At 61.4% G+C, this 57671-nt stretch carries 44 protein-coding genes and 2 pseudogenes (1 of these 46 running past the window's edge); 13 read left to right on the plus strand and 33 right to left on the minus strand.

The window, feature by feature from the left end; genetic code table 11:
• The first annotated feature begins 316 nt into the window (after window positions 1-316).
• Window positions 317-1546 (plus strand): annotated as a pseudogene (locus tag GL286_RS15860) (integrase core domain-containing protein).
• A gap of 65 nt (window positions 1547-1611) precedes the next feature.
• On the opposite strand, the pseudogene GL286_RS15865 reads toward GL286_RS15860, so the two are convergent.
• The 9 genes and pseudogenes from GL286_RS15865 to GL286_RS15905 form a co-directional block, all read right to left on the minus strand.
• A pseudogene (locus GL286_RS15865) lies at window positions 1612-2117 on the minus strand (transposase); the annotation flags it as partial.
• 95 nt (window positions 2118-2212) lie between these two features.
• Window positions 2213-2926 (minus strand): FkbM family methyltransferase, encoded by a 714-nt coding sequence (locus GL286_RS15870; RefSeq protein WP_155096560.1) that lies wholly within the window; start codon window positions 2924-2926, stop codon window positions 2213-2215.
• Between the two features lie 7 nt (window positions 2927-2933).
• Window positions 2934-4925: a putative bifunctional diguanylate cyclase/phosphodiesterase gene (locus GL286_RS15875; RefSeq protein ID WP_155096561.1), complete on the minus strand. Its 1992-nt coding sequence runs from the start codon at window positions 4923-4925 to the stop codon at window positions 2934-2936.
• A gap of 9 nt (window positions 4926-4934) precedes the next feature.
• A complete protein-coding gene (locus GL286_RS15880) occupies window positions 4935-5441 on the minus strand; it encodes a putative pterin-binding protein (RefSeq protein WP_155096562.1) in 507 nt (168 codons plus the stop codon).
• 224 nt (window positions 5442-5665) lie between these two features.
• Window positions 5666-7024: a calcium-binding protein gene (locus GL286_RS15885; protein ID WP_155096563.1), complete on the minus strand. Its 1359-nt coding sequence runs from the start codon at window positions 7022-7024 to the stop codon at window positions 5666-5668.
• Window positions 7025-7084: 60 nt separating this feature from the next.
• Window positions 7085-8323: an EAL domain-containing protein gene (locus GL286_RS15890; RefSeq protein ID WP_155096564.1), complete on the minus strand. Its 1239-nt coding sequence runs from the start codon at window positions 8321-8323 to the stop codon at window positions 7085-7087.
• 117 nt (window positions 8324-8440) lie between these two features.
• Window positions 8441-9769, minus strand: a complete 1329-nt coding sequence (locus tag GL286_RS15895) for a diguanylate cyclase domain-containing protein (RefSeq protein WP_155096565.1) — start codon at window positions 9767-9769, stop codon at window positions 8441-8443.
• The gene (locus GL286_RS15900) at window positions 9766-10635 is read right to left on the minus strand and encodes a CheR family methyltransferase (RefSeq protein WP_155096566.1); all 870 of its coding nucleotides are present in this window, start codon (window positions 10633-10635) and stop codon (window positions 9766-9768) included. Before GL286_RS15900 ends, GL286_RS15895 begins: the two co-directional genes overlap by 4 nt.
• Complete coding sequence (locus GL286_RS15905; RefSeq protein WP_155096567.1) at window positions 10625-13639, minus strand: response regulator; 3015 nt, start codon at window positions 13637-13639, stop codon at window positions 10625-10627. The genes GL286_RS15900 and GL286_RS15905 overlap by 11 nt, the downstream gene beginning before the upstream one ends.
• A gap of 399 nt (window positions 13640-14038) precedes the next feature.
• Between GL286_RS15905 and GL286_RS15910 the strand changes: the two genes are divergently transcribed.
• The 5 genes from GL286_RS15910 to GL286_RS15930 are packed head-to-tail and all read left to right on the plus strand — an operon-like array spanning window position 14039 to window position 21795.
• A complete protein-coding gene (locus GL286_RS15910; protein ID WP_155096568.1) occupies window positions 14039-14758 on the plus strand; it encodes a hypothetical protein in 720 nt (239 codons plus the stop codon).
• Entirely contained in the window at window positions 14755-17088 is a 2334-nt protein-coding gene (gene bcsA / locus GL286_RS15915) for a UDP-forming cellulose synthase catalytic subunit (RefSeq protein WP_155096569.1), read from the plus strand. Before GL286_RS15910 ends, bcsA begins: the two co-directional genes overlap by 4 nt.
• The gene (locus tag GL286_RS15920) at window positions 17085-19316 is read left to right on the plus strand and encodes a cellulose biosynthesis cyclic di-GMP-binding regulatory protein BcsB (protein WP_155096570.1); all 2232 of its coding nucleotides are present in this window, start codon (window positions 17085-17087) and stop codon (window positions 19314-19316) included. The genes bcsA and GL286_RS15920 overlap by 4 nt, the downstream gene beginning before the upstream one ends.
• Window positions 19316-20404 carry a family 8 glycosyl hydrolase gene (locus GL286_RS15925; RefSeq protein WP_246184987.1) on the plus strand — a complete coding sequence of 363 codons (1089 nt, stop codon included), beginning with the start codon at window positions 19316-19318 and terminating at the stop codon, window positions 20402-20404. The genes GL286_RS15920 and GL286_RS15925 overlap by 1 nt, the downstream gene beginning before the upstream one ends.
• Window positions 20401-21795 (plus strand): hypothetical protein, encoded by a 1395-nt coding sequence (locus GL286_RS15930; protein ID WP_155096571.1) that lies wholly within the window; start codon window positions 20401-20403, stop codon window positions 21793-21795. Before GL286_RS15925 ends, GL286_RS15930 begins: the two co-directional genes overlap by 4 nt.
• 46 nt (window positions 21796-21841) lie before the next feature.
• On the opposite strand, the gene GL286_RS15935 is transcribed toward GL286_RS15930, so the two are convergent.
• Window positions 21842-23119 carry a solute carrier family 23 protein gene (locus tag GL286_RS15935; protein ID WP_155096572.1) on the minus strand — a complete coding sequence of 426 codons (1278 nt, stop codon included), beginning with the start codon at window positions 23117-23119 and terminating at the stop codon, window positions 21842-21844.
• Between the two features lie 204 nt (window positions 23120-23323).
• Here GL286_RS15935 and GL286_RS15940 point away from each other — a divergent pair, with 204 nt between their 5' ends.
• On the plus strand, window positions 23324-23743 hold the full coding sequence (locus GL286_RS15940; RefSeq protein ID WP_155096573.1) for a hypothetical protein: 420 nt from the start codon (window positions 23324-23326) through the stop codon (window positions 23741-23743).
• Here GL286_RS15940 and GL286_RS15945 read toward each other — a convergent pair.
• Together GL286_RS15945 and GL286_RS15950 are read right to left on the minus strand one after the other, a co-directional pair.
• Window positions 23740-24876, minus strand: coding sequence for a dihydrolipoamide acetyltransferase family protein (locus GL286_RS15945; RefSeq protein ID WP_155096574.1), 1137 nt, complete (start codon window positions 24874-24876; stop codon window positions 23740-23742). The two genes, GL286_RS15940 and GL286_RS15945, sit on opposite strands and share 4 nt — an antisense overlap.
• 1 nt (window position 24877) lies before the next feature.
• A complete protein-coding gene (locus GL286_RS15950) occupies window positions 24878-26950 on the minus strand; it encodes an alpha-ketoacid dehydrogenase subunit alpha/beta (RefSeq protein ID WP_155096575.1) in 2073 nt (690 codons plus the stop codon).
• Window positions 26951-27074: 124 nt separating this feature from the next.
• On the opposite strand from GL286_RS15950, the gene GL286_RS15955 reads away from it, so the two are divergent.
• Window positions 27075-27536 (plus strand): Lrp/AsnC family transcriptional regulator, encoded by a 462-nt coding sequence (locus GL286_RS15955; protein ID WP_155096576.1) that lies wholly within the window; start codon window positions 27075-27077, stop codon window positions 27534-27536.
• A gap of 39 nt (window positions 27537-27575) precedes the next feature.
• Here the strand turns inward: GL286_RS15955 and GL286_RS15960 are convergent, their stop codons facing one another.
• The 4 genes from GL286_RS15960 to GL286_RS15975 all read right to left on the minus strand — a co-directional run bounded on the left by GL286_RS15960 (window position 27576) and on the right by GL286_RS15975 (window position 33959).
• The gene (locus GL286_RS15960; RefSeq protein ID WP_155096577.1) at window positions 27576-28964 is read right to left on the minus strand and encodes an efflux transporter outer membrane subunit; all 1389 of its coding nucleotides are present in this window, start codon (window positions 28962-28964) and stop codon (window positions 27576-27578) included.
• 74 nt (window positions 28965-29038) lie between these two features.
• On the minus strand, window positions 29039-32158 hold the full coding sequence (locus GL286_RS15965; RefSeq protein WP_155096578.1) for an efflux RND transporter permease subunit: 3120 nt from the start codon (window positions 32156-32158) through the stop codon (window positions 29039-29041).
• Window positions 32159-32164: 6 nt separating this feature from the next.
• Window positions 32165-33337, minus strand: coding sequence for an efflux RND transporter periplasmic adaptor subunit (locus tag GL286_RS15970; RefSeq protein ID WP_170295239.1), 1173 nt, complete (start codon window positions 33335-33337; stop codon window positions 32165-32167).
• A gap of 49 nt (window positions 33338-33386) precedes the next feature.
• Complete coding sequence (locus tag GL286_RS15975) at window positions 33387-33959, minus strand: TetR/AcrR family transcriptional regulator (protein WP_155096579.1); 573 nt, start codon at window positions 33957-33959, stop codon at window positions 33387-33389.
• A gap of 134 nt (window positions 33960-34093) precedes the next feature.
• Here GL286_RS15975 and GL286_RS15980 point away from each other — a divergent pair, with 134 nt between their 5' ends.
• On the plus strand, window positions 34094-34555 hold the full coding sequence (locus tag GL286_RS15980) for a MarR family winged helix-turn-helix transcriptional regulator (RefSeq protein WP_155096580.1): 462 nt from the start codon (window positions 34094-34096) through the stop codon (window positions 34553-34555).
• Window positions 34552-35673: an FUSC family protein gene (locus tag GL286_RS15985; protein ID WP_155096581.1), complete on the plus strand. Its 1122-nt coding sequence runs from the start codon at window positions 34552-34554 to the stop codon at window positions 35671-35673. Before GL286_RS15980 ends, GL286_RS15985 begins: the two co-directional genes overlap by 4 nt.
• On the opposite strand, the gene GL286_RS15990 is transcribed toward GL286_RS15985, so the two are convergent.
• From GL286_RS15990 to GL286_RS16050, 13 genes are all read right to left on the minus strand, one after another.
• On the minus strand, window positions 35670-36941 hold the full coding sequence (locus GL286_RS15990; RefSeq protein ID WP_155096582.1) for an amidohydrolase family protein: 1272 nt from the start codon (window positions 36939-36941) through the stop codon (window positions 35670-35672). The genes GL286_RS15985 and GL286_RS15990 overlap by 4 nt on opposite strands.
• 10 nt (window positions 36942-36951) lie before the next feature.
• Complete coding sequence (locus tag GL286_RS15995) at window positions 36952-37899, minus strand: ABC transporter permease (protein ID WP_155096583.1); 948 nt, start codon at window positions 37897-37899, stop codon at window positions 36952-36954.
• Window positions 37896-38945 (minus strand): ABC transporter permease, encoded by a 1050-nt coding sequence (locus GL286_RS16000; RefSeq protein WP_155096584.1) that lies wholly within the window; start codon window positions 38943-38945, stop codon window positions 37896-37898. The genes GL286_RS15995 and GL286_RS16000 overlap by 4 nt, the downstream gene beginning before the upstream one ends.
• Window positions 38935-40470, minus strand: coding sequence for an ABC transporter ATP-binding protein (locus GL286_RS16005; RefSeq protein ID WP_155096585.1), 1536 nt, complete (start codon window positions 40468-40470; stop codon window positions 38935-38937). The genes GL286_RS16000 and GL286_RS16005 overlap by 11 nt, the downstream gene beginning before the upstream one ends.
• A 7-nt stretch (window positions 40471-40477) precedes the next feature.
• A complete protein-coding gene (locus GL286_RS16010) occupies window positions 40478-41491 on the minus strand; it encodes a BMP family protein (RefSeq protein ID WP_155096586.1) in 1014 nt (337 codons plus the stop codon).
• Between the two features lie 136 nt (window positions 41492-41627).
• Window positions 41628-42296, minus strand: a complete 669-nt coding sequence (locus GL286_RS16015) for an RraA family protein (protein ID WP_155096587.1) — start codon at window positions 42294-42296, stop codon at window positions 41628-41630.
• On the minus strand, window positions 42293-43084 hold the full coding sequence (locus tag GL286_RS16020) for an HpcH/HpaI aldolase family protein (protein ID WP_155096588.1): 792 nt from the start codon (window positions 43082-43084) through the stop codon (window positions 42293-42295). Before GL286_RS16020 ends, GL286_RS16015 begins: the two co-directional genes overlap by 4 nt.
• The gene (locus GL286_RS16025; RefSeq protein ID WP_155096589.1) at window positions 43081-43911 is read right to left on the minus strand and encodes a carbon-nitrogen hydrolase family protein; all 831 of its coding nucleotides are present in this window, start codon (window positions 43909-43911) and stop codon (window positions 43081-43083) included. Before GL286_RS16025 ends, GL286_RS16020 begins: the two co-directional genes overlap by 4 nt.
• A 55-nt stretch (window positions 43912-43966) precedes the next feature.
• The gene (locus GL286_RS16030; protein WP_155096590.1) at window positions 43967-44962 is read right to left on the minus strand and encodes a DctP family TRAP transporter solute-binding subunit; all 996 of its coding nucleotides are present in this window, start codon (window positions 44960-44962) and stop codon (window positions 43967-43969) included.
• A gap of 70 nt (window positions 44963-45032) precedes the next feature.
• A complete protein-coding gene (locus GL286_RS16035) occupies window positions 45033-46313 on the minus strand; it encodes a TRAP transporter large permease subunit (RefSeq protein ID WP_155096591.1) in 1281 nt (426 codons plus the stop codon).
• Window positions 46310-46864: a TRAP transporter small permease gene (locus GL286_RS16040; RefSeq protein ID WP_155096592.1), complete on the minus strand. Its 555-nt coding sequence runs from the start codon at window positions 46862-46864 to the stop codon at window positions 46310-46312. Before GL286_RS16040 ends, GL286_RS16035 begins: the two co-directional genes overlap by 4 nt.
• 187 nt (window positions 46865-47051) lie before the next feature.
• A complete protein-coding gene (locus GL286_RS16045) occupies window positions 47052-47750 on the minus strand; it encodes a FadR/GntR family transcriptional regulator (RefSeq protein WP_155096593.1) in 699 nt (232 codons plus the stop codon).
• Window positions 47751-47843: 93 nt separating this feature from the next.
• Window positions 47844-49031 carry a replication initiation protein gene (locus GL286_RS16050; RefSeq protein ID WP_155096594.1) on the minus strand — a complete coding sequence of 396 codons (1188 nt, stop codon included), beginning with the start codon at window positions 49029-49031 and terminating at the stop codon, window positions 47844-47846.
• Between the two features lie 530 nt (window positions 49032-49561).
• On the opposite strand from GL286_RS16050, the gene GL286_RS16055 reads away from it, so the two are divergent.
• The 3 genes from GL286_RS16055 to aspT all read left to right on the plus strand — a co-directional run bounded on the left by GL286_RS16055 (window position 49562) and on the right by aspT (window position 54528).
• On the plus strand, window positions 49562-50971 hold the full coding sequence (locus GL286_RS16055) for an AAA family ATPase (protein WP_155096595.1): 1410 nt from the start codon (window positions 49562-49564) through the stop codon (window positions 50969-50971).
• Window positions 50964-52070, plus strand: coding sequence for a ParB/RepB/Spo0J family partition protein (locus GL286_RS16060; protein WP_155096596.1), 1107 nt, complete (start codon window positions 50964-50966; stop codon window positions 52068-52070). The genes GL286_RS16055 and GL286_RS16060 overlap by 8 nt, the downstream gene beginning before the upstream one ends.
• Window positions 52071-52842: 772 nt before the next feature.
• On the plus strand, window positions 52843-54528 hold the full coding sequence (gene aspT, locus GL286_RS16065; RefSeq protein WP_155096597.1) for an aspartate-alanine antiporter: 1686 nt from the start codon (window positions 52843-52845) through the stop codon (window positions 54526-54528).
• Between the two features lie 26 nt (window positions 54529-54554).
• On the opposite strand, the gene GL286_RS16070 is transcribed toward aspT, so the two are convergent.
• The 4 genes from GL286_RS16070 to GL286_RS16085 all read right to left on the minus strand — a co-directional run.
• Entirely contained in the window at window positions 54555-54800 is a 246-nt protein-coding gene (locus tag GL286_RS16070) for a hypothetical protein (protein ID WP_155096598.1), read from the minus strand.
• A gap of 110 nt (window positions 54801-54910) precedes the next feature.
• Window positions 54911-56047: a helix-turn-helix transcriptional regulator gene (locus GL286_RS16075; RefSeq protein WP_155096599.1), complete on the minus strand. Its 1137-nt coding sequence runs from the start codon at window positions 56045-56047 to the stop codon at window positions 54911-54913.
• 177 nt (window positions 56048-56224) lie between these two features.
• Window positions 56225-57661: an AtzE family amidohydrolase gene (locus GL286_RS16080; protein WP_211596386.1), complete on the minus strand. Its 1437-nt coding sequence runs from the start codon at window positions 57659-57661 to the stop codon at window positions 56225-56227.
• Window positions 57662-57665: 4 nt separating this feature from the next.
• Window positions 57666-57671 carry the 3' end of a DUF4089 domain-containing protein gene (locus GL286_RS16085; RefSeq protein ID WP_211596388.1) on the minus strand. It continues 195 nt past the right edge of the window, so the window shows 6 of its 201 coding nt (coding positions 196-201); its start codon lies off the right edge, out of view; the stop codon is at window positions 57666-57668.

The raw sequence follows: 57671 nt of genomic DNA on the forward strand, positions 1-57671 counted from the left end.
ACGACAGCTTCCGCTTTAAGGCCAGCTCAGCTGCATTGGCGACGAAAAAGAAGGAGACCACACACACATTGACCAAAGCATGACCCGAATTCCATAGTCAGCGATGGCTCACTTCTCGGTGAAAATCAACAGCCTTGCGACGCTTCTCGATTTCGGCGGCGGTGTCCACGTAGAATATGTCGCGGTGATCTTCGCTCAACTCGTCATGCAAGCTCTAGGTGCATGGCCGAGCAGATTTCGTTGCTTGATCTCAGATGTGGTCGCACGAATTCGGACCGGGGGCTAAGCTTTCGCGCCTGAGGAAGAATGACCCGAAATGCCAAAACGCAGACGCTATTCTGCAGAGTTCAGGGCGAAGGTGGCTCTTGAGGCCATCCGCGGGGAACTGACGACGGCCGGGTTGGCCAAGAAGTTGAACGGCGAACGCCACCGGTTCGGGAGAGCCGTTCAACGATATCCATCCGACGATGATCCGCGGCTGGAAACGCACCGCGATCGAGAACATGGCGGCGGCCTTCGGCGGCGCTTCATCCGCCGGGCCGCAGATCTCTGCGGGTGAGGTCGAGAAGCTGCATGCCAGGACCGGCCGGTTGGTCATCGAGCGGAATGCTTCGCAGCGCTTACGCGGCCCCACCGGGACCACGGTCGCTGCTTCGATGTCGGCAGCCTCCGGTCTCATGCGCGGCACTGGAGGCAAAAAGCGGTGAAGCAGGATCATCAGGGTCTCGGCGTCCGGCGGCAATGCCGCCTGTTGTCGCTGGCGCCTCCGGCCTTTACTATCGGCCGCGCGGAGAAAGCGCCGGGAACCCGGGCTTCATGGCAATCATCGACCGGCAATTCCTCGAGACGCCTAGGGTCATGGCTCGCGGCAAATGGCCCGGCACATGCCGCGCGAGGGCCATCGATGCGGGCGGCATCGCGTCCGGCGGCTGATGAAGCTGATGCGTGTTCGTCGGGAAAACAGTCCCCCGGACTGTTTTCTGAACCTCCTCACTGCCGATCTATCAGGAGCCGAAGACCGGCAAGAAGCATCCGGAGCACAAGGTTTATCCCTATCTGCTCAGGGACCTGGCCATCACCCGACCCGACCAGATCTGGTGTACCGATATCAGCGTCCGGCATCTCTCTCGGACGGATCGCGTTCGATGCCTCACTCCCCGTGCGCCGGGGTTTTCCCTATCTGGTCGCCGTCGGAGCCCTGAAGGAAGCGTTGGCCCGATACGGCACGCCCGGGATCTTCAACAGCGACCGGGGTTCGCAATTCACCGGGGCCGGGTTCACCGAAGTGCTGCTGGACGCCAAGGTGCAGATCTCCATGGACGGTCGTGGGCGCTGGATCGACAACCGGATGATCGAACGGCTGTGGCGATCGCTCAAATACGAATGGGTCTACCTGAACGCCTTCGAGGCCGGCTCGGAGGCCCGCAAGGGGATCGGTGCCCGGATCAGCGATTACAACGGAAAACGCCCGCACTCATCACACGGGTTGCTGACCCCGGCCGAGGCCTATGATACCTCCGACCAGAACCTGAAAGCCGCCGCCTGACATGAACCCCATGCTGAAGCTGAGCCGAGCGGCAAACCGGTCCAAATTCCCGGACCACCTCTGGCCGTGCAGCGCCGGATGGGCAGGACTTCACTCCAGAGCGCCACGAGGGCGGCTTCCAGGCCGGGCGCACCGTCGACGATCACGAATTCGGGCCGCGCCATCAGTTAGGTGACGAACTGGCTCTAGGCTGCGGTGCTTTCTCCGCCCATGTTCTTGATCGAAATCAGCGCCGCCTGCCTGTCACGACGGACGCCGACCGTGGCCAGAACCGAGATATTGGTGGCCTTCTTGTCCAGCCGGGTTTTGATGTCGGTGCCGTCAAGAATGAGCCGGTCAGCTGCCGATCCCGGTGGTCGTGACAATAACCCTTGGTCCGGTTTTCGCCGCGACCATAGCGGAGCCGACCGAAAAAATCGGTCAACTCCTCTTCGAACATGGCCTCGATGGTGGCTCGGACATTCACTCGCAGGCGTAACTCGATCGGATGATAATCCGTCGTCTCAAGCAGTAGCGAAGGCGAAAAGTTGTTCGTATTATACGTCCTGCATGATCTCCTTGCCGGTTGCAGCCGCCGGTAGGGTGGGTGTTGGTTCACCCGGAGATTACGCCGCCAGACAATTTCCACCAGTTCCGAGACACGACCCGGCGTACCCCTCAACGACGCTAAAGCTGATCCTCGCTGTACACCCGCGGGATCCCATCGTCGCGCGTAAACAATACGCAAGGCCCCGACGAGTTCCTCGGATCATAGGCAAAGCCGCGTTCGCTCATCGCATCGAAAATATCGCGCACCCCGGCCAAGCCGTAGAGATGGTCGTGCAGCTCAAGGAAAACGCGATCCACCCCGTTCAGCTTGGCATGCCCGAGCAGATGACGCTCGCCACCCTCGATATCCATTACCAGGACGTTGATCGCGTGCTCGTCAATGAAGCTGTCGATATTTTGCGAAGTGATCGAGATCCTGTCCTCGTACGGCCCCTGGCTTTCGATCATTGATGACATCCAGAAGTCGCTGCGGATGTAGAATTGATAGCTTTCTCGGGTTCCGGCAGTCAGAAGTCCATGGCTAAAGGTGGCATTCCTGACATCATTTGCGCAGGCGACCCGCTTTGCGAGTTCAATCGTATGAGGATTGGCGTCGAAGGACCAAATCGTGACGTCCGGGGTCAGCGCCATGATCGTCGTAATCACCCCGATGCCGGAACCCAACTCCAATACGCGATCACCGGACCGCAATAGACGACGAACCTGACGCGCTTCCTTGGCCTCGTAACTTCCGGACTTCAAAGCCTGCCAGATGACCGGCGACACATCGTTCTGGGTGATCGGAACGCGAATGCCGTGTAGCCTCAGGTTGGTGTCGAGTACTGCGTTCATGGGATCCTCAGGAATTTGCCCAGTTCTTTAATGTGCTGGCGTCGGGAGCCAGTTCGGCATCCGACCAATGCAAAAAATCCAGCTTCGATGCCTGCACCGGACGCGCGAATAGGAAGCCTTGACTGACCTGACAGCCGATCCGGCGGATACACTCGTGCTGCGCGTCGGTCTCGATCCCTTCGATGATCACCGTCTTGCCAAGATGATTGCCGACATCGATAACGAGCCGGACCAATGCCTCGGCCTCGGGGTTCAGCGCAATGTCGCGGACGAAAGACTTGTCGAGCTTGATCGTATCGAAGGGAATGTCGCGCAAGATAGCGAGCGACGAATAGCCCGTGCCAAAATCGTCCATCGCGATTGTCACGCCCAAAGCACGCAGATCGTTCAGTATCTTGAACACCCGTTTGCGATCATTAAGCAGAACCGTCTCGGTCATCTCGAGTTCGAGACGTTCGGGAGCAAGGCCAGTATCCTTGAGAATACCCATGACAATTTCAACGATGTTGGGCGCCTGCAACTGGATCGGCGACAGATTAACCGCAATCTTCAGGGGCTGCTTCCACTTCGCGGCCTCGGTACACGCCGTCAGCAGAATCTTGCGACCGAGTTCAACAATCAGCCCGATTTCTTCCGCGATAGGGATGAAGACACCGGGCGGAATCTGTCCGCGTGTCGGATGGTTCCAACGTACCAAGGCTTCGAGACCGCGCAGATTAAGCGTCACAACCTCGACTTGAGCCTGATAATAAAGCTCGAATTCGTCACGCTCCAACGCGAGATGCAGATCATTTTCAAGCGCTTTACGATCGTCGAACTCGGCCTGCATGTAGTCTTCGAACAGACAGATCCGTTCCTGAGCCGATGCCTTGGCACGATAAAGCCCGATATCGGCGCGCTTGAAGAGCATTTGCGCATCGGCACATTTCGGCTGTTCCGCATGAGCAATGCCGACCGAGCAGCCGATCTGGACCTCGCGATTGGAAAGCCGGTAAGGTGCTGCAATCTGGGCCGTAAGCTCGCGCGCGAAATCCTGGCTCTCGGATGGCGATTTTCCAAGCAGCAGGCAAGCGAATTCATCGCCGCCGAGACGGCAGAACATATGCGCCTCGGACCCGAATTTGAGCATACGCGCGCTGGCCTGATCCAGCAGCATGTCGCCCAGATCATGCCCCATCGTGTCGTTGATGTTCTTGAAATCATCCAGATCCAGCAACAGAAGGCAGACAGATGTTCCGACCTCCTGCGAGGCTTTCAACGAGGTCTCGAGTTCATTCCAGAACAGGATCCGGTTCGGCAGTTTCGTCAGTGAATCGTGATGCGCGACATATTCGAGACGACGGTTCTTATCCCGCAACTCCTTGCCAGCCACGCTGAGACTGTTGTTCAGCGTTTCGGCTTCCTTCTGCGCCTGCATGAGCAGCCGGTTTTGCCGGAAGAGCAAAAAGATCAGTACGACCCAGCAAAGAATGAGGAACGCCACCACAATACTGTAGATCCGGTGAAGCTGCTCCAAGGCTTGCAGGTTCTCTTCGATATCGGCCCAGCTTTGCTGCACGCTTTGCGACGAAATCGTCGTCAGCGGACCGTTGAGATCCCCCATCCGCTGCAGAATCGCGCGAACATGCGCGGCGTCCATCGTCGCAAGATTTTTATCGAGTTCCCCGATCACGGCAAGCAGTTCGGTGATGGCCGCCTTCCGGCTGGGAGATTCCTCGATGAATGTTTTCAGCGTCCCTTCCTTGAAGGACGTCAGGCGACTGATAATAATATCAAGACGCAGGCGGACGTTCTCGTACGTCTCGTCATCCATGGGATGTTCGCTCAGCGCAAGCCGGGCTTCCAGACGCATGAATTCCGAAACCGACTGGCTGATCGCCCAAGTGTCATTGTGATGCGCGACATGCCGCAACACCTTTTGCCGTTGCGAAACAGTCGTCGACATATAGGCGGTTGCTGCAATGAAAAGGCAGATCAGAACGCCCAGAATACGGGTCAATTGCGGAACCTACTTGATGATCAGCCGTGATACCTGCCACGCCGAGCGCGCATAGTAGGTCTGGGTTTGCAGCGTCGCAGAGCTGTCATAGGGATAGACAACAAAGATCGGGCCCTTGTCGCGGATCTCCATATTCGCACCGTTCATCTTCATCGCAAGGATGACGCCGGTATCCTGGGTATCGGACATCGGGATTTCGGTCTCGTAATCGTTCAGCGCGATGGCGTCGATGATCGTGCCCTTTGCGCCGACCAGATCAAGGACCGCCTTGAAGGGCACGCCTTCGAAGGTCGTTTTTTCATCGTACCACGGCGTGCTGGTCGTGATCGCGACCATTCCGATTTTTTCCAGCATCTCGCGGTCGAACTTGGCGGTATCGCCATCATTCGTGTTCGAAATGCTCCCCGAGATGGTCAAGATGACCTCACCGGTAGGGGCAGGAAGTGTTCCGGCAAAACTCATGCCTGCAACACACATTCCGACAAGGAGTGCAGCGAGGGAGCGTAGCGTCTTCATCGTGGCCATCTGAACCTGAGTTTGCGCGAAAATGCGTCCAAAGTTGCGTCATTTCATATGACACTCGCCTCGATTGAGTCTACGAGGTTTTTGCTCGATATGATTGCAGATTTTTAACGCCAGCAACGGTGTGCGCTTTTTAGGGCACATCGACCGCCAATGCCGCCACTTTCAAAGGCAGGATAACCCGCTTCCGGTGGCTCTGTCGATCACGGGCGACAGCGTCAAAAAATAAAATCATCCGCCGAAAGATCAATCGACTTTCCGATCTGGATCGAGAAATCAGCGACTCCGTCCCCGTTCGTATCACCGTAGACGAGGGTTGCGGACCCGGTGCGGACCCAGCGCAACTCACCAGCCTCTCCGCTAAACCCATCAGTCCCGATATAGGTGAACTGTTGATCGCCCACTGCGCGGACATCAGCATCGATCGCCGCAAGATGGATGCGATCATTCTGCGTCGAGCTGAAATCCACGATGTAATCACGTCCGCCATCCGCGTTGGTCGAATCGGCCGTCGAGTAGAAGACGAAGACATCCGCCCCTGCCCCACCGGTCATCCTGTCCGAACCCAGCCCGCCGATCAGCGTATCATTACCCGCTCCACCATCAAGGCGGTCATTTCCGGCCCCGCCGTCCAGACGGTCGTTTTCAGTCTCGCCGAACAGCACATCATTTCCAGCAGCACCAAGCAGCGTATCTGCGCCTGTACCGCCGCTGATCCAATCGTTGCCCGTCCCGCCGTTCATGACGTCATTGCCTGCTTCGCCATAAAGCGTGTCGTTGCCGTCGCCGCCGTCCAACCTGTCGTTTCCGATGCCGGCATAAAGCACATCATTGCCCACCCCGCCGAACAGACTGTCATTCCCGTCTTCGCCATACAGCGTGTCGTGACCCGCCTCGCCATAGGCACGGTCATTGCCGACACCGCTATACAGCGCGTCGTTGCCTGCCCCTCCGGCCAGAAAATCATCACCCGCACCGCCGTAAAGCTGGTCGTTGCCCAAATCGCCGCGCAATGTGTCATTGCCAAGATCGCCGTAAAGGCTGTCATAGCCGTCACCACCGAACAAACGGTCATTGCCGCTTTCACCCAGCAGAATGTCGGCACCTGCGCCTCCGACAAGCAGATCACTGCCTAGGCCGCCAAAGATCTTGTCATTGCCTCCGTAGCCATAGATCGTGTCATGGCCGTAATAACCGGCCAGCGTCTCGGTAAAGTTCGTGCCGTGGATCGTATCGTTCCCGACCAGCAGCGCACGGGAAAACGCCGCATTATTGTAAGACCTGAACGCATTGGCGAGATCGAGTGCCGACACCTGCAAGCCGACAACATCGAATGAAACAGCGCCGGCGGTAACAATCCGCATCGACGTGATCGTGCCTGTCTTCAAAGCAGCAAGACCCGAGCCGCCATAGCTCAGGTTCGTGCCGTAAATCTGCACATAATTCGCGGCATTGTCGTATAGCCTGAGCGAGGTCGAAGATTGAGTAACCCTGCCATAGTCAAGAATCGACCTCCAGGCGATTTGGGTCATGTCCAACGGACGACCGAAACTCGGTTTGAAGGTGACTTTGGCCATTCGGGGATTAAGACTCGCACGCTGAAGTTGCGCGCAAAATGGACGTATCGCGCTAGCCGTTCAAGTGCGCAGTCCGCCAAATTTTGCCGATCCAGCCGCATCGTGTTGCACCAGCCAAGCCATCGCATCGTCAATCGGCATCGGGGCGGCATAAAAGAACCCCTGAGCATAATCGCAATCCAGCGCGCGAAGCAGATCAAGCTGCGATCCGGTTTCGACCCCTTCCGCAATAATTTCAAGGCCAAGCCCCTTGCCCATGCGGATTGCATTGCTGATCGCGGCCTGTCCTGCTTCGGAGGTTGGCAGGTCCGCCAAGAAGGATCGGTCCAGCTTGAGCCGGTCAAAGCTGAACTGTTTGAGCGTTGCAATATTGCTATATCCAGATCCGAAATCGTCCATCGCGATCTTGATCCCAAGGTCATGCAAAGCCGCCATACCGGCGCAAACGACCTCTTCGTTTTCCAGAGCCATGCTTTCGGTAATCTCGAGCTCAAGAAGCTCGGGCGGCAAATCATGCTCCTTCAAGGTCCGCCCGACATGATCGACCAGTTCCGGATCATAGAATTGCGCTGGCGAGACATTCACGGCAACCGCAAGCTGCCCCCGGTTCTGGTGCGATGCGATATCCTCGACGGCCTTCGAGATGACCCAGCGACCGATTTCCAGAATAAGGTCGGTTTCCTCGGCTACAGGGATAAAGCAATCTGGGGCAACATCACCAAGAACCGGATGCTGCCAGCGCGCCAGAGCCTCGAACCCGATGATGTGTTCGTCTGACAGGCGGATCTGCGGCTGATAATGCAAATCCAGCAGCCCGTTCTGGGTCGCGATTCCCAGATCCCGCTTCATTCGTGACCGTGCGCCAGTTCCACGCCCGACACCTGCGCCCGCATGGTCGCCGGTCACGGAACAAAGGACCGCCAGCACCTTGCCATCTTCGGCCCGAACAGGAGAGCAAGCCACGTCGTAGGCTCGCTCGGGTTTGCCCAGATGCCACTGCATAATGAAGTTTTGCCCGTCATGGATTGCCTCCAGATCCGGTTCGATCTGGCCGCGCGCGGAAGGTGCCAGGTCGGAAAGACGCGCTCCAAACAGGCGGGGATGCAATTCGCCCAGTAGCTCCGAAAAAGCCGGATTGTAGACCAGAACGCGGTCTAGTCCCCATAGGATGCAAGCGGGTTTCGGCAGGCTCGCCATCGTTTGCACGGCGACCCGCATCCCATCGCCCCATTCCCCCACCGGACCCAATCCGATATCGTCCCAACCCTGAATGCCGGGCACGGCAAGGTTGCGAAACATCTCCTCCCCACTGAACTCATCCAAGCTTGGCGCCCTTTCGATTTCTTCACCGCAACTAAGCTGCAAATCATTGTTATATTATTTATAGATAAGCGCTGAGACATTTCAGCGCAGCGCTCAGGTCGGGACCCGTTTTCGGGCAGCTTTTGTTTCGTAAAGCAAGGAATCCGCCCTCTCGAGCAGGACCTGCTGGTTCCAGTCCGCGGCACTGGCCATCGAAATTCCGATGCTGATACCGACGGTCGCCCGAAGGTCGTTCTTGCCGATGTCGATCGGCCCAGCCACCGTCTCGGCCAGTCGCCGGGCCATTTGCTGGGCGATGCTGGGGTTTTCGCAAAGCATGAGCACCGCGAATTCGTCGCCCGCCCAACGCGCCACGATGTCTTCATCACGCACACAATTGCTGAGCCGGACCGCGATCTCTTTCAGCACGACATCGCCCGCCGCGTGACCATGCAGGTCATTGACCTGCTTGAACCGGTCGAGATCGCCGAACAGCAGCGCCAGATCGGTGTTTCGGTCACGCGCGCCATGCAACAGCGCCTGCAAGCGCTTATTGAATCCCGCACGGTTCAAAAGACCGGTCAGAGGATCGGTCTCTGCCCGTCCGATCAGGGCAAGTTGACGGGCATAGGCGTCCGATGCGTCATGGAAAACGATGACGCCGCCAAAAGCTTTGCCTGCCGTATCACGCACCATCGAGGCCGAGCGCGTCACCGCAAACCTCCCGCCGGAACGGGTCCTCAGCATGGCTTGCGAAGCGGCATCGGACGCTTTCGAAGGCTCGTCGAACAAGGCGTCATTCAGCGGGGTGCCACCGGCCGTGACCAGAGGGAACACCTCGTCGAGCACCTTTCCAATGGCTTCGGCCACATCCCAGCCCGTCATGCGTTGGGCCGAAGGGTTCATCCACGCGACCCGCCCCGCATTATCCGTTGCGATCACGCCATCCGCGACGGAATCGAAGGTCGCTTGCAGAATCTGGCGTTGGCGATGCACCTCTGTCAGGGCCGAGACCAGACGCTGCTTGTGCTGATAAAGCTCAAGGAAGATCGCTACTTTGGACAGAAGGATACGTTCGTTGATCGGCTTCCCGACATAGTCGATCGCACCCGACATATAGCCCTTGAGCTGGCTGAATTCGTCCGTATTCGAGGCAGTCAGGAACACGATAGGCGTTTCCGCCGAGACGGGATTGTCGCGCAGGAAAGTCGCCACCTCGAAACCGTCCATGTCGGGCATCTGGACGTCAAGCAGGATCAGCGCGAATTGATGATCCAGCGCCAGCGACAATGCCTCATTACCGGAATCGACGGCCATGATCTCGGCGTCTATCCCGCGCAGAAGTTTGCGCATGGCGATCAGATTGGCATGAATATCGTCCACGATCAGGATTTTGGGACGCGCGATCTGTTCCGCCAATTCGCTGCCAAAACTCGTGATCATGTACTTCCGCTCCTGTCGCGATGCGCAATGCCTGCATCATAAAGACCCCCGATCTGTGCGCGGGCCTTCGTGACAGGCCGGTAAACCAGATTGCATCCTTGCTCGCGAACAAAGGTCGCCCCGGTGCCAACGGGTTTTTCGCGACTGCCAAGGCAAAGATACCCGCCCCGGATCAGGGAGTCCGAGAACAGGCCCAAGGCTCGGTTCTGCAAGGCGCGGTCGAAATAGATCAGCACATTGCGACAAAAGATCAGATTTGCTTCGCAGAACACGCCATCGGTCGCCAGATTATGTTCGATGAAGGTGATGTTGCTGATCATCGCAGGATCAATCCGCGCGGTGTCGCCCGATTTCGAAAAATACGAGGTCAGGTTCTGCGCACCTCCGCTTTGCCGATACCGCTTTTCGGCATCCTCGACCTGATCCGCCGGTACATGTCCCCTGGCAGCCATGCGCAACATTTCGCCCGAAATGTCGCTGGCAAAGATGCGGCTTCGGGCATACAGGCCCGCCTCGTGCAGCAGGATCGCCAGCGAGTAGACCTCTTGACCGCTGGAGCAACCTGCGTGCCAGATCGTCAGCGTCGAAAAACTCGTGAGCATCGGAAAGACGTAGCGCTTGACCTCTGCGAAGGTTTCGGGCTCGCGGAACAGATCGGTCACCGGAACGGTGATCTGGTCGACGACAAAGCGGATCCGGTCGGGATGGCGCAATGTCCATTCCGTCAGATCGGGAATGCTGTCCAGTTGCAGCTTCGCGCACAGATTATGCAGCCTGTTGGCCAAGGCACCATGCCTATAGCCGCGAAAATCATAGCCGTGCCGCTCGAATACGGCGTCGGCGAAGGCCGAGACCTCAGCGTCCATTGCCAACCTGCTCGCTGATCATCGCAAGCAGGCGAGGCACATCGACGGGTTTGGTCAGATAGTCGCTTGCTCCGGCGGCGATGCATTTGTCACGGTCTTCCTTCATGGCTTTGGCAGTCAGCGCAATGATCGGCAGCGTTGCCCAAGGGCCGTCACGCTTGCGGATTTCGGCCATAGCCTCGTACCCGTCCATATTCGGCATCATCATATCCATCAGGACAATCTGGACGTCCGGATTCGCGTCAAGCTCGGCCAGTGCCTTAATACCGTCCTGAGCCAGAAGCACCTCTATACCCTTGGCGCGCAAGACCTTTGCCAACGCATAGATATTGCGCATGTCATCATCGACCAGCAGCAATTTCAGCGCCATGGTTTCCGGCGCCGGCTTTGGCGCAACCACTACGGACCGTTGCGGTTCTTGCAGGAACTGCTCGACCTCCTCTAGCAGCCGTTTATGTGAATGTTCGCCTTTCAGGATGATACTGTCGGTATGCTCGCGCAGGCGCAGTACTTCTTCGGGCAGCAAATCACGGGCGGAATAGATCACGACCGGAAGATTCTTGCCGTTCCGTGACAGCAAGTCCAACATCTCGAAACCCGACACATCCGGCAGGCCGATATCAAGGATAAGGCAATCGAATTCGTGACGTTCGGTCAGATCCAGCGCGATTTCCCCGGTCATGGCCGAAGTCACGTCGATCCCGGCGCGCGACAATAGCTGCGAGATGGCCATCTGCGTGCCGGCGTCATCCTCGATCACCAGAACGGCATGAGCCTTGTCCGGCTTGATCCGGATCGGGTCGCGTAGCACCTGCCGACCGGCGTCGGCCCGCGCCAGCATAGGCATGACGGGTTCTTCGGTTTTCGCATGCCCCGATGATGTCAGAGGCACCATGCCAGACCCCATGGGAATGATCAGCCGGAAGCTTGCCCCCTGCCCCTCGACGCTTTCGACCGTCAACTCGCCATCCAGCAGCGTCGCGAGTTGGCTCGAAATCGCAAGCCCCAACCCTGTGCCGCCATATTGCCGCCGCGTACTGGCGTCGACCTGCTCGAACGGCAGGAAAATCGTATCCAGCTTGTCGGCAGGAATACCGATACCGGTATCGGTCACGACCACAGACAGCGCATCAAGTTCGGCAAGCCCCGAGATCGCCACCCGAACCGAACCGCGCGGCGTGAATTTTAGTGCATTGCCGATCAGGTTGATCGCAATCTGCTCGAGTTTACCGATGTCGGTGAAGATCGTTGCAGGCATCGAGGCATCGCGCTGCAACTCGAAGCGCACATCTTTCTGTTCTGCAACGGGTCGGAAAGTCCGTTCGAGCATCTGGCAGAAGGTCGACAGGGACATGACCTCGCGGTTCGTATCCAGCTTGCCCGCCTCGATCTTGGACAGATCAAGGATGTCATTGATCAGGCGCAACAGGCTGACGCCACTGGCGTGGATTACAGTCGCGGCCTCGACTTGCTCGGCGTCCAGATTACCCTCGGCGTTCTCGGCCATGTCCTGCGCAAGGATCAGCATACTGTTCAACGGCGTGCGCAATTCATGCGACATATTCGCAAGGAAACGGGACTTATATTGGTTCGTCCGTTCCAACTCATCGTTGGTGGCTTGCAGCTCGTCCTGCTGGGCGCGCAGTTCTTCTTCGGCGGCCTGCAATTCCTGCGTCTGGCTTTGGCTTTGCTCCAGCAGTTCGCGCGTGCGCAAGATGCGACGCAGGTTCTCGAGCGGCAGCGCCACGACCGAGGGCGCTTCGTCGACAATGCGGTGACGGATGATGTCGAATGCCTCGAAGGTCGCGAATTCCAGAACCCCGATCAGGCGGTCCTGCACGATCACAGGTACCAGCAACACCAGTTCGGGCTTTGCTTCGTCCGTGCCGGAAACGACCTTGAGATAGCTATCGGGAACCGAGGAAACAAAGAGGGTTTTGCGCTCTAGCCCGCATTGGCCGACCAGCCCCTCGCCCAATGCAAAGCCGGTGGGAACATTTTCATGCGCGCTATAACCATAGCTGGCAAAAAGTTTCAGCCTTTCGCTGCGCTCGTCGAAGGCAAAGAAAACGCCAACGCTGGCCCCAAGTTGCGGCGCAAGCGTTTGCAGAGCCGCATCAGCAAAATCCTTCAGGGTCTTTTGCTTTTGCACGTTCAGCGAAAGCTCGGTCAGCGATTTCTTAACCTGAAGATCCTCATCCCTTGCCACCGCGATATTCCGGAAAATCAGCAAGGCGCGGCTCATCGCGCCGATCTCGTCACGCCGGTGCTGGAACGGAACCTTGACCGAACGGTCGTCATTGGCAAGGCGCTCCATCGTATTGGCCAACCGTCCCAGAGGCACACCCATCCGGTAGAACAGTATCACGTAAGCAAGGATTGCAGCCGAGATCACCACAATCGCCGCAAGCGCTGTCGCCCAACGCAGCCATTCGAGTGCGCCATCGCGCTGACCGCGCGCGTCGGTCAGAAGCCGCAGGATCAGCCCCTCCAATCGCGCGAATGCCTCGGTTGGCCATAAATCGGGACGCTCGGATTCATTGGTCGCAAGATAGCTTGTCAACGCCGCCGCCCGCTCATCCCCGGTCGCATTCTCTTGAAACTGCGCCAGCAATGGGCGGGCCTTGAGATTCAGCCACGATGTGCTGGCAACCTGAATGGCAATGGCATCCGACAAGGCCTGTGGGTCAAGAACCGGTAGCCGCAACAGCGTTTCGAGCGCGGTAACGGTCTCGCGGTTCTCGGATTCGAAATGCGCGCGCGAGGCTTCCGTCCCCAAAGCCAGACTTTCGGCCAATGACAATTCTCGTGCCAGCATCGCGCGTTCGACCGCTTCGATCGCCGTAAGGCCTGCCGTCAGGTCGCGGACGCGGTTCTGGGCGTCAGACAACCGCTGCATCCCGACATAGCCCAGCGAACTGACCGTGGCGACCACCAGCAAAAAGCTGAGCATGACAAGCCCAAGCTGCAAACCAAGCGAGAAGTTGACCGAGCGGGTATTCACATAAATCTCCGAAGCAAATGCTTGGGCAAGGCAGGCGGCCTCAATCAGGCCGTGTCACGCCTTGGCGTATAACGACCTTAAGCATAGTGAAACAACATTCACGCACGGTCTGCAAAAGGCCAATGATACTGACCCGAAGTCATGCGGCTTGGATGCAACCCCTGCCGAATTCCGAACGTCGCGACCTGAACGATCCTCGAACCGGAAAATGACAGTCGCCTAGCGGTTGCAACCAATATTAATTCATCCGACAATCGCTGCGCGAGGGCATCACCTTTGCCACAATTCTTGTGCGTTTTGCAGGAAACGGATGTGACGCATTTTCAACTCGGCTAGGTTCGCGCTTAAGTATTAGTAGGGGTAAATATGACCGCAGGACGAGATCGCAGGCAGCACGTGATGCCAAGCGCCGGACGCGCACTTGCGATTGCACGACGCATTGGTTCCACCATCACGTTCGGTATTGTTGTTGCAGCACTTTCCGGCTGCGTCATGGATTCGGAAAATCTGGTCCTGACCCAATCGCAACTCGAGGAGCGCACCCCGTTCGTTCCGGTTTCGGTCGGTCAGGCTTGGGTCAATGCACCGGGAATGCGGGGCGTGCTGGAGCGCAACCTGCGAGTCGGAGCCGAACAGAGAATCAGTCTGGTCAACACGACCACTGTTCAGGGCGACAACGTGATGATGCTCAGGACGCGCAATGGCGGCATGAGCAGCTATGGTCGGCTCCGGTTCGAAGACATCGTGTCGAGGTTCGGCGGGCTGCCATATCCGTTCACCAACCTGACCTCGGGCGATCTGCAGGTCGGGGATGACGGCTCGGGTTCGTATTTCTGGGCCTCGCAGACCTTGGGCGGTAGCGTCAGTTGCGTTCTTGGCCTAAGGCGGGTCGATCGAGGAATGCGGCAACTGCCGGGCGATGCAGGGGTGATGGATATCGTCCTGCGCAACTGCGTCAACGGATCAGCACAGGACGCGCTTGAGCCGCTGTTCAGCAACAGCATCGGCGTCGCTCCGATTGCAAGTGGCAGCAATGGCGAAAGCCGGATGCTTTCCCCGCTGGCCGCACCCACTGCCGGACTGGTCGCCATTACTCCTGCGTCGGGACCAAGCCAATGAGAAGTCACAAGTTTTTCAGCTTCATCCTGACGACCTTGTGGATCGTCACCTTGATCCCCGTGATTGTGTTGAGCGCAATTCCGGTTTCAAACGCCGCGCAAGCCATGCTTGGCCTTGCGGCTGTCGCACTTGTGGTCCTGCTCAAACCGTTTTCGTCCAACACGATCGCACGGACCGCGCTGGTCGCCGTCTCCAGCATCGTGGTTCTGCGCTACTGGTTCTGGCGCGTCACCGCGACCCTGCCCGAACCGGGACTGAACGCCTCGTTCATCTTCGCGATCCTGCTTTTGCTGGTCGAAACCTATTCGATCCTCGTCTTCTTCCTTGGCGGCTTCATCACTGCCGACCCCTTGGACCGAGGACTTCCTCCCAAGGTCGAACTCGAGGACTTACCCACCGTCGACATCCTTGTTCCGTCCTATAACGAACCGATCGAGATGCTCAGCATCACGCTGTCGGCGGCCAAGAACATGGTCTATCCGGCTTCACGGCGGCGGGTGGTGCTGTGCGATGACGGCGGCACCGACCAACGCTGCAATTCTCCGGACCCCGAGCTTGCCGCCCGCGCCCGCGCCCGCCGCGCCGAGTTGCAGGCGCTTTGCGCCGAGCTGGGTATCATCTATTCGACCCGCGCCCGCAACGAACACGCCAAGGCCGGAAACATGAGCGCGGCACTTGAGCGGCTCGACGGTGATCTGGTGGTCGTATTCGACGCCGACCATGTGCCGTCCCGCGATTTTCTGGCCCGCACCGTCGGCTATTTCGCGCAAGACCCAAAGCTGTTTCTGGTCCAGACCCCGCACCACTTCATCAATCCCGATCCGATCCAGCGCAACCTTGGCCTGAAGTCTCCGCCCGAAAACGAAATGTTCTACGGCATGATCCACCGAGGTCTGGATCGCTGGGGCGGCGCGTTCTTCTGCGGCTCGGCTGCGGTCCTGCGGCGCAAGGCGCTGGACAGCGTCGGCGGCTTTGCCGGCGAGACCATTACCGAGGATGCGGAAACGGCGCTTGAAATCCATGCCCGCGGCTGGCGCAGTCTGTATCTGGACCGCGCGATGATCGCGGGGCTGCAACCGGAGACCTTCGTTTCCTTTATCCAGCAGCGTGGCCGCTGGGCCTCGGGCATGGTCCAGATGTTGATGCTGAAAAACCCGCTGTTCCGCCCCGGCCTCAAGCCGCTGCAGCGGCTGTGCTACATCAACTCGATGTCGTTCTGGTTTTTCCCGCTGGTCCGGCTGGTCTATATCCTTGCGCCCCTGACCTATCTGTTCTTTGGTGTCGAGATCGTCGTGACCACCTTCCAAGAGGCAATGGCCTATGTGCTTAGCTACATGGCCGTGGTCCTGCTGGTTCAGAACGCGATATTTGCCCGCTACCGATGGCCGTTGATCTCGGAAATCTACGAGGTCGCCCAGGCCCCTTATCTGGCCAGTTCGATCTTCCGCACCATTTTCCGGCCACGCGGCGCCAAATTCAACGTGACAGCCAAGGACGAAACACTCGCCGAGGATTACACCTCTCCGATTTTCGGCCCGCTGCTTGGGCTGTTCGGACTGACCGTGGCCGGAGTGGTCGCGTTGCTTGCGCGTTGGATCGCCTTCCCCGGTGACCGCAGCGTGTTGTCGGTCGTCGGCGTCTGGGCGGTCATCAACCTGCTTCTCGTCTCTCTGTCGCTTCGCTCGGTATCGGAGAAACAACAGCGCCGGGCCTCGCCACGCGTCACCATCAACGCGCCTGCCGTCGCCTCTTGGGCGGGTTCCGGCTCGGTGCCCCTGAAAGCGACGATCATCGACGTCTCGACCAGCGGGGCCCAGATCCGCGTCGATCAGGCGAACCGCGCCGAAAGCACCCGTCCGATCCGTCAGGGCGACGAGATCAGCTTCCGCCCGCTTTTCTCGGATGCGCCCCATCTTGAGCAGGACGTCCATGCCACCGTGCTGAGCGTTCTGAACTCGGCCAAGCAGGGCACGACATTCGGCGTGCGCTTTATTGCTGACCAGCCGCTACGCGTGCGCGAAACCGTCGCCCAGATGATCTTCGGCAGCAGCGAGGTCTGGCGCATGCAGCGCGAGGCGACACGCGGTCGCAAGGGCCTGATTGCCGGTCTGTTCTATATCATCTGGCTTATGATTACCTCGATCCCGAAAACCTTCCGCGATTTCATGCGCGAACCGGCGCGGCGGCGGCGGAATGCGCTGGTCTCGACCCAAAGCGAGAAGCCCGCGCATCTCATGGCCTTCGGCACGGATTTCGACACCGCCGAGCACCGCGCGCAGGCCATGCCTGCGCCGATCGAAAACTTCGCGCAACTGGAAGTCCAACGATGATCTCTCGCCGCAATCAGCTTGGGCTTGGCGGAATCGCGCTGGGGCTTGGCCTTCTGGCCAGCACGGCACTGTCGCAAGAGGCACCCGTCATCCAGATCCTGCCGCCCGAAACCACCCAGCCCGAAGCCGCGCCCGAACCGGAACCCGTATTGGGTACGACAATCGATGCCGCTCCGGCGGTTCGGGACAGTTCGGAAAATGCCGCTCCGGCGGTGGCGAAAACCCGGATGCTTGCCCTGCGCCCGCTGACCAAGCTGCCCGAGACCGTCCGGATGGGCGCCAGCCTGCCCGCGTCGGGCGTCCTGCGCATGACCGGCGAAGTCGCCAATATCGACCTTGGCCTGCAACTTCCGCAGGACATCGCAGTGCCGACCGAACTGGTGCTCGCGACCCGCTCTGCCATCAACGTCCTGCCCGACACCGCTGTTCTGCAAGTGTCGGTGAATGGCGGCAATCCGGTCGATCTTGAGCTGGACCATTTCGACGGGTTCGGAATGCTGCGCTTTGCGACACCGGACCTTGTGCCCGGCGCGAACCGGATCTCGCTATCGCTGCGCCAGCCACACCGGATCTTCTGCGGCCCCGAAGCCAGTTTCGGCGTCTGGACCGAATTCGACCTCGCCCAAAGCGGTGTCCAGATCCCGACGACGGCCCTGATCCCCAATGCCGAGAATTTCTCGCTGGCGGTCGGAAACCAGATCAGCACGGGGCGCCCTTTGCGCATCCTGACCGATACCAATACCGATATCGAAGTGCTGCGCCGGGTCACCGACTCTCTTGGGGCCGCGATGGGCGGACAAGGCCAGATCAATATCCAGTCCTTCTATTCGGTCGCGCCCAAGCAAAGCGCAGCCGTGGCGCTGATTGCCTCGGATCGCAGCCAGATCAGCTATCGTCAGGACGCCAGCGGTGCGATCACGATGCAGATCGAATACGCCAATGGCGAGGCTCCGGATCTGACCAACGCGATGCCTTCGGTCACATTGCCAGCGGCACTGCCACCGCTTCTACAACCAGGTGAAAGCCACAGTCTGGCCGATCTGGGCGTCGGAGATATCATCGGCAACACGCGCTATTATCGCAACGACGTCCAGTTCCGCCTGCCGAACGACTGGTTGCTGCTTGCCAACCAGAAAGCGCGGCTGGATCTGCAATACGGCTTCGCAGACGACCTACCCAAGGGCGCAACGCTGCTGGTCAAGGTCAACGACCAGACCATCCGCCTGCTGCCGCTGGACCGCGACGGCGGCAAGATCCTTGAACCGCTGGCCGTCAATTTCGGGGCAAGACTGCTGCATCCGGGTTCGAACACGCTGAGCTTCGAAATGATGGTGCCGGGTAATCCCGCCGACACTGCCTGCGTGCCCCATCCCACCGATATGCTGGTCGTCACCAAAGAGACCACGCTTGAGGTGCCGCGTTCTCCGGCGATGCAGCTTCGCGGTATCTCGACGCCGCTGTCGAACCTGACTTCGGGCGGCATCAATGTCAGTCCCGACGCGATCGAGCATCGCAAGCTGGAAATCGGAGCCGCGCAATTTGCGGCAAGCCTGCTGCCTAGTGAAAACCAGGACGCGGGGGTGACGCTGACCTTGGTCGATTTTGCCAGCGTTCCGAAATCCTCGGCCCATCTGCCGACGCGGGCACTTCAGGACGCGCTTTTGCCGCGCGCGGTCAGTGCAGGCACCTCGACCGCACCGCAGGCACCAAGTTATCGGCTGAGCACCACCACGGACGCTCCGGCCACAAGCGCCGAACCGCCAACGGACCAGTCGATCTCGGGCTGGTTCCTGCATCAGCGGGAAAAGCTGGAACGGGCGGCTTTCCTGAACTCACGCGACAGCTTCGCCGATTGGCTGGCCGGACGTCATGGCGATGCGGTCCTGATGCCGATTGACCCGACACAGCCCAATGCGCTTTGGCTCATTCTGGGCCCCGAGGCGCAGCTTGACGGCATCAACCGCGCGCTGACCGATCTGCGCGCGACCCGCTTTGGCGAGGGCGGCGCTGCGCTCTTGTCGAATGACGGGACATGGCAGATCTGGTCCTCGGTGCAATTGCCAAAGGTGGACGATCTGGTCACACCGCTCAACATGTTGCCAGTCCTTGGCAACTATGCCTCTTGGTCGCCGTTCCTGTTCACGGTTGTTCTGCTGACGCTGGGATTGATCTCGATCGTTCCGGCGCTGCTGATTGTCATTCTGTTCCGAAAACGGAGACTGCGCTGATGCTTCGCCGAGATTTCCTGTCATTCATGGCCGCATCCGTCGCTTTATCCGCCACACCCCTACAGGCTCGGGCGCAGACCACACCCGACCTGTTCCTGCCGGAGCATCCCTTGCAGCAATCGTGGCAACTGTGGAAAAAACTGTGCCTGTCGGCTGACGGTCGGGTCATCGACGGATTCCAGAACTCGGCCAGCCATTCCGAGGGGCAAGGATACGGCCTGACGCTGGCCGCGATCTTTGACGACCGTGCCGCCATCGACCTGATCATCGGTTGGAGCGACAACAATCTGGCCGTCCGTGACGATGCGCTGATGGCGTGGCGCTGGCAGCCGGATTCCGATCCCCCGATTCAGGACCGCAACAATGCCACCGATGGCGACCTGTTCTACGCATGGGGACTTGCCATGGCCGGCGCACGTCAGGAACGACCCGACCTGACCGATCGCGCGCGCCAGATCTGCAACGATATCGTGCGCCTTTGCTCGGTCCCCCATCCCGATGGCAGCGGCAAGATCATGATGTTGCCCGCCGCAATGGGCTTCCGCACTGCCGAGCAACTGGTCATAAACCCGTCCTATTACATGCCGCTTGCCATGCGCGAGTTGGCCCGGATGACCGGCGTCGCCCAGTTGGACAGCATGGCCGATACGGGGGTCGAGCTGATCAACGGTCTCGCAAAGGACGGGCTGGTTCCGGACTGGATCGCGCTAACCGCAAAGGGCGTCGAAGCGCCGCCAGCAAATTTTTCACAGAACTCGGGCTATGAAGCGATACGTGTTCCGCTGATTGCCATGTGGTCGGGTGACGGTCGCTCGCCCGCCGTCGCAAATTTCGCTCTGGCGACACTCGACTCGGCCAAGACGGACAGTACGCCGGTCGTGTTTGACCCCAGAACACGCGAGGTTCGTGATCGCAGTAGCCATGCAGGCTATGCTGCCGTTGCTGCCCTTTGCGCTTGCGCCGCATCGAAAGGCGTCGGCTCGGCCATGCCGCGCTTTACGACCGAACAGCCATATTATCCCGCGACGTTGCATATGATGGCACTCGTCGCCCAAGCCACCCAGTTTCCGAAATGCGTGCCGATATGATCAGATCCGCCTTTCTTGCCGCCGCGATCCTTGCCGCGCTTCCTGCCTATGCTCAGGAAAGTCCGCCGCCGGACGAGCTTCTGGCCCTGAACATCTATGTCCAAGGCGGCGACACCGCCGCTGTCGAAGCCGAGCTGCGTCGCTTGCGGCTGAAATACCCGCAATGGACGCCGCCCGCCGATCTCAGCCGCCTGTCCAGCAGCGCGCCGCGCACCGAAATCGACACGTTCTACAAGCAGATCGCGGCCGGTCAAGTCGATCAGGCGCGCGATACCCTGGCAGCGATGCGCCAGGACTATCCGAACTGGACGCCCCCCGCAGATATGACGACGCAGCTCGAAACGGCTGCCGGTCAACGCGCCCTCGATAGCGCACTGGAAAGCGACAATGTGGATCTTGCGCGCTCGGTCGCGGCGCGAAATCCGGGTCTGTTGCGCTGTGACCGGATCAACAACGCATGGCGGATCGCGGATGGCCAGAAGGCCGCAGGCAACAAGGCCGAGGCTCTGGCAACCTACCGCGCAATCATCGGCGCATGCGTGAATCCCTCGGATCTCGGCTCGACGATTGAAAAGGCCGATCCAGTCAGCAGCGAAGCAGAATTGCGCGCGATGGTGGCGCAAGCAAGCAGCCGCTTTCCGGCCGAAGCCCCACGCTTTGAAGCCCTATTGCAGCGCCTGATGGCCGGACGTGGCGCGGCGAACTCGGTCCGCACTCCGGCACCGGCCACAACCACGCAATCCGCGCGCACCCAACCCGCTGCCCCAGTTGCGCAGGCCGCGCCCGAAGCACCTGTGCAACCGAAAGCCCAGGCCCGTCGGGCCGAAGCGGCCGCAAACGCGCAGCCGCGCACGGCGCCCCGTGCGGGCAGGTCGGAAAGCCCCGCCCAATGTGTGGCCCGCACCGCGAATGCGCGCAACGCCGCTACTGTGCTCGAGCGGGCATGGTGCGTCTATAATCTCGAGCGCACGATGGAAGCGATGGCAGATTTCCGGACCGCCTTGTCCGGCCGCCTGACCGCACAGCAGCAACGCGAGGCGCAATATGGTCTGGCATTGTCCTATCTGAAGGCCGGCATGACCGAGCAGGCATCGCGGATCGCCGCCGTCACCGACTTCACCCGCCAGCAACGCGTCGATATCGAGCGGCAAATTCTGGACCAGCGCGGCGTCAAAGCCTATCGCGAGCGCCGCTTCCGCGATTCGATCCGCTATCTGGACGCGCTTGAGCAGTTGACCGGCAATCTCCGCCGCGATCTGGCGATCCTGCGCGCCTATGCCTATTTGAACGCGAACCAGCGACCCAAGGCCTATGCCGAATTCCGCCGCCTCAACAACGAGCTTTCGACAAACGACACCCGTCGCGGTCTGGCGGCAAGTTCCGCCGAATAGTTGAAGACCTGCCGGGCGGCGACCGCCCGGCAGGCATCCGTCGCCGTCAGGCGCGACGCTTCATGCCAAGAAGTTGGTACAGGACCAGTGCGGCCAGCGTCGACGTCCCGATACCACCCAAGGCAAAACCTCCCAGATTCACGGTAAAGTCGCCCGCGCCGAAGATCAGCGCGACACCCACGGTGAACAGGTTGCGCGGGTCCGAGAAATCAACCTTGTTGTCGACCCAGATCCGCGCCATTGCCGATGCGATCAAACCAAAGACCGACACCGCAAGCCCCGCCAGCACCGGAGCCGGAATGGTTTGCAGGATCGCGCCGAATTTCGGCGACAGGCCCAGCAGAATGGCGATGACAGCCGCCATCGGGAAGATCAGCGTCGAGTAGACCTTGGTCATCGCCATGACGCCGATATTCTCGGCATAGGTGGTGACGCCCGTGCCGCCGCCCGCACCCGCAACCATCGTCGCCAACCCGTCGGCTAGGAAGCCGCGACCGATATAGCGGTCCATGTTCTGGCCGGTGATCGAACCCAATGCTTTGATATGGCCAAGGTTTTCAGCCACCAGAACAATCGCGACCGGAGCGATCAGGCCAACCGCCCCCCATTCGAACTTCGGCGCGGTAAAGTTCGGCACCCCGAACCACGAGGCTGCGGCGACGGCGCTGAAATCAATGCCCTGAACCAGACCTGCACCGTTTCCGAACACCAGAACCAGCGCATAGCCGAACAGCAGCGCGATCAGCACGGCGATGCGGCGCGTGGCCTTCCCGCCATAGACTGAAACGGCTGCCATGCACAGAACCGTCGCAAGCGCGATGCCCAGATGGGAAAAGGTGCCGGCAAGCTGTTTCACCGCGACTGGCGCAAGGTTCAGACCGATGGCCATGCCGATCGCGCCGGTGACGGCGGGCGGCATCAGCTTTTCGACCCAACCCGCGCCGACAGCCATGACCACGACGCCGATCAGCGCATAAAGCGCACCGGCCGCGATGATGCCGCCAAGGGCGACGGCGATATTCGGGTTCGGTCCTCCGCCAGCGAAGCCGGTCGCGGCCATGATCACCGCGATGAACGCGAAGGACGAGCCAAGATAGCTCGGCACGCGGCCGCCGGTCAGGACGAAGAACAGCAGCGTCCCGATGCCCGAAAAGAAGATCGCGACATTGGGATCGAAGCCCATGATCAGGGGTGCCAATATGGTCGAGCCCGACATCGCCAGCAAATGCTGCAGGCTCATCGGCAGGGCTGCGGCTATCGGCAGCCTTTCATCGGGCAAGACAGTGGCGCCAGTGGCTGGGCGCCAATGAGGGAAATAGCTCATCACGTCTCTCGGGTAGATTGATCTGATCTGCTCATGCGCGGATGCAGCGAGGAATGCCAGCGAAAGCGGCATCTCGAGGCGTTGATGCGACCAATTTTCCACAACGTCGCATCGGCAACGACCCGCCGATCAGAAAATCCGATGCAACCGGACGGCCCTTTCGCGGGATATATGATGAGCCCCGCTTGGTGAGGAGACACAACAATGAGGCTGATTTCATCGCTCGCAATCGCCGCAATCGCGACATCGGCATTCGTTGCCACTCCGGCTGCGGCCGATCCCGGTCGAGGGCATCACAAGCACAAATCCGGTCACAAGCAGGATCGGCACGAGCCATACCGCTCATATGGCTATATCGCGGATTGCCCGCCCGGATTGGCCAAGAAGCACCCGCGTTGCGTGCCTCCGGGTCAGGCCCGCAAACATGCCAGCCATTACGGCAATCGCGTCGGGGACGTGCTGCGCGTCGGCGATTACGTCATCATCCGCGATCCGCGCCGCTATGATCTGCAAGACCGGCGCGGATGGGATTACTATCGCGACGACAATCGCATCTACCGCGTCGATTCCGGCACACAAAAGGTTCTGGCGGTGATGAACCTTATTCAGGCCTTCTCGAACTAGAACGACGCTGTCGCGCCCCAGCTTTCCAGAACGGTGACAAAGGCAGTCAGCCATGTGTTGGTCTGATGGCCGTCCAGAACCCGATGATCTATCGTCAACGAAACATAGGCCATGGGCCGGATCTGGATCGTATCCACTCCGCCCACCTCGCGCACCACGACGCGTTTCTCAAGCTTGCCAACGCCCAGAATGGCCGATTGCGGCTGATTGATGATTACCGGCGCGGCCAGTAGCGATCCCGAAACGCCATGGTTTGAAATGGTAAACGTTCCGCCACGCATGTCTTCGACCGACAGCTTTCCCTCGCGCGCACGCTGGGTCAGGTCTTGCAAGGATCTCACCACTCCACGCAAGGACATGTCTTGCACCTTGCGGATGACGGGAACGACCAGCCCCTTGTCACCAAGCGCCGTGCCGATGCCGATATTCACGTCGTGAAAAATCTCGAGCCGGTCGTCATGCCACCGGCTATTGACCTGCGGCACGGTTTGCATGGCCATGGCCGCAGCGATCACCAGATAGGGCGTATAGGACAGCGCCATCCCCTCGGCCGCGAATGCCGCTTTGTGCTGGGCGCGATGCGCCATGATGGCACTGAAATCTGCTTCGAACACCGCTGTCACCTGCGGCGCTTCCGATACCGATTTCAGCATGTTCCGCGCAATCGCAAGCCGCATCTGGTCATGTGGGACGGAATGGCTGGGCATATCGGCCCGCGCGACCTTCGCAGGTTGTCGCGCCCCTTCCGCAACGGCACGGTCCACATCCGCGCGGGTCAACCGCCCGTCGCGCCCCGTCCCTGTGATCCGGGCCGGATCAAGCCCGCTTTCCGCTAATGCCTTGCGCACCGCCGGAGAGTGCCAGTCCGACATGTCCTTTGCCTTTGCGGGGGGCGCGACTTCTCCCACCTCGATCCGGCCCAGAACCATGCCCGGCTTTGCCTGCGCACCTGTCCCGATCATGATCTCGACCAACCGGCCCGAGACCGGAGCCGGGACCTCGACCGCAACCTTGTCGGTCTCGAGCTCGACCAAGGGATCGTTGGCCTCGACGTGATCACCGATGGCGCGAAGCCAGCTTGCCACCACGGCTTCGGTACCCTCTTGTTCAAGCGGAACCAGAACATCGGTCATCTCAGAACCCCATCAGATCGTCTAGTTTTGACCGGATCGCCGCGACCGAGGGCACGGCCCATTCCAGAAGCACCGGATTATGCGGACTGGGAATATCGGGCATCGTCAGCCTCTCGACCGGAGCATCCAGCGCCGTGAAGGCATCCTTGGCGACCATTGCAGCGATCTCGGCCCCGAAACCGGCGGTTTGCAGGTCCTCATGCACGATCAGGCAGCGATGCGTCTTCCGGACCGAGGCCAGAACCGCCTCGCGGTCCCAAGGCGACAGCGTGCGCAGATCAATGACATCGACCGACAGACCAAGCGCGGCTTCGGCGCAGCGATCGACCATCCCGCCCCATGTGACGATGGTGGCGTCCTGCCCTTCGGCAACCAGTCGCGCCTTGCCAAAGGGCAACGCGAAATCGTCTCCGGGCCATGGCCTGCGCGCCCATGAATGGTCCAGCATGGCGCGATGTTCCAGAAAGATCACCGGATCATTGCCGCGTAGCGCGGTCCGCAGCAGTCCCACTGCATCTTCGGCATTCGAAGGAGAGGCCACCATCCATCCGGGGCTATGAAGGAACGCCACTTCATTTGTCTGGCTGTGCCACGGATCGCCACATTTGAAAAAGCCGACCGGCATCCGCACCACCATCGGCGCGGCGAAACGGTTGTTCGTCCGCCACCGCATCGACCCGCAATCGTTCAACTGTTCGGTCGCCGGTTCGGCATATTTCCGGAATTGGATCTCGGGAACCGGCAGCAAGCCGGCCAAAGCCATACCGACAGCGCGACCGATAATTCCTTCTTCGGACAACGAGGTGTCGAAAACCCGCGACGTGCCGAACTTGTCCTGCAATCCCAGCGTGACGGCATGAACCCCGCCTTTCTGCCCGATATCCTCGCCGAATACGACCATGCGCGGGTTCGAGGTCAGTTCTTGCTCCAGCACGCGCCGGATCGCGGTGACCATGTTGATGCGCTGACCCTCGGGGCGGGCGGTATCCACAATCGCCGGAGGCGACCAGTCGGCTCGACCGCCGACCTGCTGCATCTCGCCATCGAAAAAGACATGCTGCATGACCGACGACGGGACAGGCAACGGGCGGGCCTCGGCCGCGATCAGTGCGGCTTCGGCCGTTTCCGAGGCGGTCCGCAATTCAGCCTCCCAATCCTGCGCACTGATCCGCGTCGGAACCAGATAGGATTTCAGCCGCCGCCAAGGATCACGCGCCCATTCAGCATCCACCACCTTGTCGGATTTATAGGTCTGGGTGTCCTGAAAACTATGCCCCTGCAAGCGCGGAACAGTCAGACGCAGCAGGACCGGAGCGCGGTCCTCGCGCACAATCGCCACGGCTTCGGCAATCAACGTGGCGGCTTCGGCGGGATCGGTCCCGTCGCCGGAAAGGATCGTCAGCCCCTGCCAAGAGGCCAGATTTTCAGCGATATTTCCCCCCGGTGTCTGAAAGGTCGAAGGCACCGAGATGCCAAAGCCGTTATCCTCGATATAGAACAACATCGGCAATTTCTGCGTCGTGGCGATGGTCAGCGCCGACCAGAACCCGTTCGATGCGACCGAACCGTCGCCCCCCAGCACAACCGAGATCGACCGCGCGTGATCCTCCGAGCCCAGAACCTTGGCGTGGTATTCCAGCGCCTGCGCCCATCCGGCGGTCGGCGTGTATTGCGCCCCGACCCCGCCGCTCATTGGCAGGGCCGACGCACCGTCGGGGTTGGGGTGATTGAACACGACACCGATATCGCGCCCGCCCGAATACCCCCCCGCCCGACCCATGGCCGAACCCAGCGCGTCATCAGCCCCGATCCCCAGCGCCAGCAATAGCGGGCGCGAGCGATAATAGCCGCAGACTGCATCATGCCGAGCGGTCAGTTGCAAGCCCAGCAACACCTGCGCCATGTCGTGCCCGCGGGCCGAAAACTGATACAGCACCTTCTTTTCGGGCACGAGGCGGGTTTCCTCCATCTCGTCCAGCGCGCGGCTCAGCGCCATGTGGCGCAGGACCATTCTCCAATCCACGGCGATATCCGGTGCATTGCGCAACGTCGAAACAGCGGCTGCTCGGACCATGATCTTTCCTCCCGTTCCCTCGAGAGAAATTTTACGCCGCCGCCGCGAATATTCCTTTCAATCAACTCGACATTAAATGGATTTATGAGACGCTTGCTTCACATTTGCATAATTAGTGAAACAAATGCCCCAACTTGATTCGATAGACCGCAAGATCATCGCCGCCCTGCAACGCGAGGGTGGCCTGTCCAATCAGGAATTGGCGGAAAGGATCGGCTCGTCGGCCGCGTCCTGCTGGCGGCGGGTAAAGGCGCTCGAGGAGGCCGGCATCCTTCGCCCGCCGGTCAGGCTGGTCGATCCGGCGCGTCTGGGTCGCGGGCTGGATGTCTTCTGCGAGATCCGGATGAAGAACCAGAGCCGCGCCATGCGCGCCGCCTTCGAGGCCTTTATCGAGGCGCAGGAAGACGTCGTCGAATGCTACTCGATCAGCGGCGACTGGGATTACATGCTGCATATCGTGGCCGAAGACGTCGCCGATTACGAGCGGGTCCTGATGCACGGCATTCTGGATCATCCGGCGATTGCCAGTTCGTCCTCGATCTTCGTGCTGCGTCGGGTGAAGCACACAACAGCCATTCCGGTCTGAAAGCGCGGCCCCGGACAGTCTGCCCGAGGCCGCAGGTCTTTATCTGGCTTTGGCCAGACCAACACCACCTGCCGAAGCCGCGCTGAGCGCGACAAAGTTCAGCGCCTGTTGACGCACCGCATTGGCCAGATCCTGACGCGCGGACAACAACGTCCGTTCGGCGTCAAGAACAGGGAAGAAACCCGCTTCGCCAAGCTCGTAGGTGGTGCGGGCCAAGCTTACGGATTCGCTGGCATTGGCCACCAGACGGGTCTGGGATGCGACCGAACGACCGTCGCGGTTATAGGCGGCAAGGGCATTCTCGACCTCTTCGACGGCGTTCAGCACCGAGGCCTGCCACGCCAGACGCGCCTGCTCGGCCCGCGCTTGAGCTGCCGACAGGTTCGCACGGTTCGCCCCGCCGGTGAACAGCGGGACCGAGATCTGCGGACCAAATCCCCATGTTTTCAGGCTGCCGCCACCGGACAGATTGGTCGGCGTGACCGAACCCGAAAGCGTCAGCTTGGGATAGAAGGCCGCTTCGGCTTCGCCGACCGCCGCGACCGAGGCCGCGAGGTTGCGCTCGGCGACACCGACATCGGGACGCACGCGGATGACATCGGCCGGAACACCGACGCTGGCGCGGTAGCTGGCGCGCGGCTGGCCGCTGCCCTTGCGCAAGCGCGCGGCCAGATCGCTGCTGCGACCGGCGGTCAGGGTCGCAAGGCGGTTGATCGACTGGTCGTAACCGACCTCCAGTGCGGGCAGCGCCGCCTCTGCCTGAGTGACCAATTGTTCCGCCTGCAAGACCTCGACACGCGACACGCTGCCCAAGAAATCCTGTTCGCGGGTCAGCGCCAGAGTGCGCTTGCGGCTTTCAAGGCTTTGCCGCGTCAGGGACAGCGCGGACTGGTAATAGCGCAGATCGACATAGGCCGAGGCGATGGCGCTGGCGACCGTCAGGCGGGCGACCTCGGCGGACAGATAGGCGGCATCGACCTGCGCCGAAGCACCACGCCGCGCGGCGCGGTTCGCCCCGAAAATGTCGATCAGCCATGACACGCCCAGCGTCGCCGAGGTACTTGCGGAAACAGATGCCGCACTGCTGCCGATCCCGCGATTTCCGGTGCCCTCAAGACTGACCTGCGGCAGGTCGTTCGCACCGATGCCACGGGCATTGGCCTCGGCCTCGCGGATGACCGCGACGGCGCTTTGCACGTCAAGGTTCCGGTCCAGACCCGACTGGACCAGACCGTCCAGCTGGCTGTCGCGGAACGCCGACCACCATGCGTTCGAGCCCGCCCGTCTGGCCGGAGAATCCGACATAAACCGCGTCGGCAGATCGGTTTTCGGGGCGGTATAAGCCGTAGGCGAACAGGCCGACAGCGCAAATGCCGAAGCCAGCCCGCCCAGAAGCAGGCGGCGCGAAACATGGATGTTCTGTGTCATGGCGATCATTCGATGGAAGAAAAAGGGCGCGGGCAGGACCGGAGCGATCCCGCCCGCGCGTCGGCAGGCTGCTTTCAGCTTGCCGAAGTCTGTGCGGCCTTGCGGCCCTTGCTCGTGAACCGGCTGAACAGGTCCAGCACGAACACGAAGAAGACGGGCACAAAGAACACCGCCAGCACCGTTGCCGCGACCATGCCGCCGATCACACCTGTACCGATAGCGTTCTGGCTGGCCGCCGAAGGGCCGGTCGCAATCGCCAACGGAACCACGCCCAGCGTGAACGCCATCGAGGTCATCAGGATCGGACGGAACCGCAGACGCGCCGCCTCGACCGCCGCTTCGATCAGGGTCTTACCCCCTTCCTGAAGTTCCTTGGCGAATTCAACGATCAGGATGGCGTTCTTGGCCGACAAACCGATGATCGCGATCAGACCCACCTTGAAGTAGATGTCGTTGGGCATGTCGCGCAGGATCACGGCCAACACGCAACCCAAGACACCCAAGGGCACCACCAACATCACCGAAAGCGGGATCGACCAGCTTTCATAAAGGCCCGACAGCAACAGGAACACGAACAGCACGCTCATCGCGAACAGCAGCGTCGATTGCGAGCCGGACTGGATTTCCTCCAGCGATTGGCCGGTCCATTCATAGCCGAAACCCTGCGGCAAGGCTTGGGCCAGACGCTCCATCTCGGCCATGGCGGCACCCGAGCTGTAACCCGGCGCAGCCGAGCCCGCGATCCGCACCGACGGATAGCCGTTATAGCCGACCACCTGCGATGCGCCCTGTTCCCAGGTCACGCTGGCAAAGGACGAGAACGGGACCATGCCGCCATTCGAGTTCCGCGCGGTCAGCTTCAGGATATCCTCGGCCTGCATGCGCGAGCCTTCCTCGGCCTGCAGCATGACGCGCTGCATCTTGCCCGCATTCGGGAAGTCGTTGACGTAAGCCGACCCCAGATATTGCGAGATCGTGGCCGAAACATCGGCAAAGCTGACGCCGAACGCATTCGCCTTTTCGCGGTCGATGGTGACAAAGACCTGCGCGGCGGCGGGCAGTCCTTCGACGCGCAGGCCGGTGACGATGCCCCCTTTGTTCGCCTCGCCGATGATCTGCTGGGCGGCGGCCATCAAGGGCTCCTGCCCCTGTCCGGCGCGGTCCTGCAGCCGGAAACTGAACCCGCCCGAGGTGCCGAAGCCCGGAATGGGCGGCGGCGACAGCGCATACATCTGCGCGTCCTTATAGGTGAACATCTCCATATTCGCGGCACCGGCGATCTCTTGCGCGGATTGCGAACGCTCGGACCAGTCCTTGAAGGTGACAAAGATCAGACCCGCATTCGGCCCCTGCCCCGAGAAGCTGAAGCCTCGGATCGAAACGACGTTTTCGACCGCCTCGTTGCGCTTGTACATCGTCGTGGCCTGCGCCAGCACCTCGTCGGTCCGGTTCGAACTGGCCGTCGGAGGCGTCTGGGCATCCGTGATGATAAAGCCCTGATCCTCGTTCGGCAGGAAGCTGGTCGGCAGGCGGGCAAAGCCCAGACCGGTCAGCGCAACCAGAACCAGATAGAACGCCATCATCACCAGCCGCCGCCGCGTGACCAGCGTAACGCTGGCGGCATAGCGGTTGGTCAGGCGGTCGAAGTTGCGGTTGAACCAGCCGAAGAAGCCCTTGCGCTCGTGATGTCCCGAGATCGGTTTCAGGAAGGTCGCGCATAGTGCAGGCGTCAGGGTCAGGGCAAGGAACGCCGAGAACAGGATCGCCACCACCATGGTAAGCGCGAACTGACGGTAGATGATGCCCGACGAGCCGGGGAAGAAGGCCATCGGGATGAACACCGCCGCCAGAACCAGCGTGATGCCGACAATCGCGCCTGAGATCTGGCCCATGGCCTTTTGCGTGGCCTCGCGCGGGGGCAGCCCTTCGGTCGCCATGATCCGCTCGACGTTCTCGATGACCACAATGGCGTCATCGACAAGGATGCCGATGGCCAGAACCATCGCGAACATGGTCAGCACGTTGATCGAGAAGCCCGCGACCAGCATGACCGCAAGCGTCCCCATCAGGGCGATCGGCACGACAATCGTCGGGATCAGCGTGTAGCGGATGTTCTGGAGGAACAGGAACATCACGATAAAGACGAGCACCATCGCCTCGACCAGCGTGTGCAGCACCTTTTCGATGGATGCCTCGACGAAGGGCGTCGTGTCATAGGGGATCGAATAGCTGATGCCCTGCGGGAAGAAGCGCGACAGTTCCTCCATCTTGTGATGGACGGCCTCCGAGGTGTTCAGCGCATTGCCCGCCGATGACAATTGCACGCCGATGGCGGCGGCAGGTTTGCCATTGATGCGCGAGGCAAAGCTGTAGCTTTCCGATCCGATCTCGATCCGCGCCACGTCGCGCAGAAGAACCGCCGAGCCGTCAGGATTGGCACGCAGGACGATCTTGCCGAATTCGTCGGGATCTTCCAATTGGCCTTTCATCAGCACGGTCGCGGTCAGTTGCTGACCCATCGGGTTCGGATCGGCACCTACCTTGCCTGCCGCGACCTGCGCGTTCTGGGCGCGAACGGCAGCGACCACCTCGGCGGTGGACAGGTTCAGGCCGGTCATCTTGTCGGGATCGACCCAGATCCGCAGCGCGCGTTCGGGTGCAAAGACCTGCGCGCGACCGACGCCCTCGATCCGGCGGATCTCTCCGGCGACGTTGCGGTTGATGTAATCGCCAAGGGCGATGTCATCGAACGTGCCGTCCTCCGAGGTCAGCGCGACCATCATCAGGAAGCCCGTTCCAGCCTCTTCGACCAGAACCCCCTGATCCACAACGCTTTGCGGCAACAAGGGTTCGACACGGGCGACGGCGTTCTGCACATCGACCTGAGCGCGGGCAATATCGGTCCCCGGTTCGAATGTCGCGGTGATCGACATCGCGCCCGAGCTGTCCGAGACGGATTCGTAATAAGCCAGCCCCTCGACGCCGTTCAGTTCTTCCTCGATCGGCTGTGCGACCGACTGGTTGATCTCGCCCGGTGACGCGCCGGTATAGGACGTGCCGATGGTGATCTGCGGCCACGCCACCTGCGGATATTGCGCCACGGGCAGCGATGGCAGCGCCAGCAGACCGGCAATCACGATGAAAATCGAGATCACCCAGGCCAAAACTGGTCTGGTGATAAAGAATTGTGCCATGCCTGCTTATCCCTGCTGTTCCGACGCGGCGGGCGTTTCGGCTTCTGCCTTGGCCTTGGTCTCGACGGGTTCGGCGACGACCTTGGCATCGGGGTACAGCTTCTGCGCACCCGCGACGACAACCTGATCGCCCTCGTGCAGGCCATCTTCCACCAGCCAGCGGCTGTCGGTGGTCTGGCCCAGACGGACATTGCGCCGCTCGACCGTGTCAGCGTCCTTCATCACATAGACATAGGCCTGACCGGCCTGATCGCGCTGGACCGCCATTTGCGGAATGGTCAGTGCCTTTTCACGCACGGCCTGCTCGATGCGGGCGCGGACGTAAAGACCGGGCAGCAGATCGCCATCGGGGTTCGGGAATTCGGCCCGCAGCGTTATCTGGCCCGTGGTGCTGTCCACGCTGGCCTCCGAGAACAGCAGCTTGCCGGAATGGGCATAGGCCGTGCCGTCATCGAACATCAGTTGCACGCTGGCCTCGTCCGAGGTTGCCATCATCAACGTTCCCGCGTCCCGAGCACGGCGCAGCGCGAACAGATCCGACGAAGACTGCGTGACGTCAACATAGACCGGATCAAGCTGCTGGATCGTCGCCATGATGTCAGTCTGGCCACTGACCAATGCGCCTTCGGTGACCAGAGCACGGCCAACCACGCCCGAGATCGGGGCGGTCACATCGGTATAGCCAAGGTTCAGCTGGGCTTCCTGTAGCGAAGCGCGGGCAATCGCAACATCGGCTTCGGCCTGCGCCAGAACGGTGGTGGCGTTTTCCAGATCGACGCCAGCCGTCACCTTGCGCTCGCGCAGCGCCCTGGCCCGTTCCATCTGGTCCTGGGCATTCTGGCGCGTCGCCTCGGCACGAGCCAAGGTCGCCTCGGCGCTGGCCGCGCGGACGGCAAAGGTCGCCGGATCGATCTTGTAAAGCACATCGCCTTCCTTGATCAGGCTACCCTGTTCGAAGACGCGGCTGATGACGATGCCGCCGACACGCGGACGCACTTCGGCCGTGCGGGTCGCAGCAACGCGGCCCGGCAATTCGTTCACAACCGGGAGCGGTTCGTGTTTCAGCGTCTGCACGCTGACGATGGCGGGCGGCAATTGTTGGGCGGCGACCGGACCTGCAAGCAAGGCAAAGCCGGCCATCAGGCAGACAAAGCTGCCAGGCATTTTTGCGATAAGCATGTTTCTGACCTTCAGATCAGGAGGGGGGAGGAGGGGAGAGGCGAATTAATCAATCTTGCGGGTTTGGCGCACCTTCATCGCTTTCTGCGATGCCCATAAGCTCATCCAGCAGCTCGTTGCGGGTGGTTTCTTCGAAACGATGCAGATCGTAGAACTCGAGGAAGGCCATGCCGTGCAGGGTCAGAAGGACGCGCAACATCAGATGCGGCTCGGCAGCCTCGGCCCGGATGGTTTCGGCATCGCGCTGCATTTCGCAGCGCATGATGTCGCGGCATTCAGCATTCGCGCCCATCCCGACGCTCAGAAGCAACGCCATGGCGATGTCTTCGTCCGTGGGCGCGGTGCGGAAATTCTCGATCAGGGCTTTCAGACAGGCATTAGGCTGACCCTGATAACGCGCAAGAATGGGTTCGAATTTTTCCCGATGCTGCGTCAGTTGATGTCGGGTGAATGCGGCCAGCAGACCAGCCTTGGTTTCGCAATCATAGACCACGCTGGACTTGCTGACGCCCGCCTCTTTCGCGACGGCGTCGATGCTCAGGCCACCGATTCCATCGCGGCGCGCGACGGATTCGACTGCCCGCATCAGGTCTTCGCGATCGATCGTGCGCTTGCGGCCCATCTGGTCGGTCCCTTTTTCAATACGATCGTTCGTAAATAAATAAAACCGACGCGTCAAGTCGCCGCAGCCAGCCTTACGCCGCATCAAATATAATTTGAATTGCAAATCAAACTATATTCGGCTAGAAAGCCCGCATGTCCCAGATCCCGACCTCTCCCCGCAGCCGTTTCGGCATCCGCTTTTCATTGCTCGCACGCCGCTGGCGACGCAGCATCGACGCCCGCCTGGCGGCGGCGGGGCTGACGGATGCCAGTTGGGTGCCGCTGATCCACCTACAGGAAACCGGAGGCGGGATCTCGCAAAAGGAACTGGCAGCGCTGGTCGGGGTCGATGGTTCAAGCCTGGTCCGCGTGCTGGACTTCCTGTGTCGAGAGGGACTGGTCGAACGTCGCCATGACGAACATGACGGACGCGCCAGACTGATCCATCTGACCGAACTCGGCACCCAACGCGTCGCCCAGATCCGCGAGCAGCTTGTCGCGGCGGAACAGGAACTTCTGCTCGACATCAGCGATCAGGAACTTGCCAACATCCTGACCAGCTTCGAGAAGATCGAGCGACGGCTGCTCGCCCCGACACCCGAGGCCGACGCATGACGACGCCCGACACCATCGCGGCGACCGGCCGGATCAGCACCGCGCGGCAATTACTGCATCGCCAGCATATCCGCGACAGCGTGACGCTTGCCCGTCAACCCTCGTTGCGCAACGCAGCGCTGGCCGGAGTGCAAGCCGCCCTGACCTTGGCCATCGCCTTGCCGTTGATCGAAATATCGCCTTGGCCCCAGATGATCGGCTATGGTTCTCTTGGCGCACTGGTCGCCCTGTTCGGCCGGTTCGCACCCTCGGGGCAGCGCAGCCGGATCGTCCTGTTCTGCGCGTTAATCCAGATATCGGCTGTGCTGCTGATGTCGCTTGCCACCTTCCTTGGCGCCAGCGCCAGCCAGCAACTTCTGCTCCTCGCGCTGTTTGGCGGCGTCAGCTATTTCCTGACGGTCACGGGGCAGTTCGGCCCTCCGGGCATGCTCATCTTTGTTTTCGCTGCGGGTGCTGCCATGGCACCGGTCGGATCATGGGGCGAAATTGCGCAGCGTGTTCTGGCCACCGGCGTTGTCGCCGCGCTTGGCTGGACGGTTTGCCGACTGTCCGAGCGCCTGCGGCACGCCGCTGGTCCGGATCGCCATTTTCCGGTCGAACCCCTCCGCCCCCTGTCACACCGCCTGATCGCATCGATCCGGATCGCGATGGGCACAGGAGTCGCCGCGTTCGGCAGCCACGCCCTTGGCGCACATCATCCCGTCTGGGCTGCCATGGGCGCGATTGTCGTCATCCAGAGCCAATACCTGCATCTCGTCATGGCCCGGGCAGCGCAACGCATGGCGGGCACCATGGCCGGAGCCGTCCTCGTGTGGCTGATCCTGATCCATCAGCCCTCGGTCTGGGCGATCATCGCGATCCTGATCATGCTGCAATTCTCGACCGAGATGATCATCGGCACCAATTACGGGCTTGGCCAGATTCTTGTCACGCCGATGGCCTTGCTGATGAGCTATCTCGCCGCCCCGCAATCCACAGGCGCGGCGATGGCGTCCGAGCGGGTTCTGGACACCCTGCTGGGCATCGCCCTCGGGATGCTGGTCGCGCTCGTTTTCTCGACATTGGATGATCGGGCCTATTTTGCCCGCCACCACGCCTCGAAACTGGCCGCGGGCTAGGCGCGACGCCGCAGATGCGACGGCCGTCCGGACAAAGATAGCGTGGCATCGCCACGCGGCGTGCGCGAAATGACCTTGCCCTGCGACACGACCGCAAGCCGCGCCGGTCGCAGCCGCAGCGCCTCGATCGGATTCGCGGCATCCAGCACGACCAGCGAAGCGCGCTTGCCCACCGCCAGCCCCAGATCGTCCAGCCCCAGAATTTGCGCGTTGGTTTCCGTCACCATCTGGAAACACCGCGCCATCTCGGCGGGTGCGGACATCTGCGCGACATGCAGACCCATGAAGGCCACGTCCAGCATGTCCGCCGTGCCCAGCGAATACCACGGGTCCAGCACGCAATCCTGACCCCAGCCGACGCGGATGCCATGGGCCTGCATTTCCTTGACGCGGGTCAAGCCGCGCCGCTTCGGGAATGTATCATGCCGACCTTGCAGCATGATGTTGATCAGCGGGTTCGGAATGGCCGAAATCCCCGCCTCGGCAATCAGCGGCAGCAGTTTCGAGACATAGTAATTGTCCATCGAATGCATCGAGGTCAGATGACTGCCCGCCACCCTGCCCTGCAAACCCAACCGCTGCGTTTCATAGGCGAGCGTCTCGATGTGGCGCGACATGGGATCGTCGGTCTCGTCGCAATGGATATCGACCATCAGCCCGCGGTCCGCTGCGATCTGGCATAGCTCGCGCAAGCTGTCGGCCCCGTCATGCATTGTGCGCTCGAAATGCGGGATGCCGCCGACGACCTCGACGCCCATATCCAGCGCGCGGATCGTGTTCTCGCGCGCGGTCGGGTCGCGGTAGAACCCGTCCTGAGGGAAAGCCACCAGTTGCAGATCGATATAGTCCCGCACCTTCTCGCGCAGTTCCAGCATCGCCTGAACGCCCAGCAGCCGGTCGTCGCAGGTATCGACATGGCTGCGGATCGCGAGCAAACCCATGCTGGCCGCCCAATCGCAATAGGCCAGCCCGCGCTCGACCATCTGATCGACGGTGACGATCTGTTTCAACTCTCCCCAAAGCGCAATCCCCTCCAGCAGCGTCCCCGAGGCATTGATGCGCGGCGTGCCATAACTCAGCGTGGCATCCATGTGAAAATGCGGATCGACAAAGGGCGCGCTGACCAGATCTCCGGTCGCGTCGATGATCTCGCCCGCTTCAATGTCATCCGGCAGAATCTCCACCGCCGCGATGCGATTACCCGTGATGCCGATATCGGCGCGGGTGCCATCGGGCAGCACGCCCCCTTTCACGATCAGGTCGAACATGACGGTCCTTTCATCTTTCGCCCTTGCGGAAGGGCTGCATCAAAGCCGCAGGCACCGAAGCCCGCCGCGAGGTGACGATCAGCGCAAGGATCGACAGCAGATAGGGCAGCATCAGGAAAATCTGATAGGGCAGATGCGCCCCCAGCGGAGTCTGCTGCAACCGGATCTGCAACGCATCAAACGCCGCGAACAGGAACGCCCCCGCCACCGCCTTGCCCGGTTTCCATGCGCCGAACACCACCAGCGCGATACAGATCCAGCCGCGCCCGTTCACCATCTCGAAGAAGAACGAGTTGAAAGCCGACAGCGTCAGGAACGACCCGCCCACCGCCATCAGCCCCGACCCCGCGATGACCGCGCCCGAGCGCAGGCCCGCGACTGACAAGCCCTGCGCCTCGACCGAGGTCGGGTTTTCCCCAACCGCACGGATTGCCAGCCCCAGCGGCGTACGCGCCAGAACCAGCGCAAGCGCGATGGCCAGACCGTAAGCCAGATAGGTCAGCGGCGTCTGCGAAAACAGCACCGGCCCGATCAACGGGATCTGCGACAGGACTGGCACCGGCCAAGTCGCGAAAGCCTCGATCTTGGGCGGAGACGTCACCTCGGGCAAGGCCAGCCGATAGGCGAAATAGCTTGATGACGAGGCCAGCAGCGTGATCCCGATGCCGACGACATGCTGCGACAGGCCGAACAGCACCGTCAGCAACGCATGCAAGGCCCCGAACCCCATGCCGGTCAGAAACGCCACCCCGACCGCAGGCCAAAGTCCCATGCCCGAATAGGCCGCGAACCAGCCCGCAAAGGCCCCCGCGACCATGATCCCCTCGATCCCAAGGTTCAGCACGCCCGCGCGTTCGCACAGCAACTCGCCCAATGTGGCAAAGATCAGCGGCGAGGCGATGCGGACCATCGCGACCCACAAACTGACCGAGGCGATAATGGTGAAAATCTCGCTCATGCGCGGCGCAACCGGTAACGGGTCATGGTCAGCGCCAGCACCATGGCAAGCAGGGCGAAAGCCAACAGCATATCCGCGATATAGGTCGGAACGCCCGCCGCGCGGCTCATGCTGTCCGCTCCGACAAAGATAGCCGCAACGAACAGGGCCGACAGCACCACCCCCAGCGGGTTCAGCCCCGCCAGCATCGCGACGACAATGCCGGTATAGCCATAGCCCGGTGACAGATCGAGCGTCAGGTTCCCTTTCAGCCCCGCCACCTCGGAAAAGCCAGCCAAGGCCGCAAGGCCGCCGGAAAGGACCGCGGTGCGGATCACGACGCGCGGCACGCGGATACCGGCGAAACGGGCAGCAGTCTCACCTGCGCCGACCGCCCGCATTTCAAAGCCCGCCACAGTGTGGCGGTCCAGCAGCCAAACCGCCAACGCAGCGATCAGCGCCAGCCCGAAGCCCCAATGCAGCCGCAACCCCGACACGATCCGCGGCAACCGCGCCTCTTTCAGCAAAGGCGCGGATTTCGGCCATCCCATTCCCATCGGGTCTTTCAGTGGCCCCTCCAGCAGCATCGAGATGAACAGCAGCATCACGAAATTCAGCAAAAGCGTGGTCACCACCTCATCGACGCCAAGGCGCAGCTTCAACAGCGCCGGACCGACCAGCATCGCGGCCCCTGCGACGATGGCCCCCAGCGCCATGACGGGGATCAGCACCGGCGCGGGCAAGGGCAGTGCGCCGGTCCCCAACAGCACCGTCACCAAGGCGCCCGCATAAAGCTGCGCCTCGGCCCCGATATTCCAAAGCCGCGCACGAAACGCGACGGCAATCGCAAGTCCGGTAAAGATCAGGGGCGTCGCGCGGTTCAATGTCTCGAGCGCAGCGAATTTCGAGCCGACCGCGCCTTTCACGATCAGTCCCAGCACCGCCATCGGATCGGACCCCGAAACCAGCGCCAGAAAACCTGCCAGAATGACCGTCGCGGCCAGCGCGATAACAACAGGCAGCACCCGCCGCATCGGGCTTGGGTCAGCGATCGGCTCAAGCCGCATGATCGAACCCCTGCCCCGCCATCCACAGCCCCAGATCCGCCGCGCTCATCGAACCACGCGGAAATTGCGGCGACAGCCGCCCGTCCGAGATCACGTGGATGACATCCGACAGCGCCATGACCTCCTCCAGATCCTCGGATATCAGCAGGATCGCCGCCCCGCGCGCCCTTGCCGCAAGCAGGCGCTCCTGCACGAAGCGCACCGCGCCGATATCCAGACCGCGCACCGGCTGGTTGGCCAGAATGATCGCGGGGCTTTCTTCCAGCGCGCGTCCAAGGATCAGTTTCTGCATATTCCCCCCCGAAAGCAGGCGGATGCGGGCATCGGGGCCGGAGCAACGGATGTCATAGCCATAGATCAGCCCTTCCGCATGACGGCGCGCGGCGCGCCAGTCGATCCAGCCATGCCGCGAGAAGCGCGGATCGCGAAGCCGCTCGATCACCGCGTTTTCGGTCAGGGTGAAATCGCCGATCGTGCCTGCGTGATGGCGGTCCTCGGGGATGCGGGCGACGCCCTGACCGATAGCGGCCAGTGGAGACCAGTCCGGAATGTCGCGCCCACCGATCTGGAACCGGCCCGCGACAGGCACGGCCAGCCCCGCGATCAGCGCCGCCAGCGCCCCCTGCCCGTTCCCCGAGACGCCCGCCAATCCGGTGATCCGCCCCGCCACCAGATCAAGGCTGGCATTGACCAGATCGGGGTGGAACCCTTGCGTCGCGACACGCTCCAGCCGCAGCGCGACTGCGCCTTCCGCGACGGTCGGGATCGCGGGGGATCTGATCTCGGCCCCGACCATCATCGCCGCAAGTCGCGCCGGATCGGTATCTGCCACGGCCACTTCGCCCACGACCCGACCATGCCGCAGCACGACCACGCGGTCGGCAATCCCGATCACCTCGTGCAACTTGTGCGAGATAAAGATCACCGCAAGCCCCTGCGCCACCGCATGACGCAGGGTGGCGAACAGCGCCTCGGCCTCTTGCGGGGTCAGAACGGCGGTCGGCTCGTCAAGGATCAGGACGCGCGCCTTGCGATAAAGCGCCTTCAGGATCTCGACCCGCTGACGCTCGCCGACCGACAGATCGGCGACCCGCGCATCTGGATCGACCGCCAGACCGAAATCCTGCGCCAAGGCCGCAATCCGCGCCCGCGCCGCCCCGCGATTGAGCCGCAAACCGAACAGGGGTCGCGTGCCCAGCAGCAGATTGTCCAGCACCGTCAGGTTCTCGGCCAGCGTGAAATGCTGGTGCACCATACCGACGCCGCGATCCAGCGCGGCGCGGGGCTGGCCTGCGGGCAGCGCCTCGCCCAGAACCTCGATACGGCCCTGATCGGCGGTGTAATGGCCGAACAGGATATTCATCAGCGTGGTCTTGCCCGCGCCGTTTTCCCCCAGCAGGGCCAGAACCTCGCCCTGCGCGACCTCAAGCGAGATCGCGTCATTCGCCAGCACCGCGCCAAAGCGCTTGGTGATGCCGTCAAGGCGCAGCGCGACGGGCCGCGACTTGGGGGCAGTCCCGCTCATCGCCGGATCACGAGGCCTTGGGCTCGGAATCGTCCACCGCGACCTCCAGGCTGCCATCCTTGATCGCGGCTTCCTTGGCCGCGATCATCTCCATCGCCGCCGCCGGTATCTTGCCGTCGAACGTCCCGAGCGGCGCAAGCGAGGCCCCGCCCTTGGCCATGTAGGAATAAAGCCCGTAATTCTCGGCCTTGAAGGCCCCCGCCTTCACCTTGTCCAGTGCGGCAGTCAGCGTCGGCTCGAAATGCCACAAGGCCGAGGCGACCACGGTTTCAGGATAATCCGCCTGCGTGTCGATCACATTGCCGATCGCCAGCACGCCTTTTTCCTTGGCCGCGTCCGACACGCCAAAGCGTTCCGCATACATCACATCCGCGCCGCCCTCGATCATCGCCAAAGCGGTCTCCTTGGCTTTCGGTGGATCGAACCACGAGCCGATGAAGCTGATCTGGAATTTCGCGTCGGGCCGCGTCTCGCGCACACCGGCCATGAAGGCATGCATCAAGCGGTTCACCTCGGGGATCGGGAAGCCGCCGACCATGCCGATATTGCCGGTCTTGGTCATCGCGCCCGCGACGATACCCGTCAGATAGGATGCATCCTGTATATAATTGTCGAACACGCCGAAATTCGCCAGCGCGTCGTCGGGCATGAAGCTCGACCCCATCAGGAAGGCGGTCTCGGGATATTCTGCGGCGACCTCGCGGGCCTCCTGCTCGACGCCAAAGACCTCGCCTACGATCAGTTGCGCGCCGCCTTCGGCATATTCGCGCATCACGCGCGGATAATCGGTGTTCGAGACATTCTCGGAGAACGTGTACTCGATCCCGCCCGCAGCCTTGGCAGCTTCGGCGGCTTTATGGATACGGCTGACCCATTGCTGCTCGACCGGAACGGTATAGATCCCCGCGACCTTGATCGGAGCGGTCTGGGCACGCGCGCGCCCCAGACCCAAAGTCACCGCGCCTGCCGCAACCCCCGTCGCCAGAATGTGACGCCGGTTCAGAAGTAATGAGTTAGCCATGATCTCTCCCGTCGGATCTGCCGTCCAGCCTTTCGAGAAGATGGTGAAACCCGCATCGATTCGTTAAGAGAAATCGCGCCTCTGCGGTCAGACTGACGCTTCTGCCCAAGGTTTGGGCAGAAGACCGCCGATCCGTCTAGGGCCTGTCCGCTACCCGCGCCCGTGAGCCATTCAGATCGGCCAGCGACTCTCCGGCGGCGATGCGTTGACGCCATTCCACCTCGCGGTTTTCGTCGGCAACCGCCCGATCGACCAACCCGCCAAGCGCCGGATCGCACGGATCAAGCCTGAGCAACCCGTTCGCATCGCCAAACAGCAGATCTCCGGTCCGCACGATCACGTCGCCGATGATGACCGGACCGAACAACTCGGCCCCCGGAACATCCAGAACGCGGGTTGTGACCACATTCAATCCGCGCGCATAGACCGGCAGGCCCAGTTCCTGCAGTTCCTCGATATCGGTGACGATGCCGTCAACAACGATCCCCGCCGCGCCCGCAGCCTTGGCGGCGCGGGCGACCATCTCTCCGACGCAGGCGACATGATGATCGCCTGCCCGGTCGATGACCAGAACGTCACCCGCCCGCAATTCGTCCAGCACCAGATGCACCGGCAGGGCGTCGGGCAATGGCTGGCGCACAGTCACCGCCCGCCCCAGCAACTTGCCCGCGACAAGCGGCCGCACCTGCGGCGAGACGATGCCGGTCGTCAGGTAATGCCCCAGAGATGCCGGTTGAATGCCGCGCATCTTGTCCAGCATCGCCTCGGGCAGTTCGACCGGTTCCGGTCGTGGATGGCGGATCATTCCTGTCCTCCGCGCACCTGCGCCGCCAACATGGCCGCGTTCCGGCAGCCCTGATGCAGGAACGCCATGTCGTTGCCGACCAGCAGCATGTCACCGCCCTCGGCCAGCAATTCGGCCACCTGCGCGGGATCGGCAGGGAAACAGGGCAGCATGACGCGGATGTTGCGGGCGTGGCATTTCTCGACCAGTTGCCGCATCGCCGACCGCACCTGCGGATGGCGCATCGAATAATCGACCGGAATCCCGCAAGACAACGCGTAATCCGCAGGACCGAAATGCACCGCGTCAATTCCCGGCACGTCCAGAATGGCGTCGATCTCCGCGAAGAACTCCGGACTTTCGGCCATCGGAACCAGCAGGGTCTCGCGGTTCGATTGTTCGGCATAGGCCGCCCAGTCGAAATCCGGTCCACCATAGCCCGCCGACCGGACCGAGCTGTCGCCGCCGCGACGCCCCAGCGGCGGAAACTTGGTCGCTTGAACGATGGCCCGCATCTGCGCCGCATTATGGACCTGCGGGATGATCACCCCTTCGGCCCCCAGTTCCAACGCCTTGCGCAAGCCCACCGGATCGCTGTCGGGAACCCGCACCAAGGGCGAGACCCCCGCCAGCCGCGCGGCAAGGATCATCCGCTCCATCGGCAGATCAAGTCCAAGCGCGGTATGCTCGGCATCGATGAAGACGAAATCCAGACCCCATTTGCCCGCGATCTCGACCACGGCCGGCGCACCGGAATAGACATTCATCCCGAATGTCGGGCGTCCCAGCTTGTCGCGCAGATTGCTCATGCGCAAACCTGCGAGGCGCAGATGCGGTAATCCTGCGGGCGGCGATCCGCGAAAGGATGCACCTCGTAAACGCCCGGATCGCGGATAATCGATTTGACGCGGGCCTGCTCAAGATCAACATCGACCATGAAAATGCCGTCATCCATTCCGGCATTGATGATCTCGCGCCCGTCGGGGCCGATCACATGGCTCGACCCCATGAAGCCCATGCCGTCATCGACGTCATTACGGTTGGCGGACAGGAAATAGACAAAGTTCTCGGCAGCGCGCACGCGGCTGAACAGGTCGGGCAGGATGCGGGCGGCCTCGGGCCAGGCAGCGGGCAGCACGATCAGTTCGGCACCTTCCAGCGCCAGCGTCCGCGCAACCTCGGGGAAGCGGATCTCGTAGCAGATCGCCAGACCGATGCGGCCGATCTCGGTGTCGAATACCGACGGGCCTTCGATCTGGGGAATATCCACGAAACGGTCGCCGATCATGAAGGGCAGGTGCATCTTGTGATGCAGCCCGATGATGCCCTGCGGCCCGATCAGGGCGGCGGTGTTCAGCGCCTCGTCGCCACGCTTGTGATAGAAGCCGACGACGATATGGATATTGCCGTCGCGGGCTGCGGCAATAACGGGCTCCAGATCGCCGCGCTCGATATCGACCGCCGCTGCCAACAGGCTGGCGCGGTCATCGAACGAGCCGCCGGTCAGGAAGCATTCGGGAAAGGCGATCAGCCGCGCGCCAAGCCCGGCCGCCTCGCGGGATTTTTCCGCGACAAGCGCGATCGTGGCGGCGGTGTCGCCATGGATCGGCGAGAACTGGGCGAATGAGATCTTCATGGATATGTTCCGGTCGTTGGAATGAAGGGGGCGGCGCTCACCGCCCCCGAAAAGGTCAGTCCAGCTTGAAGCCGACCGCATCGAAGACGGTCTTGCTCAGCGCGGGATCGAAGGTTTCCGAGTATTTCGCGATGACAGGGCGCACGGCCTCTTTCATGCGGTCCAGCTCGGCGGGCTCGATTTCGGTGACGGTGTTTCCGGCGTCGCGGATCGCATCCAGCGCCGTGGTCTGCGCCTCGCGCGAGATCTTGCGCTGCTCGAGCGCGGTTTCGCGGGCCACATCGATGATCAGCGCCTTCTCGTCGTCGTTCAGCTTGTCCCAGAAGGGTTTGCCGATCAGCACGATCTGCGGATTGTAATTGTGCCGCGTCACCGAGACGTATTTCTGCACCTCGTGATATTTCGAACCGTAGATGAACGGCGCGGTGGTTTCCTGACCATCGACAGCGCCGGTTTCCAGCGCGGTGTAAAGTTCGGTCACGGCCATGGGCAGCGGGTTCGCCCCCAGCGCCGACCACATGTCGATCAAAAGCTGGTTCTGCTGCACGCGGATTTTCAGGCCCGCCATGTCCTCAAGCTTGTGGACCTCGTGCTTGTTGTTCGTGAGCAGACGGAAGCCCTGCTCCCAGAAGGCCAGACCGATCACGCCATGTTCGGGCAGTTGGTCGGTCAGTTGCTTGCCGACCTCGCCATCCAGCAATTTGTCCATCACCTCGACATCCTGATAGATGAAGGGCAGGTCCAGAATGCCGAAATCCGGCTCCTGGGTGATCATATTGCCCGCGTTCCACACCATCATCTCGATGACGCCGCCCTGTAGCGAGGACAGGACCTGCACGTCGCCGCCCAGAACGCCATTGGCGAAGACGCGGGTGTTCAGCTTGCCACCGCTGCGCTCGGCCAGCTTTTCGGCAAAGATATGCATGCCCTGCACCGGCGGCGTGCCCTCTTGGCCGGTCGCGGCGAATTTGATCATGCGCGAATTGTAGTCCTGAGCCTGAGCCGAGGTTGCAAGAAGGGCAGCGGTCAAAAGACCGATCAAGGTTTTCATCGTCATTTCCATGTTGGTTTGAGTGGGGAGTGGAAGCGATTGGCCGGGGGTCTTGCGCCCCCTTGACCGATCAGTGGGAAATCCAGGTCGCCGGAACCGTGATCAGTTCGGGGAAAAGGACCAGCAGGAACAGGACCGCGACCTGCGCCAGAAAGAACGGCAATGTGCCCTTGAGCAGCGCCTCGTAATTGATCTTGCCGACAGCGCAGACCACGTTCAGCACCGTGCCGACTGGCGGAGTAATCAGCCCGATGGCACAGTTGATCAGGAACAGCACGCCGAAATAAATCGGATCGACACCCGCCGCGACGACGACCGGCACAAGGATCGGCCCCAGCAGCAGGATGGTCGGCGTCAGGTCCATCGCGGTTCCGACCACGATGATCAGCAGCATCAGCGCAAAGACCAGCAGTTTCGGGTTGTCCATCAGCGGCTCGACCAGCGCGATGACCTGACCAGGAATATCCGCGATGGTGATCATCCATGCCGGAATGGCAGCGGCGGCGACAAGGAACATCACCCCTGCGGCGGTCTTTCCGGCGCGGAAGGTCAGGTCCAGCAACTGCTCGACGCTCAACTCGCGATACACCACCATGGCGACGAACAGCGAATAGGCAGCGGCGACGGCGGCGGCCTCGGTCGGCGTGACGATCCCGAAACGCAGCCCGACGATGATGATGACCGGCAGCATCAGCGCCCACAGGCTGTCGACAAAGGCATGCAGGCGCTCGGCGGCTGTGGCCTTGGGCGACGGCTCGACATCCTCGTGCCGCGAGACGAAGAACCATGTGATCGCCAGAGCCAGCGCGATCATCAGACCCGGCGCGATCCCGGCAAGGAACAGCTTGCTGATCGACAGGTTCGTCGCGACGCCGAAAACGATGAAACCGATGCTCGGCGGAATGATCGGCCCGATGATCGAGGCCGAGGCGATCAGCCCCCCTGCCCGCGCCTTGCTATGACCCGCGGCCACCATCATCGGCAACAACAGTGCCGAAAGCGATGCCGCATCCGCCAGCGCCGAGCCCGACAGGCTGGACAGCAGGACGCCGGCAAAGATCACGACATAGCCCAGACCGCCACGGCGATGGCCGACCAGCGTCTGCGCCAGGGCGATGATCCGGCGCGACAGACCGCCAGTGTTCATCACTTCGCCCGCCAGAATGAAAAGCGGAATGGCAATCATCGGGAAACTGTCGACGGCATTCAGCAGGTTCTGGGCGATGATCTGGCCGTCGAACAGCCCCATCTGCCACATCAGGGCCGCGCCGGTGACGATCAGGGCATAGGCAATCGGCGCACCCAGCGCGATGACCAGAAGCAAGGTGCCGGTGAAAAGCGTAATGGTCATTTCGCCACCCCGGCATTCATGTCGCCCAGCAGGCGCGAGGCTTCGTCATCGTCCTCTCCGGCCGAGACGGTCAGATCCGCATCGCTCAGACGTCCGGTCAGCAGCAGCGCCAGTTGCGACAGCAGGAACAGCCCGCTCATCACCGCAAAAAGGACGCCCGCGATATAGATCAGCCCGATCGGCAGATGCGTCGCGGGCGAGATCACACGCAAGTTGATCGCCGCCTGCTGCCAGCTTCCGACCAGCAACAGCCAGGTGACGCCCAGCATCACGACATGCGCCAACCCGAATGCCGCGCGCCGCGCCGCCAGAGGCAGGCGGCGCACCAGCATATCGACGCCGATATGGCCACGCTCGTAAAGCACCAGCAAGGCACCGACAAAAGTCATCCAGACGTAAAGCAGGCCCGAGACACCCTCGGACAGATAGATGCCGCTATTGAACACATAGCGCATCACCACATTGCAGAAGATCAGGATCAGGATTGCGGCCATGCACAGGATCACGATCCAGCGCAGGCCTTTCAGATAAAGCTTGGTCAAGACAGTCATGGGTTCCCTGTTCGCAAGAGAGGAGACTCAGGGCTCCTCATCCTTCGACAACGAGGCGGTCATGATCCGCGATCAAACCAAGCGTCGATCCGTGGCCAGCCTTTGCCCGTCTAGGGTCTTCTAGCTATGCCGTCTCCCTGTCTGGGGTCTTTGCTATGCAGTTGTATGATGACTGTCAACATATGAATCAAGAAGGCTTCAGTTTTCTGTAGCGCTCAAGACTGCCCGCCAGATGGAACCGCATCGCATCGCGGGCATCGACGACATCGCGCCGTTCGATCGCGTCGGCGATACGGCGATGCTCGTCCAGCATCTTGGCCAGATAATCGCGGGTGATTTTGGGAACCGAGGCGTGGATCAGCTTGCTTTGCGGGATGATCACCGGTCCGATAAAGGACATGAATTTAGGCATGTAGCTGTTCTCACTGGCCTCGGCGATGGCCATGTGGAACGCGAAATCCAGTTCGCGGGGATATTCGTTGAAATGCTCGACATCCGAGGATTTCTCGATGTTTTGCATGATCTTGTCCAAGGCCTGCTGATCGCGGCGCTGCGCGGCCAGACCGGCGGCCTCGACCTCGACACCCAGGCGCAATTCGAGAATCTCCAGAATCTCGGCCAACTCGCCGGTTTTCTCGGCGCTGATCTTCAGCGTGGTGCTGCCTTGGCCGGTCACAAAGACGCCGACCCCCTGCCGTGACGCCAGCAGCCCCTCCGAGCGCAAATGGGCAATCGCCTCGCGCACCACCGTCCGGCTGACATTATAGATCTCGCACAATTGGGCCTCGATCGGGATCTTGTCCCCGATCGCATATTCCCCTGCCGCGATCCGGTCCGCGATATCCTTGGCGACAACTGAGGCCAAACTGTCCCGGCGGTTTCTCATGAATGGATTTCCTCGTAAATACATATGATGTCATACATCAGTCGGGGTCGCGAGGAAAGCGCCCCGACCGGCCGTGACCTCGGGTCACGTCGCTTACTGAAGCTCCAGCCCCTCCAGCAGACCCGGAGACATCTCGCCCCAGAACGCCGCGATGCGGGCGCTGTTCAGCGGCGACATCCAGCCATGCTTTTCGAAATCCTCGCGCATCCGGCTGTCGGTCAACTGTCCGGCAAAAAGACGCTTGTCGGCATCGCGCTGTGTCGGGGTCCGCGCCTTCACCGCATCCAGAATGCGCCGCAGACGCTCCGCCCGCGCCGAGGGGGGCGCGACCTCCGGCTCCGGTTCCGCAACCACGGTGAAATTGCCTTCCAGCGCCGCCGTCAGGTAACCGACCATGCTTTTCACATTCTTGCGCGATTCCACATAGTCCAGTTTTTCCTGCACCTGCTCTTCGCCATGCGAGGACAGCCATTGCCGTGCCAGCCGGTCGCTGATGCCCAATTCGCGCAGTCGCGAATAGACCAGACCAAGACGCGCGACTTCGCTTTCCTCGACGTCAAGGATCGCCAGTTGCGGGTTCTCTTTAATGCGGAAGCGGATTTCCGTGACCACCCTGCCCTGTTTGCGGGTTTCCGGCGTGACCAAAATATTGCTGGTCTTGTTCACCTCGGCTACTGCCGGTTTGATGACCTTGGCATTCAGATGCTTGAAAGTCTCGTAATAGGCCGAGCCCTCGACCCCCATCAGACGCCGGAACAGATCCAGCGGCCACCAGCCCGTCGAACCGGTCCGCACGAAACGGTAGCAGTTCTCGTACAGTGCCAGCGCGTGCCCCGAGGTAAAGCGGCGCTGGATGTTCAGATTGATCAGCGCAAAGACCTTGGGGTCATGCAGTTTTTCCGCCAGAGCGGGCGAGTAGGCATATTCGCAGACCCCTCCTTTCAGCTTGGCGTAACTCAGAAGGCTCGACACGCCCCATTCCTGCTGGCCCTTTTCATCCAGCATGTCCCATTCAGCCACCGTCTCGGCCAGACCGCGCAAGGACTGTTTCAGCGTGTCCATGTCGTTTGAATTGTAGCCGATCATCAGACATAGCGTGCGGGCATCGATCTGATGCCGCGTCCGGCTGATCAGGGTATCGTAGGCATTCAGCAGCAGGACGTTCGACAATTTGCGCTGCAACAGCGTCAGCTTGCCTGAGACGTGGATTGCCGCCACATGCTTCTTGACCGCGCCCCGACGCAATGCGCCGGAAAGCTGGTCCCTTGGAATCTCGTCCATATCGCCTGCCCTATTTTCTTTTTTTCCGATTATGAACGAAAGGGTACCTTCCAGCAACGCCCGAGCAGGTTCCCAAGCACAAGTTTTCCGCGTCCTGTAAACGGGTTCCTGACCACCCTTTCACCTGGATACCAGCAGGGAAAGGTATCCATTTGCGGGATCTCGGATTCTGATTTCCGGTCTATATTGGACAAATACAGCACTTCGGGGCCTATTCCCGCCTCTGGGGCCCCTTCTCCCTGAGAATCGGCACCCTGCCCCCTGCATCCGGGTGCCCGCCATCCCGTATTCCGGTTCCCTTCATCCCGAAAACGGGCACCGGATGCCTAATAACAATCGGATTTCATTAAATAAACACCAGCGTAAAGATTCTAAACAGTTCTAAAGAACTACAAACTTTCCGTGGTCGTTTTTCCTTAGATTTGAGGGTTTTCGCTGCGAAACCTCCAAAGGACTTCCCCATTCGCGCCGCGATGTGCAATAGTTCGTATCACATAACCAAAGAAGCAGCACATCGCGGAGGCAGTGATATGTCAGCAGGCAAAGATCCCATCCCCCCATATTTCAACATCGATCCGGCCCGCTCGGCCCAGCGGCTCTCGGAACCGATCGACACATCCCGATTCGCAAAGGCCGCGGCCTTTGCCGCCCGTGGTCGGCAGGATCTGGCGGAACGCGGCTATGCCCCCGATGGCCGCAAACGCTTGCGCCGGTTCTCGACATGGGAAGTCTGCCGTTACCTGATCCCTGTTGCTCCGGCCCATTTCCGCCGCGTGCTGCTGAAGAATCCCGATCTGCCGCAAGGCACTGGCGAAGGTAACTCTAAATGGTTCTCGCTGGAAGACGTGCTGCGCCTGCGCGACCACTTCGCGACTGAAGGCGCGGCAGGCCGCGAATACCGTCCCTGGCGTCCCGAAGGCTTGCCCGCCAAGACCATAGCCGTTGCGAACTTCAAGGGTGGGGTAGGTAAGACTTCGACTGCCGCCCATCTTGCCATGTCCGCCGCGCTTGATGGTTATAAGGTTCTGGTGATCGATCTCGACAGTCAGGGCAGCATGACCTCGATCATGGGCGGGATCGTGGCAGATGAATGGTCGACCGCATTCCCGCTACTTGCCAAGGATTACGCCCTTGCCTTGCAGCAGGAAAACGAGGTCCGCCAAGCCGCCGGTCATGCCCCCCTGCCCTTCGATGAAACCTTGACCGAGGCATTGAAGCTTTCCGCGCAGGATCTGATCCAATCGACCCATTGGCCGAATATCGACCTTCTTGGCGCGCAGTTGAACCTTTACTGGGCCGAGTTTCAGGTTCCGGTCTGGCGCATGGGTCTGCGTGGTTGGCCGCTATGGGATGCGCTTAGCAACGCATTGGTCAATGATGGTCTGGTCGACAAATACGATCTGATCATCCTCGATACCCCCCCTGCACTTGGGTACCTGACGATCAACGCGCTCGCTGCTGCTGATATTCTGCTGGTTCCCTTGGGGGCATCGTTCCTCGAATTCGATTCCACGGGGCGGTTCTTCGATATGCTCTACTCGACCTTTGCCAGCATCGAGGAAGGCGAAAACACCGCGCGGCGGCGCGACGGTCTGCCCGAGATGCGCTTCGAATGGGATGCCGTTCGCGCCATCGTCACCCGCTTTGATGCCGCCCAGCAGACCGATCTGGCCAATGTCATTCAGGCCTACTTCGGCGACTTCATGACGACCTATCGCCAGGAACTGACCGCGATGGTTGGACAGGCCGGCGAACAGGTCAACGGTATCTACGAGGCCGATTACCGCGAGTTCAACCGCGAGACCTATGTCCGTGGTCGCGAGACATTCGACCGGACCTGGGCCGAGGTTAAGGAACTTGTGCTGGGATCGTGGTGGCGGGACATGCAGGAGGGAGCTGCCGAGCAACGTGCTGTGAAGAAGGAGCTTAGCCATGGCTAAGCGCAGGCGTCTTGAAACTCCCAGCACGGCGGATCTGAACCGGATCGAACAAGAGTTTCGCAGCGAAACCACCGAACGCCCGCCGATCGGCCGTGGCATGGCGCCGATCTCGCAGGTTGCGGCTGAATCGGCCTCGATGGTTCCGGTCGAAAGTACCGAGGTCCGCGCAGCGCGTGCGCGATCCGAAGCCGATGCCAGTAAGCTGCGAGAAGCCGAAGAGCGCGGTCTGCTGATCGTCGAACTGCCCATCGAGCAGATCGACGAAGGTGCGATGATCCGAGACCGCATGGTCATGAACGAGGAGGAGATGATCGAGCTTCGGCTGTCCATCGCGGCACATGGCCAGCGACTGCCGATCGAAGTGTTCCAGATGGACCCGGTTTCAGGGCAGGGTCCGCGCTTCGGGTTGTTGTCGGGCTATCGCCGTTTGCAGGCAATGCGCGAGCTTTTCGAACTGACCCAAGCCGAGAAGCATGCCAGCATCCGCGCCCTGATCCGTCCGCGCGCCGAGGCTGACGAGGCGTTTGTCGCCATGGTCGAGGAAAACGAGGTTCGCGAGGAGTTGAGCCATTTCGAACGGGGGCGCATCGCGGTCATCGCCGCACAACAGGGGGCGTTCGCGAATACCGAAGATGCGGTGAACAAGCTGTTCGCGACAGGCTCTAAGGCGAAGCGGTCGAAGGTCCGGTCCTTTGCTTTGATCTTTGAGGAGCTGGGTGACATGCTTCGCTTTCCCGAGGCGTTGACCGAGCGGCGCGGATTGCGGCTATCAGCGGCATTGCGAAGCGGCGGCGAGATCCGGCTGCGGCAGGCATTGTCGGTCCGGCAACCGGATGATGCCGAGGTCGAATGGGAGATGATCGAGCCCGTGCTGGAGGCGGTTGAGGCGACGCCTCAGGTGTCATCGAAAGGTGGGCGCCCACGGTCGAAGCTGGTGGCCGGATGGATCGACGACAAGACCATCCGAACCACAAGCGGCATCGTGATCCGGCGGGGCAGGGACGAGAAAGGCCACACGCTGAGACTGGAGGGTCGGGCGCTGGATGATGATCTGATGGACAGCCTTATGGCCGAGATCAAATCGCTTCTGGATCGTTAGAGGTTTCGCCGCGAAACCTGCCACTATGTTGGCCTGCCCGTTTGGGCGGGCCATTTTCTATTCTGCGCCCGAAGGCATGAGGGGAGTCCGGGTATGTCGCGTTAGATCCACCTTGTGTGGTTGCGGGGCAAATCGGATAGTGTTACCTGCGGCGCGAAGCTGATCCGAGCGTATGGGACGCCGTAAAGTGATGGCTTATACTGATCCAACAGATCCGCAAAATCGAAAATGAATGCGGATATGCTGTTGGTCGCCTGCGTCAGGTCGGGCGGATAAAAATCCGGCCTGTCTTGCGACGGAGCGGGCCGCTGGGGTCAGACAATTGCCGCGAAGACAAGAATAACGTTACACGCAGACTGTCGGCGCACCGGAAACGGGTACCTTTGAGCCGGATCTATGCCTCGTCGCGACGAAAAAAGCCACCTTGTCGGCTTCTGCAACGAGCAGACGGCGCGGATATACAAAGCGGCATCTATAATCCGATATGTCTGGGGCCATCAAGCCGCGAGGACATTGCGGAAATATTCACGCCCTTCGCAAACAGTTCTTGCTTTTCACGATGACTCACCTGCAAATTGCAAAAGAATCCAATATTATACTGCGTAATCCCGGATTCGGCTCGGCCTGACATGATTGATCCGCAGAGTGGATCGCGCACCTTTTCCTAAATTGGCGCGTTCATCCGGTGCACGAATTCATACTCTGCGCCCGTTACGTAAATGACTCTGCGCGGCGTTATGCGCCGGACATCTGCTTCTAGCCGGAGGTTGCTATGACCTGGATATCGCATATCTTGTCACAATCGCCTGAAATTGCCCTGTTCTTGTCTCTGGCCGGAGGGTACTGGCTGGGGAACTTCCGTTTCGGCAAGTTCCAGCTGGGCGGCGTCGCCGGATCGCTGCTTGTTGCGGTCATCATCAGCCAATTCGGCGTGACGGTCGATAACGGGGTCAAGTCCCTGCTATTCGCGCTGTTCATCTACGCCGTCGGCTTCGAGAGCGGCCCCCAGTTCTTCCGCTCGCTGGGGCGACAAAGCTTGCGCGAGATTGTTCTTGCCGCCTTCCTGGCCATCTCGGGACTGGTGACGGTGGTCGTGCTGGCGCGGATGTTCGGCTTGGACAAGGGCCTTGCCGCGGGGGTCGCTGCCGGTGGCCTGACGCAATCGGCCATCATCGGGACTGCCGGTTCGGCAATCGAAAAGCTGGGCCTAGCCGCCGAGGAGGTGCAGCGCCTGCAGGGCAATGTCGCGGTCGGCTATGCCGTGACCTATATTTTCGGCTCGTTCGGCGCGATCCTTGTCTGCGTCAATATCCTGCCATGGCTCACCGGACGGGCCATCCGCGACGACGCTCTTGAGGCCGAGGCCGCCATGCTGGCCGGAGCAAAGGTCTATGGCCCCGGAGAGGAGGCTGCCTTGCCCTCGCTGGTCGGACGTGTGTTCAAGGTCGGGCAGGGCGGGATGCGCTCGGTGGCCGAACTGGAGGGCGTTGGCGATCATAATTTGACCGTTGAAAAAGTGATGCGCGACGGCAAGCTGGTTCAGGTCGATCCGGCGCTACAACTGCAATCCGGCGACGAGATCCTTGTGGTCGGCCGGCGCGATAAAGTGGTTGCGCTTGGTCCGCAATTCGGCACCGAGGTCTTGCCGACGCCGGAAATGGAGTTGGTACTGCTGACGCGCGACGTCGCGATCACCGCGCCGGAACTGCGCAACAAGACCGTCAGCGAGATCCAGAAAACGATCAGCCCTAACCTGCGTCACGGCGTCTATGTGCTGGCGCTGTCGCGGGCCGGTGTTCCGGTCAAGCTGGCCGATACGACCATGGTCATGTCCGGTGACGTGGTAACCGTGCGCGGGACAGTCAACGACGTCAACCGTGTCGCCAAAGCGGTCGGGACGACCATCGTGCCAAGCGACAAGACCGACTGGATTTTCCATGGTCTGGGTATTGCCTGCGGGTTGCTGGTCGGTCTGATCGTGCTGCGGATCGGCTCGGTCCCGCTGACTCTGGGCAGCGGCGGGGGCGCCTTGCTGTCCGGCCTGATTTTTGGCTGGTTGCGCACCAAGAACTATGCGCGGGGCAATCTGCCGACACCCGCATCGACTTTGCTGCGCGATCTGGGCCTTGCCGGTTTCGTGGCGGTCGTCGGGCTGAATTCTGGCTTGCAGGCCGTGACGACGATCCGCGAAAGCGGCATCCAGCTTTTCCTGATCGGCGTGGTGGTCACGATGCTTCCGCTGATCCTGACCATGCTGTTTGGCCGCTATGTGCTGCGCTACGAGAATACCGCAATCTTTGCCGGTGCGCTTTCGGGGACGCGGAGCGCGAATCCGGCCTTTGGCGAGGTGCTGGAGAAAGCCGGTAACTCGGTTCCGACCACTCCGTTTGCCATCACCTATGCCTTGGCGAACGTGTTCCTGACCCTGCTTGGGCCATTGATCGTTGCCTTCACCTAGCAAGCGGCGGTTCGTGATCGGATGCGTCAATCCGAGATCGGTGCGGAATATTGGCCCTTGCCGGTCATCACCGTGCCGATCACCGGAGGATCGGTGGCACAGTGCCATTTCCTGATCCGCCATTCCGAGTGGTCGTTGGCCCATTGCGCCAGTGTAAGTTGCGCGGTCATCATGCAAGAGATCGTCTCGCCCTTGCCGTAGACGCGGATCTTGCGTTCGCGGCATTCTTCGGGTTGCAGGGCAAGGCAGGCGGCGAAGACGAGAAAGGTCATTCTGTCCTCCGTTCTCCGGCCAAGGGCCGGTGCGATGCTATCGGGTTGGCGGAATGGATTCGAACCTAAAGGATCGCCAGTCCCGCGTAATCAACCGATCGGATGATGGGCTAACGGTCCGACGAAATCCTGCTGGACGACACCAGCGCAACCAGATCGGCCTGCCGACGGACGCCCGTTTTGTCGAAGATATGTTGCAGATGGGTTTTCACCGTGGCTGCGCTTAGACCAAGCTGGCGCGCGGCTTCCACCACACCGCTGCCTTGGGCGATTTTGGCCAGCACCACCGCCTCGGCCTTGCTGAGGCCATAGACTGCCGCAAAGGACGCGTGTGGCGCGGGCAGGGTGGGCGAGAGCTCCTTGATGAAGATCACCGCCGCCCCCGCGACGACCTCCATCGTGCGGGAATGCGCCGAGACCGGCAGGATCTGGACCATGTAGCCCTTGCCATCTGTATCGCGGAGCGGGAAGTCCACGCCTTGCAGGTCGGGGGAAAATCCGCGCGCCGCCTCGCGGACCGATTGCGCCAGCCTGCGGTCCAGATCCGGGTCGTTCAGATGGAACCTGCCTTGTCGCGACGCGACGGGATGACCGGCCTCAAGCGTGGCGATGCCGGTCCGGTTGGCATGAAGGATCCGGCAGGACGCATTGACCAGAACCACACCGACGGGAATCTGGTCCAGAACCGAGTGCAGCGACGAAATCGTCAGCCGTCGCGTTTCAAGGATGCGGCTGATCGCGATGGCGCGTTGGGCATGGGGCAGGATCAACCGCGCGGTTTCCAGATCCTGCCGCGTGATCGGTCCTTGCCTGTGATGCCGCGCCAGAATGATCGAGCCGATGGCGGATGGCTCGCGCACCATGCCGAGGGCCATTATATCGTGGATGCCCAGGGGTTGCGCCCATTCCCTGTAATAGCGGCTGTCCGGCGAGGCCCATTCGGGATTGACCCGCGACAGGATGGCGGGCTCGGACAGGGGCAGGGCATCGACGCGCTGGCGTCCGCCCCAACGCTCGATGAAGTCGGCGCTGTAGTCGGGAATGCGGGCCAGCCATTCCGGCGCGAGGCCGCTACAGGCATGCAGCAGCGGAATGCCCGAGGGCAGGGTTTGCAGCGACAGTGCGCCGTAATGGAAACGGATCTTCCGGCAGGCGGCTTCCAGCACATGCGGCCAGTTTTCAGGGTCCACGACGCAATCGTAGATCATGCCGATCAGGTCGGACGCAGCCTGAATTTGCCTGTTCATGATCCCCTCCGAAAATCGTCGGCGATTTCCTTTGACTCGGTCACGAATGGGTGGGGCGATCCAGAAGTTAAGTCCGCGCTCTGGCTGGATCAAGCTGTAGATCGCGGCAGGAACCGGCAAGGAAAGACCGGATCGGACCGTCAGATCGCGATCCTGCGGCGCTGTCGTCGATTGTCGTCAGTGCAACCGCGCTCGTGCGGGGGCAGGGGGGATAACGGTCGGTGGATAGGCCGCTGCGGTCTCGGAGGTTTCCAGAAATGCCGCGGCGCGCAGGGTCAGGTCCTCGCGCCACGGGGCGGCGATCAGTTGCACACCGATGGGCAAGGTATCGGGGGCAAAGATCGGTGCGGTGACGACGGGCAGGCCGATCGACGAGAAGGGCTGCGATAGCAGCCCCAGATTGGGCCGGAGCGCCAGATCCTGTCCGGCAAGGCGCAGGGTCTTGCTGCCCGACAGAGGCGCGGCGCAAGGGGTGGCCGGAGCCAGCAGCAGATCATACGAGCGGAACAGCTCTAGCGCCTGTTGCAGGCCCCAATGGCGCACACGTTGGGCGCGGCTGGCCCATGCGGCGGGCAGAAGCGCCCCTGCAAGGAAACGGTCGCGGGTATCGGGATCGTAATCCTTGATCCGGCCGCGCAACCGGTCGAGGTGAAACCCCGCGCTTTCGCTATTGGTGACCAGATAGGCTGCTGCGCGTGCGGCCTCGGCGGCATCGAAACTTGCGACCGAGACCTTGGTCACACCGGCAAAAGCCGCAGCGGCGGCGGCGACGGCGTCCCGCGCCAGATCATCGGCATTGTCGTGAAACCAGCCATCCAGCACCGCGATTTTCAGACCGCGGATTCCGGCCATCGGGTCCGAGGCGCGCGGGGGCAGGTCGGCGCAGGCATGATCGGCAGGGTCGGGCCCCTGCATCGCATCATAGGCCAGCGCCAGATCCTGTGTGCTGCGGGCCATGGGGCCAAGATGGTCAAGACTGTCAACAAAGGGAAACGTGCCCGCGCGGCTCAGACGGCCATATGTGGGCTTGAGGCTGAACACACCGCATAACGAGGCAGGTACCCGCAACGACCCGTTCGTATCCGAACCAAGCGAGATCGGCGCAAGTCCCGCTGCCGTCGCTGCGCCGCATCCCGAAGATGAGCCGCCGCTCATGCGGGACAGGTCATGCGGGTTGCGGCAGGGGCCGTCATGGGCATTCTCGCCGGTGAAATCATAGGCGTATTCGCCCATGTTCAGCGTGCCAAGCAGGACTGCCCCCGCCTGGTTCATCCGCGAGATCAGGGTGGCATCGCGTTCGGCTGGCACAAGTTCGCGGTTGATACGCGCGCCTGCACGGGTGGGCAGACCCTTGACGTCGAACAGGTTCTTCACGGCAAAGGGGACACCCGCCAAGGGGCCGAGCGGCTGGCCTGCGGCTTGGGCGCGGTCGATCGCCGCCGCCTCGCGCAGGGCGCGACCGGCAGTGAGGTCGGTATAGGCATTGATGCGGGGGTTGTGGGACTGGACCCGCTCGAGCGCCGTACGGGTGATCTCGACCGCGCTGACATGGCCGCCGCGCACGGCTGCGGCGATCTGTGCGGCGCTGGACCAAGGGCTAGTCGGGTCGTCCATCGGGTCAAGC

Origin of the sequence: Paracoccus aestuariivivens, from assembly GCF_009711225.1 — a bacterium.
In the GTDB taxonomy this organism is placed as follows: domain Bacteria; phylum Pseudomonadota; class Alphaproteobacteria; order Rhodobacterales; family Rhodobacteraceae; genus Paracoccus; species Paracoccus aestuariivivens.

What these genes read in the sequence shown, in the direction of transcription:
- GL286_RS15940 (WP_155096573.1), top strand. Translation starts at nt 23,324, where the DNA reads ATGAGGCTGATTTCATCGCTCGCAATCGCCGCAATCGCGACATCGGCA.
- GL286_RS15870 (WP_155096560.1), bottom strand. Translation starts at nt 2,926, where the DNA reads ATGAACGCAGTACTCGACACCAACCTGAGGCTACACGGCATTCGCGTT.
- GL286_RS16035 (WP_155096591.1), bottom strand. Translation starts at nt 46,313, where the DNA reads ATGACCATTACGCTTTTCACCGGCACCTTGCTTCTGGTCATCGCGCTG.
- GL286_RS15930 (WP_155096571.1), top strand. Translation starts at nt 20,401, where the DNA reads ATGATCAGATCCGCCTTTCTTGCCGCCGCGATCCTTGCCGCGCTTCCT.
- GL286_RS16080 (WP_211596386.1), bottom strand. Translation starts at nt 57,661, where the DNA reads ATGGACGACCCGACTAGCCCTTGGTCCAGCGCCGCACAGATCGCCGCA.
- GL286_RS15970 (WP_170295239.1), bottom strand. Translation starts at nt 33,337, where the DNA reads ATGCTTATCGCAAAAATGCCTGGCAGCTTTGTCTGCCTGATGGCCGGC.
- GL286_RS15985 (WP_155096581.1), top strand. Translation starts at nt 34,552, where the DNA reads ATGACGACGCCCGACACCATCGCGGCGACCGGCCGGATCAGCACCGCG.
- GL286_RS15890 (WP_155096564.1), bottom strand. Translation starts at nt 8,323, where the DNA reads ATGTTTCGCAACCTTGCCGTGCCCGGCATTCAGGGTTGGGACGATATC.
- GL286_RS15900 (WP_155096566.1), bottom strand. Translation starts at nt 10,635, where the DNA reads ATGGACGCTGAGGTCTCGGCCTTCGCCGACGCCGTATTCGAGCGGCAC.
- GL286_RS16070 (WP_155096598.1), bottom strand. Translation starts at nt 54,800, where the DNA reads ATGACCTTTCTCGTCTTCGCCGCCTGCCTTGCCCTGCAACCCGAAGAA.
- GL286_RS15990 (WP_155096582.1), bottom strand. Translation starts at nt 36,941, where the DNA reads ATGTTCGACCTGATCGTGAAAGGGGGCGTGCTGCCCGATGGCACCCGC.
- GL286_RS15945 (WP_155096574.1), bottom strand. Translation starts at nt 24,876, where the DNA reads ATGACCGATGTTCTGGTTCCGCTTGAACAAGAGGGTACCGAAGCCGTG.
- GL286_RS15960 (WP_155096577.1), bottom strand. Translation starts at nt 28,964, where the DNA reads ATGACACAGAACATCCATGTTTCGCGCCGCCTGCTTCTGGGCGGGCTG.
- GL286_RS16005 (WP_155096585.1), bottom strand. Translation starts at nt 40,470, where the DNA reads ATGAGCGGGACTGCCCCCAAGTCGCGGCCCGTCGCGCTGCGCCTTGAC.
- GL286_RS15935 (WP_155096572.1), bottom strand. Translation starts at nt 23,119, where the DNA reads ATGAGCTATTTCCCTCATTGGCGCCCAGCCACTGGCGCCACTGTCTTG.
- GL286_RS15995 (WP_155096583.1), bottom strand. Translation starts at nt 37,899, where the DNA reads ATGAGCGAGATTTTCACCATTATCGCCTCGGTCAGTTTGTGGGTCGCG.
- GL286_RS16045 (WP_155096593.1), bottom strand. Translation starts at nt 47,750, where the DNA reads ATGAGAAACCGCCGGGACAGTTTGGCCTCAGTTGTCGCCAAGGATATC.
- GL286_RS15895 (WP_155096565.1), bottom strand. Translation starts at nt 9,769, where the DNA reads ATGATCACGAGTTTTGGCAGCGAATTGGCGGAACAGATCGCGCGTCCC.
- GL286_RS15910 (WP_155096568.1), top strand. Translation starts at nt 14,039, where the DNA reads ATGCCAAGCGCCGGACGCGCACTTGCGATTGCACGACGCATTGGTTCC.
- GL286_RS15980 (WP_155096580.1), top strand. Translation starts at nt 34,094, where the DNA reads ATGTCCCAGATCCCGACCTCTCCCCGCAGCCGTTTCGGCATCCGCTTT.
- GL286_RS16030 (WP_155096590.1), bottom strand. Translation starts at nt 44,962, where the DNA reads ATGAAAACCTTGATCGGTCTTTTGACCGCTGCCCTTCTTGCAACCTCG.
- GL286_RS16020 (WP_155096588.1), bottom strand. Translation starts at nt 43,084, where the DNA reads ATGAGCAATCTGCGCGACAAGCTGGGACGCCCGACATTCGGGATGAAT.
- GL286_RS16075 (WP_155096599.1), bottom strand. Translation starts at nt 56,047, where the DNA reads ATGAACAGGCAAATTCAGGCTGCGTCCGACCTGATCGGCATGATCTAC.
- GL286_RS16050 (WP_155096594.1), bottom strand. Translation starts at nt 49,031, where the DNA reads ATGGACGAGATTCCAAGGGACCAGCTTTCCGGCGCATTGCGTCGGGGC.
- GL286_RS16060 (WP_155096596.1), top strand. Translation starts at nt 50,964, where the DNA reads ATGGCTAAGCGCAGGCGTCTTGAAACTCCCAGCACGGCGGATCTGAAC.
- GL286_RS15925 (WP_246184987.1), top strand. Translation starts at nt 19,316, where the DNA reads ATGCTTCGCCGAGATTTCCTGTCATTCATGGCCGCATCCGTCGCTTTA.
- GL286_RS16015 (WP_155096587.1), bottom strand. Translation starts at nt 42,296, where the DNA reads ATGATCCGCCATCCACGACCGGAACCGGTCGAACTGCCCGAGGCGATG.
- GL286_RS15955 (WP_155096576.1), top strand. Translation starts at nt 27,075, where the DNA reads ATGCCCCAACTTGATTCGATAGACCGCAAGATCATCGCCGCCCTGCAA.
- GL286_RS15975 (WP_155096579.1), bottom strand. Translation starts at nt 33,959, where the DNA reads ATGGGCCGCAAGCGCACGATCGATCGCGAAGACCTGATGCGGGCAGTC.
- GL286_RS16010 (WP_155096586.1), bottom strand. Translation starts at nt 41,491, where the DNA reads ATGGCTAACTCATTACTTCTGAACCGGCGTCACATTCTGGCGACGGGG.
- GL286_RS16025 (WP_155096589.1), bottom strand. Translation starts at nt 43,911, where the DNA reads ATGAAGATCTCATTCGCCCAGTTCTCGCCGATCCATGGCGACACCGCC.
- GL286_RS15950 (WP_155096575.1), bottom strand. Translation starts at nt 26,950, where the DNA reads ATGGTCCGAGCAGCCGCTGTTTCGACGTTGCGCAATGCACCGGATATC.
- bcsA (WP_155096569.1), top strand. Translation starts at nt 14,755, where the DNA reads ATGAGAAGTCACAAGTTTTTCAGCTTCATCCTGACGACCTTGTGGATC.
- GL286_RS15880 (WP_155096562.1), bottom strand. Translation starts at nt 5,441, where the DNA reads ATGAAGACGCTACGCTCCCTCGCTGCACTCCTTGTCGGAATGTGTGTT.
- aspT (WP_155096597.1), top strand. Translation starts at nt 52,843, where the DNA reads ATGACCTGGATATCGCATATCTTGTCACAATCGCCTGAAATTGCCCTG.
- GL286_RS15965 (WP_155096578.1), bottom strand. Translation starts at nt 32,158, where the DNA reads ATGGCACAATTCTTTATCACCAGACCAGTTTTGGCCTGGGTGATCTCG.
- GL286_RS16040 (WP_155096592.1), bottom strand. Translation starts at nt 46,864, where the DNA reads ATGACTGTCTTGACCAAGCTTTATCTGAAAGGCCTGCGCTGGATCGTG.
- GL286_RS15885 (WP_155096563.1), bottom strand. Translation starts at nt 7,024, where the DNA reads ATGGCCAAAGTCACCTTCAAACCGAGTTTCGGTCGTCCGTTGGACATG.
- GL286_RS16000 (WP_155096584.1), bottom strand. Translation starts at nt 38,945, where the DNA reads ATGCGGCTTGAGCCGATCGCTGACCCAAGCCCGATGCGGCGGGTGCTG.
- GL286_RS15920 (WP_155096570.1), top strand. Translation starts at nt 17,085, where the DNA reads ATGATCTCTCGCCGCAATCAGCTTGGGCTTGGCGGAATCGCGCTGGGG.
- GL286_RS16055 (WP_155096595.1), top strand. Translation starts at nt 49,562, where the DNA reads ATGTCAGCAGGCAAAGATCCCATCCCCCCATATTTCAACATCGATCCG.